At 43.4% G+C, this 57,671-nt stretch carries 48 protein-coding genes and 1 pseudogene (2 of these 49 cut by a window edge); 20 read left to right on the top strand and 29 right to left on the bottom strand.

Translation table 11 applies throughout. The annotated features are described in order from the left end of the window. Positions 1–280, top strand: partial view of a vWA domain-containing protein gene (locus tag HMPREF1534_RS14280; protein ID WP_005937716.1) — the final stretch only. It extends 1,034 nt beyond the left edge of the window; the window shows 280 of its 1,314 coding nt (coding positions 1,035–1,314); its start codon lies beyond the left edge, outside the window; its stop codon occupies positions 278–280. A gap of 665 nt (positions 281–945) precedes the next feature. Here HMPREF1534_RS14280 and HMPREF1534_RS14275 read toward each other — a convergent pair. Genes HMPREF1534_RS14275 through HMPREF1534_RS14265 form a run of 3 tightly spaced genes read right to left on the bottom strand, consistent with a single transcriptional unit; the run spans position 946 to position 4,167 of the window. Continuing rightward, positions 946–2,037, bottom strand: coding sequence for a 2-aminoethylphosphonate--pyruvate transaminase (locus tag HMPREF1534_RS14275; RefSeq protein WP_005937719.1), 1,092 nt, complete (start codon positions 2,035–2,037; stop codon positions 946–948). A gap of 4 nt (positions 2,038–2,041) precedes the next feature. Then, positions 2,042–2,806 (bottom strand): phosphonoacetaldehyde hydrolase, encoded by a 765-nt coding sequence (gene phnX, locus HMPREF1534_RS14270; RefSeq protein ID WP_005937722.1) that lies wholly within the window; start codon positions 2,804–2,806, stop codon positions 2,042–2,044. Between the two features lie 2 nt (positions 2,807–2,808). After that, on the bottom strand, positions 2,809–4,167 hold the full coding sequence (locus HMPREF1534_RS14265) for a DUF5690 family protein (RefSeq protein ID WP_005937725.1): 1,359 nt from the start codon (positions 4,165–4,167) through the stop codon (positions 2,809–2,811). 242 nt (positions 4,168–4,409) lie between these two features. On the opposite strand from HMPREF1534_RS14265, the gene HMPREF1534_RS14260 reads away from it, so the two are divergent. Further along, positions 4,410–5,288 (top strand): hypothetical protein, encoded by an 879-nt coding sequence (locus HMPREF1534_RS14260; protein WP_005937727.1) that lies wholly within the window; start codon positions 4,410–4,412, stop codon positions 5,286–5,288. A gap of 13 nt (positions 5,289–5,301) precedes the next feature. On the opposite strand, the gene HMPREF1534_RS14255 is transcribed toward HMPREF1534_RS14260, so the two are convergent. Together HMPREF1534_RS14255 and HMPREF1534_RS0118825 are read right to left on the bottom strand one after the other, a co-directional pair. Beyond that, a complete protein-coding gene (locus tag HMPREF1534_RS14255) occupies positions 5,302–6,168 on the bottom strand; it encodes an aldo/keto reductase (RefSeq protein ID WP_005937730.1) in 867 nt (288 codons plus the stop codon). A gap of 51 nt (positions 6,169–6,219) precedes the next feature. Further along, positions 6,220–6,739, bottom strand: a pseudogene (locus tag HMPREF1534_RS0118825) (aldo/keto reductase). Between the two features lie 128 nt (positions 6,740–6,867). Here HMPREF1534_RS0118825 and HMPREF1534_RS14250 point away from each other — a divergent pair. Together HMPREF1534_RS14250 and HMPREF1534_RS14245 are read left to right on the top strand one after the other, a co-directional pair. Next, positions 6,868–7,695, top strand: coding sequence for a helix-turn-helix domain-containing protein (locus HMPREF1534_RS14250; RefSeq protein WP_005937736.1), 828 nt, complete (start codon positions 6,868–6,870; stop codon positions 7,693–7,695). 64 nt (positions 7,696–7,759) lie between these two features. Then, entirely contained in the window at positions 7,760–8,410 is a 651-nt protein-coding gene (locus tag HMPREF1534_RS14245) for a lipoprotein signal peptidase (protein ID WP_005937738.1), read from the top strand. Between the two features lie 32 nt (positions 8,411–8,442). On the opposite strand, the gene HMPREF1534_RS14240 is transcribed toward HMPREF1534_RS14245, so the two are convergent. Genes HMPREF1534_RS14240 through HMPREF1534_RS14225 form a run of 4 tightly spaced genes read right to left on the bottom strand, consistent with a single transcriptional unit; the run spans position 8,443 to position 14,760 of the window. Further along, complete coding sequence (locus HMPREF1534_RS14240; protein ID WP_005937741.1) at positions 8,443–9,321, bottom strand: hypothetical protein; 879 nt, start codon at positions 9,319–9,321, stop codon at positions 8,443–8,445. Next, a complete protein-coding gene (locus tag HMPREF1534_RS14235; protein WP_005937744.1) occupies positions 9,321–12,968 on the bottom strand; it encodes an ATP-binding protein in 3,648 nt (1,215 codons plus the stop codon). Before HMPREF1534_RS14235 ends, HMPREF1534_RS14240 begins: the two co-directional genes overlap by 1 nt. Further along, positions 12,952–13,533: a condensin complex protein MksE gene (locus tag HMPREF1534_RS14230; RefSeq protein ID WP_005937747.1), complete on the bottom strand. Its 582-nt coding sequence runs from the start codon at positions 13,531–13,533 to the stop codon at positions 12,952–12,954. Before HMPREF1534_RS14230 ends, HMPREF1534_RS14235 begins: the two co-directional genes overlap by 17 nt. A gap of 3 nt (positions 13,534–13,536) precedes the next feature. Then, positions 13,537–14,760, bottom strand: a complete 1,224-nt coding sequence (locus HMPREF1534_RS14225) for a hypothetical protein (RefSeq protein WP_005937750.1) — start codon at positions 14,758–14,760, stop codon at positions 13,537–13,539. A 191-nt stretch (positions 14,761–14,951) separates the two neighbouring features. Here HMPREF1534_RS14225 and HMPREF1534_RS14220 point away from each other — a divergent pair, with 191 nt between their 5' ends. Then, a complete protein-coding gene (locus HMPREF1534_RS14220; protein ID WP_005937752.1) occupies positions 14,952–16,403 on the top strand; it encodes an ATP-binding cassette domain-containing protein in 1,452 nt (483 codons plus the stop codon). A gap of 92 nt (positions 16,404–16,495) precedes the next feature. Here HMPREF1534_RS14220 and HMPREF1534_RS14215 read toward each other — a convergent pair whose 3' ends face one another. Further along, a complete protein-coding gene (locus HMPREF1534_RS14215; RefSeq protein WP_005937755.1) occupies positions 16,496–17,449 on the bottom strand; it encodes an NAD(P)H-dependent flavin oxidoreductase in 954 nt (317 codons plus the stop codon). Between the two features lie 202 nt (positions 17,450–17,651). Between HMPREF1534_RS14215 and HMPREF1534_RS14210 the strand changes: the two genes are divergently transcribed. From HMPREF1534_RS14210 to HMPREF1534_RS14200, 3 genes are all read left to right on the top strand, one after another. Continuing rightward, on the top strand, positions 17,652–18,950 hold the full coding sequence (locus HMPREF1534_RS14210; RefSeq protein WP_005937759.1) for an anaerobic C4-dicarboxylate transporter family protein: 1,299 nt from the start codon (positions 17,652–17,654) through the stop codon (positions 18,948–18,950). A gap of 35 nt (positions 18,951–18,985) precedes the next feature. Next, on the top strand, positions 18,986–20,044 hold the full coding sequence (gene ansB, locus HMPREF1534_RS14205; RefSeq protein WP_005937761.1) for an L-asparaginase 2: 1,059 nt from the start codon (positions 18,986–18,988) through the stop codon (positions 20,042–20,044). A 223-nt stretch (positions 20,045–20,267) separates the two neighbouring features. Continuing rightward, positions 20,268–21,434, top strand: a complete 1,167-nt coding sequence (locus HMPREF1534_RS14200) for a porin (RefSeq protein WP_025066818.1) — start codon at positions 20,268–20,270, stop codon at positions 21,432–21,434. 7 nt (positions 21,435–21,441) lie between these two features. Here the strand turns inward: HMPREF1534_RS14200 and HMPREF1534_RS14195 are convergent, their stop codons facing one another. Beyond that, positions 21,442–22,602: a dicarboxylate/amino acid:cation symporter gene (locus HMPREF1534_RS14195; RefSeq protein ID WP_025066817.1), complete on the bottom strand. Its 1,161-nt coding sequence runs from the start codon at positions 22,600–22,602 to the stop codon at positions 21,442–21,444. An 84-nt stretch (positions 22,603–22,686) separates the two neighbouring features. Here HMPREF1534_RS14195 and gnd point away from each other — a divergent pair, with 84 nt between their 5' ends. Genes gnd through pgl form a run of 3 tightly spaced genes read left to right on the top strand, consistent with a single transcriptional unit; the run spans position 22,687 to position 26,357 of the window. After that, the gene (gene gnd, locus HMPREF1534_RS14190) at positions 22,687–24,123 is read left to right on the top strand and encodes a decarboxylating NADP(+)-dependent phosphogluconate dehydrogenase (protein WP_005937770.1); all 1,437 of its coding nucleotides are present in this window, start codon (positions 22,687–22,689) and stop codon (positions 24,121–24,123) included. A 27-nt stretch (positions 24,124–24,150) separates the two neighbouring features. Continuing rightward, positions 24,151–25,659, top strand: a complete 1,509-nt coding sequence (zwf, locus tag HMPREF1534_RS14185; protein WP_005937773.1) for a glucose-6-phosphate dehydrogenase — start codon at positions 24,151–24,153, stop codon at positions 25,657–25,659. Further along, positions 25,656–26,357, top strand: a complete 702-nt coding sequence (pgl, locus tag HMPREF1534_RS14180) for a 6-phosphogluconolactonase (protein ID WP_005937776.1) — start codon at positions 25,656–25,658, stop codon at positions 26,355–26,357. The genes zwf and pgl overlap by 4 nt, the downstream gene beginning before the upstream one ends. A 164-nt stretch (positions 26,358–26,521) precedes the next feature. On the opposite strand, the gene HMPREF1534_RS14175 is transcribed toward pgl, so the two are convergent. From HMPREF1534_RS14175 to HMPREF1534_RS14150, 6 genes are all read right to left on the bottom strand, one after another. Further along, positions 26,522–27,673 carry a Rid family hydrolase gene (locus HMPREF1534_RS14175; RefSeq protein WP_005937779.1) on the bottom strand — a complete coding sequence of 384 codons (1,152 nt, stop codon included), beginning with the start codon at positions 27,671–27,673 and terminating at the stop codon, positions 26,522–26,524. A gap of 68 nt (positions 27,674–27,741) precedes the next feature. After that, positions 27,742–30,015 carry a cytochrome c biogenesis protein CcsA gene (locus HMPREF1534_RS21175; RefSeq protein ID WP_005937782.1) on the bottom strand — a complete coding sequence of 758 codons (2,274 nt, stop codon included), beginning with the start codon at positions 30,013–30,015 and terminating at the stop codon, positions 27,742–27,744. A gap of 97 nt (positions 30,016–30,112) precedes the next feature. Continuing rightward, on the bottom strand, positions 30,113–31,699 hold the full coding sequence (locus tag HMPREF1534_RS14165) for a di-heme oxidoredictase family protein (protein WP_005937785.1): 1,587 nt from the start codon (positions 31,697–31,699) through the stop codon (positions 30,113–30,115). A 41-nt stretch (positions 31,700–31,740) separates the two neighbouring features. Next, positions 31,741–32,922: an imelysin family protein gene (locus HMPREF1534_RS14160; protein WP_005937787.1), complete on the bottom strand. Its 1,182-nt coding sequence runs from the start codon at positions 32,920–32,922 to the stop codon at positions 31,741–31,743. Positions 32,923–32,951: 29 nt separating this feature from the next. Next, positions 32,952–34,277 carry a hypothetical protein gene (locus HMPREF1534_RS14155; RefSeq protein ID WP_005937789.1) on the bottom strand — a complete coding sequence of 442 codons (1,326 nt, stop codon included), beginning with the start codon at positions 34,275–34,277 and terminating at the stop codon, positions 32,952–32,954. A 410-nt stretch (positions 34,278–34,687) separates the two neighbouring features. Then, complete coding sequence (locus HMPREF1534_RS14150) at positions 34,688–35,260, bottom strand: Crp/Fnr family transcriptional regulator (protein WP_005937792.1); 573 nt, start codon at positions 35,258–35,260, stop codon at positions 34,688–34,690. Positions 35,261–35,487: 227 nt separating this feature from the next. Between HMPREF1534_RS14150 and HMPREF1534_RS14145 the strand changes: the two genes are divergently transcribed. Continuing rightward, the gene (locus HMPREF1534_RS14145) at positions 35,488–37,368 is read left to right on the top strand and encodes a heavy metal translocating P-type ATPase (protein ID WP_005937795.1); all 1,881 of its coding nucleotides are present in this window, start codon (positions 35,488–35,490) and stop codon (positions 37,366–37,368) included. A gap of 151 nt (positions 37,369–37,519) precedes the next feature. Here the strand turns inward: HMPREF1534_RS14145 and HMPREF1534_RS14140 are convergent, their stop codons facing one another. After that, positions 37,520–39,208: a putative transporter gene (locus tag HMPREF1534_RS14140; protein WP_005937798.1), complete on the bottom strand. Its 1,689-nt coding sequence runs from the start codon at positions 39,206–39,208 to the stop codon at positions 37,520–37,522. Positions 39,209–39,373: 165 nt separating this feature from the next. Between HMPREF1534_RS14140 and HMPREF1534_RS14135 the strand changes: the two genes are divergently transcribed. From HMPREF1534_RS14135 to cbiB, 4 genes are read left to right on the top strand one after another with little or no spacing between them, the layout of a single operon-like run. Beyond that, positions 39,374–40,702 carry a cobyrinate a,c-diamide synthase gene (locus tag HMPREF1534_RS14135; RefSeq protein ID WP_005937804.1) on the top strand — a complete coding sequence of 443 codons (1,329 nt, stop codon included), beginning with the start codon at positions 39,374–39,376 and terminating at the stop codon, positions 40,700–40,702. Next, positions 40,699–42,186, top strand: coding sequence for a cobyric acid synthase (locus HMPREF1534_RS14130; protein ID WP_005937807.1), 1,488 nt, complete (start codon positions 40,699–40,701; stop codon positions 42,184–42,186). Before HMPREF1534_RS14135 ends, HMPREF1534_RS14130 begins: the two co-directional genes overlap by 4 nt. Then, positions 42,179–43,198, top strand: a complete 1,020-nt coding sequence (locus tag HMPREF1534_RS14125) for a threonine-phosphate decarboxylase (RefSeq protein WP_005937811.1) — start codon at positions 42,179–42,181, stop codon at positions 43,196–43,198. Before HMPREF1534_RS14130 ends, HMPREF1534_RS14125 begins: the two co-directional genes overlap by 8 nt. Then, the gene (gene cbiB / locus HMPREF1534_RS14120; RefSeq protein WP_005937815.1) at positions 43,180–44,127 is read left to right on the top strand and encodes an adenosylcobinamide-phosphate synthase CbiB; all 948 of its coding nucleotides are present in this window, start codon (positions 43,180–43,182) and stop codon (positions 44,125–44,127) included. Before HMPREF1534_RS14125 ends, cbiB begins: the two co-directional genes overlap by 19 nt. 20 nt (positions 44,128–44,147) lie before the next feature. Here the strand turns inward: cbiB and cobC are convergent, their stop codons facing one another. The 6 genes from cobC to HMPREF1534_RS14090 are packed head-to-tail and all read right to left on the bottom strand — an operon-like array spanning position 44,148 to position 48,674. Beyond that, entirely contained in the window at positions 44,148–44,675 is a 528-nt protein-coding gene (cobC, locus tag HMPREF1534_RS14115) for an alpha-ribazole phosphatase (protein ID WP_005937817.1), read from the bottom strand. After that, a complete protein-coding gene (locus HMPREF1534_RS14110; protein WP_005937819.1) occupies positions 44,669–45,418 on the bottom strand; it encodes an adenosylcobinamide-GDP ribazoletransferase in 750 nt (249 codons plus the stop codon). The genes cobC and HMPREF1534_RS14110 overlap by 7 nt, the downstream gene beginning before the upstream one ends. Before the next feature lie 2 nt (positions 45,419–45,420). Next, positions 45,421–46,458 carry a nicotinate-nucleotide--dimethylbenzimidazole phosphoribosyltransferase gene (cobT, locus tag HMPREF1534_RS14105; RefSeq protein ID WP_005937821.1) on the bottom strand — a complete coding sequence of 346 codons (1,038 nt, stop codon included), beginning with the start codon at positions 46,456–46,458 and terminating at the stop codon, positions 45,421–45,423. Between the two features lie 4 nt (positions 46,459–46,462). Next, a complete protein-coding gene (gene cobU, locus HMPREF1534_RS14100; RefSeq protein WP_005937823.1) occupies positions 46,463–46,975 on the bottom strand; it encodes a bifunctional adenosylcobinamide kinase/adenosylcobinamide-phosphate guanylyltransferase in 513 nt (170 codons plus the stop codon). 5 nt (positions 46,976–46,980) lie between these two features. Next, positions 46,981–47,505: an FHA domain-containing protein gene (locus HMPREF1534_RS14095; RefSeq protein ID WP_005937825.1), complete on the bottom strand. Its 525-nt coding sequence runs from the start codon at positions 47,503–47,505 to the stop codon at positions 46,981–46,983. Between the two features lie 14 nt (positions 47,506–47,519). Then, the gene (locus tag HMPREF1534_RS14090) at positions 47,520–48,674 is read right to left on the bottom strand and encodes an HU domain-containing protein (protein ID WP_005937827.1); all 1,155 of its coding nucleotides are present in this window, start codon (positions 48,672–48,674) and stop codon (positions 47,520–47,522) included. A gap of 119 nt (positions 48,675–48,793) precedes the next feature. Here HMPREF1534_RS14090 and HMPREF1534_RS14085 point away from each other — a divergent pair, with 119 nt between their 5' ends. Continuing rightward, a complete protein-coding gene (locus HMPREF1534_RS14085; RefSeq protein WP_005937829.1) occupies positions 48,794–50,107 on the top strand; it encodes a UDP-glucose dehydrogenase family protein in 1,314 nt (437 codons plus the stop codon). Between the two features lie 11 nt (positions 50,108–50,118). Beyond that, positions 50,119–50,907 carry a DUF4738 domain-containing protein gene (locus HMPREF1534_RS14080; RefSeq protein WP_005937831.1) on the top strand — a complete coding sequence of 263 codons (789 nt, stop codon included), beginning with the start codon at positions 50,119–50,121 and terminating at the stop codon, positions 50,905–50,907. Positions 50,908–51,135: 228 nt separating this feature from the next. Here the strand turns inward: HMPREF1534_RS14080 and HMPREF1534_RS14075 are convergent, their stop codons facing one another. Beyond that, entirely contained in the window at positions 51,136–52,392 is a 1,257-nt protein-coding gene (locus HMPREF1534_RS14075) for a DEAD/DEAH box helicase (RefSeq protein WP_005937834.1), read from the bottom strand. A gap of 23 nt (positions 52,393–52,415) precedes the next feature. Next, on the bottom strand, positions 52,416–53,648 hold the full coding sequence (gene serB, locus HMPREF1534_RS14070; protein WP_005937838.1) for a phosphoserine phosphatase SerB: 1,233 nt from the start codon (positions 53,646–53,648) through the stop codon (positions 52,416–52,418). A 273-nt stretch (positions 53,649–53,921) separates the two neighbouring features. On the opposite strand from serB, the gene HMPREF1534_RS14065 reads away from it, so the two are divergent. Further along, positions 53,922–54,416 carry a TlpA family protein disulfide reductase gene (locus HMPREF1534_RS14065; protein WP_005937842.1) on the top strand — a complete coding sequence of 165 codons (495 nt, stop codon included), beginning with the start codon at positions 53,922–53,924 and terminating at the stop codon, positions 54,414–54,416. Between the two features lie 345 nt (positions 54,417–54,761). Here the strand turns inward: HMPREF1534_RS14065 and HMPREF1534_RS14060 are convergent, their stop codons facing one another. Beyond that, positions 54,762–55,529 carry a M15 family metallopeptidase gene (locus HMPREF1534_RS14060; RefSeq protein ID WP_005937848.1) on the bottom strand — a complete coding sequence of 256 codons (768 nt, stop codon included), beginning with the start codon at positions 55,527–55,529 and terminating at the stop codon, positions 54,762–54,764. Between the two features lie 121 nt (positions 55,530–55,650). Between HMPREF1534_RS14060 and HMPREF1534_RS14055 the strand changes: the two genes are divergently transcribed. Then, positions 55,651–56,274, top strand: coding sequence for an HAD family hydrolase (locus HMPREF1534_RS14055; protein ID WP_005937851.1), 624 nt, complete (start codon positions 55,651–55,653; stop codon positions 56,272–56,274). Here the strand turns inward: HMPREF1534_RS14055 and HMPREF1534_RS14050 are convergent, their stop codons facing one another. Continuing rightward, the gene (locus HMPREF1534_RS14050; protein ID WP_005937854.1) at positions 56,275–57,444 is read right to left on the bottom strand and encodes an LptF/LptG family permease; all 1,170 of its coding nucleotides are present in this window, start codon (positions 57,442–57,444) and stop codon (positions 56,275–56,277) included. Between the two features lie 10 nt (positions 57,445–57,454). After that, positions 57,455–57,671 carry the 3' portion of a tRNA guanosine(34) transglycosylase Tgt gene (gene tgt / locus HMPREF1534_RS14045; RefSeq protein ID WP_005937857.1) on the bottom strand. 914 nt of this gene lie beyond the right edge of the window, so the window shows 217 of its 1,131 coding nt (coding positions 915–1,131); the start codon falls outside the window, past its right edge; it ends in the stop codon at positions 57,455–57,457.

A 57,671-nucleotide genomic window follows, 5' to 3' on the forward strand; every position in this document is an offset into this window, starting at 1 on the left:
CGACATGCCCAAACTGGCCGAATTTCTCAATAAATCCTTCAACGGAGGAACGGATGTAGAACCCGCCCTTCGCGAAGCGGCGCATATCATTAACGGAAACGATTTCAGAGAGTCGGATATTGTCCTGATTTCAGACTTCGAGATGCCTCCGTTATCCAAAGATTTAAAAGAACAAATAAGAGTGATGAAACGTCGGAAGACTTCTTTTTTTGCACTCTCTTTTGGCAATCAACCCGAAATGGAATATCTGAATCTTTGCGATAGATATTGGGAGATGTGACGGAGACGAAAAGAAAACCGCATTTTTTAATTCTGAGGTTCTTGAAAAAACTCTTTCAGCTTTTTGCAAAACTCCACTGTCTTTTCGCAAAAGACTTAGAGGTTTTGCAAAAAGACAGTGGAGTTTTTCGGGAGTCCTTTTTCATGTTTTATTTTTCGCTTTTATCTCTTTATAAAACGGACTGCGGATTTGTGATGTGGGTTATAATTAAATAATTGATTGTCAAAGAATTAATGATTTATTTGGGACCACTGGGACCAGGGCCCGTCTTTATGAGATTCTGACCCCGGATTTCTGCTGATATGAATATATATATTGTTGTTTATCAGTATGTTCTTGATTTGTAAAACGGACAAGCTCTTTTTATGGAATATGAATTATTATTACATGAATAATATCTGTTGGCAATGAGTTTGTTGTTTCGCTGAATAGGTGCTTGAATGATTTATAATCTCATTGATTACAGTGCCGAATTTCATTTAATAGGCTTGTCCGCTTTATCGGTTTGATTATCAATTTATTAATGGTCTTTTATTGGGGCCGGATTCTCATAAAGGCGGGCCCTGGTCCAAGTGGTCCCAAATAAATTGTTAATCATTTGATAATCAACTGTTTCACTCTTTTGGTATAGCGAGAAACAATTACCATTTTTATGCGAGAAGACTTTATGCCTTTATTGTGCTTTTTATGGCATCAATCAGTCGGCTGAAATCTTCAGGAAATACATCGCCGATATTTCCGATACGGAATGTATCTGCCTGTGAAATTTTACCCGGATAAATCACGAATCCCTTTGTTTTCAGTTGCTTATAGAATTCTTTGAAATCAAATGCCGCATCGGGGTACAGGAAAGAAGTGATAATGGGAGATTGTATGGTGTCATCCAATAAGGTTTTGAAGCCCAGAGAGCGCATTCCTGCCACCAATACCTCGTGATTGCGGCAGTAGCGTTCGTGACGTGCCTGCACGCCGCCTTCGGCCTCTAATTCGTCCATGGCCTGTTTAAAAGCGCGTACCACGTGAGTGGGAGAGGTGAAGCGCCATTTGCCGTGTCCCTTCTCCATTGTTTCCCATTGGTCGTAAATGTCAAGAGAGAGGCTGCGTGATACGCCCTTGCAGTGTGCCAGTTCGGATTTGCGGGCTATGATGAAGCCGAATCCCGGTACACCCTGAATGCACTTGTTGGCGCTGCTGATCATAAAGTCGATACCCAGTTCCTCTACATCCAAGGGTACGCCTCCGAAGCTACTCATTGCATCCACAATCAACTTCTTGCCGTGCATCTTTACCATGTGGGCAATCTCCTTCAACGGGTTCAGAATGCCGGTCGTTGTTTCGCAATGCACCACTGCCACGTGTGTGATTTCTGCGTTATGTGCCAGGTAGTCGTCCACATATTCCACGGATACTTGTTCGGTTTCATCAAAAGCAAGCATGTCATAGTTCATGCCGTGGTATTCGGCAATGTTTCCCATACGGTCACCGTATGCGCCGTTGCTCAGAATGAGTAATTTGTGTTTCGGGGTGATGACGCTTCCCAATGTTGCTTCTACGCAGTAAGTACCGCTTCCCTGTAACAGAACGGCTGTGTATTCATCGGTTTTATGGGTAGCGAGTTTCACCAGTCCTTTGCGGATTTCTTCAACGATGTGCACATTGTAATCCTCATCCCATGTGCACCAGTCGGTCATCATGGCTGTTTTTACTGTTTCTGATGTTGTTAAAGGGCCGGGAGTCAAAAGTAAATATGGTCTCATTGTGTTAGTTTATTTTATGGTTGATAATTTCAATAATTTCGGGGAGTTCGGCAATGCTGTTTACCACATAATGGGCACCTGCCATATACATGCGTTTTCTGACGGCAGCCATGCGTTTGTTCAGTTCATCTGATGGAAGTTTCTCGGTTTCTTCTTGGGTAAGCCCCATTTCGTTGCTGCCCAGAATGACACCGACAGTCCATACGCCTGCATTCACTCCTTCTTTGATGTCGGCAATGGTATCCCCATATTTCACAACACTTGTTACGGAAGGTACATTCAAATCTGTCATGTTTTTGTAAATCATAAAAGGCTGAGGACGTCCGGCAGGAAGACCGTCGGGGGTGACACAATTGTCTGTGGTATAACCTTTGGCGGCAGCTCCCGGCAGGACCACATCCATCATGGCGCGTGTATAACCTGTGGTGGAGCCGATTTTAATGCCTGCCTTTTTCAGTTCGCCAATGGTTTCAATGACTCCGGGGATAGGAGTGGTATATTCCTGAAGAGAAGCGAAGAGATATTTCTCAAATTCACGGTTCATGGCAACCACATCTTCTTCCGTCCAAAGTCTGTTGTATAGTTTTTGGAATTGCTCTGTCACTCCGGGCAACTTGAACAGTTCACGGATATGGTCTATTTTTGCCATTCCCATAGGGCGGCGTGCTTCTTCCATGGTTACAGTGATACCTACTTCACCAAAGGCCTTCAAGAAGGCGGCAACAGGTGCAAAACATCCGTAATCGACTGCTGTTCCTGCCCAGTCCATAATTACACATATTCATTTCCTGTAGGAGTGGATTGGATTTGCGGGAAAGCATTCGTGGCGTTGTCCGTCGGGTGATAACATTCCGTGGGTAAGTTCTGTTTTTCCATTTTGTATCGTTGCATCAGATAGATTGCCGAACCGATGAATGCAATACCGGCAACGATGCCTACCCATCCCGAAAATTGGTTGTAGAATTGCATCCAGTCGATATTCGGGCTGCAATATTCTTTGAAAAGAAGCACACAAACCGTTCCTGTGTATCCGATAAAGTCGATGGATGCGATGAAAAATCCCACATTCCCTTTAATCTTGAAGCAGGCGATAAACCGTTCGAAGAATAAGGTTTGAAAACTCAGGTAGACAATATACAGGCTCAAACTCTGTATAAAGAGCCAGTAAAGGGTGGGCAATTGCAGTGTGTCATAATTGAATGCCAGATAACTGATGGTTACGGCTCCACCTATCACCATGGAAAGGAGCACTATCAGCACCCTGTAATTGCTGTTTATCAGTGACATCATGGCAAATATTCCCAGAATAATCAGTGTTACCATGCCGTCTACTTGTGCAAACAACCATGAAGAGATAGTGCTTACGTCAATAATGTTGACCAGAAAATCTTCCTTGATATCACGCAGGATGGTGATGAACAGATTGGCAAAAAACAACATTATCAGCAGGGGCATATAGCTTTTGAACAGTTGCCGGCGCTGTTCTCCGTTCAGTGCTACGCGTTCCGAACGCAGGGCGCGGTCTTCGTCAGTGGGGGATGGCAGTTTGTTGAGCGACCATCCCATCAGGACAAGTAGCGGAAAAGCCAGACCGCCTATCAGGGCAGGCATCCAGAATTCTGTGACACCGAATGTGTTGATGACAAATAGCCCGAGTGATTTTGCCATTCCGGAACTCACAGCCATGCTTACTCCCAGCAAACTAGCTAATATGTCGGTCACTTTGCGGCCCTCAATGAAACTGAAGATAACTCCCCACATACACCCCAGCGCCAGTCCGTTGAAGAACAATGCAAATACATTGAAAGGAGTGGGGAGCAGTCCGAAAAAGACCAATGCAAGTTCGGCAAGAGCCACGGAGAATATCATGAATTTCAACCGGTTCTCCCGTTTCAATTCGGAGACAATTTTAATGGCAAAAAACTTAGAGATGAGGTAGCCGAAGATTTGCATGATAGTAGTGGCTACTTTGTAATCCATTCCGAAAAAGTCCATTCCGTCAAAAGTGGCAGCCGTAAAAGGTTTACGCAGTGCATATACCAATGAATAGGAAAGTAAGGCTGTTCCTCCTGCCCATAAGATAAACAGGAAATTGGATATTGGTTTGTTCGTTTCGCTTTTTGCTTCCATTATTGTTTTACTTGTTTTTGCAAATTATGTTTTTATCATCGTAAAAGCGGAGTCTTGCGTCCCGTTCCGATGATTTCCGGCAGCAAAAGTATGCTCATCCGGTCGGAGAAAAAATGAATATTTATGATTAATATTTTTCATATAGCGAGGAGTTGATGATGTAATATTAATGTAATGTGTATGTCATTGTAAGTTCACACGGAAACTTGTATTTTGTAAGTTCAATATAGAAGATAATATCCATGGATGATTTAATAGAAATTTATAGAAGAATAGAATACCTCCGTAATAACGGATTGAAAATGAAAGAAATAGCAGATTTTATCGATATGGCTCCCAGTGTGTTGTCTGCGCTTTATTCCAGTGTCCTGCCCACTTATGTAACCTCATTGAAACAAGGACATTCTGAAGAAAATTCATTGGATTTGGCTTTGGGACAGGTCAATAACATTTCAAAGAAACGCTTGATGGGAAATTTGTCAAGCATCAAAGAATTGCTTTTCAGTCTGGAACCTGCCAATGGCGAGACAAAGGCGAATCCGTTTATGGAAATGATGACTGCCGAGATGCAGCGTTCTGTTCAGGAAGTTTATAATTATAGTGGCAGCTATTTGAGTTACAGTCTTTCTTCGTCATGCAACTGCCTGAAAGTGGAACCTTACCTGATAGAGTCTTCCGAAGATAACACGTATGTGAAGGTGACTCACATGAGTGCTTATAACACGACTCACCGGGGGGTAGGGTTGTTTAATAACCATCAGAACGGATATATTTTTTTCAACGAACGGGAAGCTCCCCAAATGGCTTTGTTCAGCATTTACCTGCAATTGCCCATGTATGATTTCCCTCCTTTTCTGAAAGGGTTATATCTCAGCCTGGATTATAACAGGAATCCGATATCACGCCGTATTCTCTTTGTAAAGCAAAGTGACAGTACGGACATGGAGGAGTTCCTGGAATTGAAAGGGGAGCTTGTGGCACTTGAAAACTTGACGGAGCTGCAAAAGAAATATTACGATTATACTTGTCGGGAGGGAGACTGTATCCGTACTTGCATGATACCGTCTCCCCAACTGAATGAAAATGATTTGGAAATAGAAAAAAGGATTCTTGCTTTATGAAATTTTCATATTCTTACTTCTTATTGTCCGGGTTAAACTGTCTGTCGTAATTCAGGAGGAATTTTACGAGTTCGGGATTACGGTGCGACCAACGGAAGTCGTCGGGTTTGTCGAGCGGACGGATGCTTTCCATATCTTCCGGTGTGAGGGCAAAGTCGAATACATCCAGATTTTGTTTCATACGTTCGGTGTGAGTACTCTTCGGAATGGCGATGATGCCGCGTTGTATCAAGTAACGCAGAGCCACCTGCTGCACTGTTTTATTGTATCGCTCAGCTAGAGCAGTCAGTACGGGATTGGTCAGAAGTTCGGGATTACCTTGCGCCAGCGGTGCCCAAGCCATGATGTGTGTATCATAGAGATTCATTTCGGCTTCGGCCTCCCACTGCTGGCTGAACACATTCGTCTTTAACTGGTTCACGGCAGGTTTGATTTCGGCATATTCCGCCATATCCACAAAGCGGTCGGGGTAGAAGTTGGAAAGGCCGATGGCACGGACTTTTCCATCTTTTACGGCCTTCTCCATGGCCCGCCATGTTCCCGGGTAGTCGCTGAAAGGCTGATGGATGAGTAGCAAGTCGATGTAGTCGGTGTGCAGTTTACGGAGAGATTCATCAATGCTGCGGGCGGCGTTTGTCTCTCCGGCATTGCTTATCCATATTTTGGTGGTAAGAAAAAGTTCGTTACGGGGCACACCGCAGCGAGTGACGGCATTGCCCACACCCTCTTCATTATAGTAGGCCTGCGCCGTGTCTATCAGCCGATAACCAGTGCTGATGGCATCGAGCACGCAACGCTCACACTCTTCGGGAGATACTTGGAATACTCCGTATCCCAATACCGGCATTTCGATGCCGTTGTTCAATTTGATAGTCTGCATAAGATTCTGTTTTTAAGGGTTCATATTCTATTTTCTCTTTTCTTTCTAAAATCATTCATGGATTTTGTGCAATCCGATTCCTTTCACAGTTGCTAAGTCCATGTCGTCGTAGATAGGGCTTTTCCCCGTTTCCAGTAGGGAGATAGCGGCCATTTCTTCTTCAGAAAGTATGAAATCAAGGATGTTGAAGTTTTCTACCATTCGCTCCTTGTGTACGGATTTAGGAATAACCACGATAGTTTCCGTATGGTTTGTGCATCAGGTAGAGGTCCAGATAATCCAGCCCGAGCTTTTTCATCGATAAATCGAAAGCGCGCAGGGCATCATCGTATTCGTAGTCTTGCACCCACAATTTGGTGGTAATGAAGAACTCCTCACGTTTCATGCCGCTATGTCGGATGGCGTTGCCTAACTGCTCCTCATTGAAATAAGAGGCGGCTGTATCAAACTTCCTGTAGCCGGTCTCAATCGCATCATTCACAATCCGTTCCGTTTCGTTCTCAGGAATTTGGAAGATGCCGAACCCGATGGCAGGCATCATTACTCCGTTGTTCAATCTTACATTTTTCATATTCTTTATGGTTTTAGCTTCTGATGCAAAATTACAACGCACTTCTCGCTTCTTTGTTACATAATTCGAGGTAGTATTTTCACTATTCGTGGTTTTTGGTTACTTTTGCAAGGAAATGAATAAGGGAAATGGAGCATACAGACTTTGATGGGATTATTTTCGCTGATACATTGCAGGACTTCAATGCCCTGCGGCATACGGGAAGAGTCATTCATATTCTTTGCAGCGGAGGCAATATGGGCTTTACGTTTCAAGACACCCGTTATCACATTGCGGCAGGAGATTATGTGATTCTGCCCAATGCAACACTTGGGTCGGACTTTTCGGACTCCGGGGACTTCCAAGGCATTTTTATGAGCCTTTCGGATTTGTTTATTACCTCAATAGCCATTCGCAGCAATTACGGCATCATCGGACATTTGTCACTTTTGCAGAATCCGGTCATGAAACTTTCATTTCATGACTTCCGGGTGTGCAAACAGGCCATGCTGTGTATCCGGGAGCGTATGGAGGATAAAGGTCATCTTTTCCGGGAAGAATTACTAGGCAGTCTGCTTACCGCCCATATTCTCGATCTCTACGACATCCATGCACGCAGACGGGAGGCGGTCCGACTGTCGGAACATATAACTTTTCTGCTGCGGAAGTTCATCGAATTGTTGTATAATGGCGAATATATCCGTCACCGTAGTCTTGACTTTTATGCTTCCCGACTTTGCATTACTCCTCATTACCTGTCGGAGATATGTAAAGAGGTGAGTGGCAGACCTGCTACTTACTGGATAGATCGTTTTACTCTTTTGGAAATCACTCGTCTGCTATGGCAGAAGGAACTCTCCTTGACAGAGATTGCCGAAAAGCTGAATTTTTCCTCAGTATCCTATTTCAGCCGATATGTGCAGAAAAAAATAGGAATATCACCGTCAGAGTATCGGAAGATGACATTTCGGGTATGAAAATGGTTGCTGATAGAAATTCTTCAGTATATTTGCAACTATTTAAAAACACAAAATAATACTTATGAAAAATACTATTTCTAAAGGATGGCTTTCCTTGTTGATTGTGATGGGAATCTTAATTCTTGACCAAATCATAAAAATAGCGGTAAAAACGAATATGTATTATAATGAAAGTATTCGCATTACCGATTGGTTCTATATTCATTTTGTTGAGAACCCGGGGATGGCTTTTGGTATGCAAGTTATTCCCAAAGCAGTACAGACAATAGGCCGTATCTTATTTGCCGGGATTATTATATGGTATATAGGCCGACTTATCAAAGCTAATTGTAAACGTGGTTATCTTATTTGTATTTCCCTGATATTGGCAGGTGCAATTGGAAATATTATTGATAGTATTTTTTATGGAGTCATATTCAGTCAAAGTACCTTATCTGAAGTGGCAACTTTTGTACCGATAGGACATGGATACACTGATTGGTTATACGGAAAAGTTGTCGATATGTTCTATTTTCCTCTTTTTGAATTTAACTGGCCCGGTTGGATGCCATTTATAGGAGGAGATAATTTTATATTCTTTAGTCCGATCTTTAATTTTGCAGATGCAGCTATCAGTTGCGGAGTCATTATTTTGTTATTGTTCTATAAGAAATACTTCAGTGACAGTATTCACATGATTAAAAATGATTTAAAAAGTAAGTTAGCATCTTAAACTTGTTTCAGTATAATAGAAAGAAGAGAAAGTTAGTCTGTATATTTTTTATATTCTTTTGAATTAAAGATTTCTTGTTCTAATCCCTTATGTTCTTTATCGATAATTTTCATTAGTTCTTGAATGCCTGGTTCATCTGAAATGATGGAATTTCTGTAACTCAATTGTTTATCGTAAAGTTCTGCATCACCGAATCGATGCATTAACTTATCAATAAATTTAGGAACAAAGAATTTTTTAGGACCTTTGATATGTTTTTTATAAATATCCTGATAAATATAAACTCCGGCAATATCAAAGTCACCATAATGAATGTATGCATTAGGCAATGTTTCTAACCAATTCACTAAACTTCGATGTGTATCTCTGGGATAATAAGTTGTAAATAAAGGTCGCATTCCTTCAAAGAACTCCTTTTGTTCTTCTATAAAGATAAAGTTTTCAGGATTTTCTACCATAACAATGGTGACATCCGAGGGAATTGTGAACTCTTCATGATTTGAAACGAAACAGACAGGCCACACTTCGGGAGAAAGCACCAGTTTTCTTTTGGAGAGAGAAACTTCAATCGGTTCAATGCTTTTCACCAGAAAACCATTCATGGGATGCGTTTCATTGCTCTTTGAGTTCCCTCTCATCAATATATTGTCTACTTTCCTTAGCTCATTTATTTCCATCTTTTCGATGTAATCATCTAGGGAACATTTTATATATTTATTACTTAAATGGTTTAGTAAGGCAATGGGAGAGTGAGCATAGATTATAAAACCATTTCCTTGTGGAAACTTTGATAAGACATGCTCATCCAATAACTGTTGAAAGATTTTTCCTTTTAAATTGCTTAAAGGAAATCTCTCCCCTAAAGAGAGAGATTTCAACAATCGCACTTGGTTTAATGTAATATTTATCATTATATGTTGGTGTCTGAAATTAACCGTGCAATACGTGTTTTACTCTGTGAATCTTTTGTTAATAAATACACATGCTTGTATGCTTCTCGGTTGAGCTCGGTAGGAGAGCCGTTGATAAGGATAATATTCCGGTCGTTGGCAAATTTCAAGATACCTGCCACATTGTTCGGATGGAGTTTTCCAATTTCATCCATCATGCAGTGCAACTTGAAATCTTTGAACTTTCGTGAAGCGGCTTCTTTAAATACATTGATTAGCATGATATTAATCATAGCTTTTACCAGAATATCCGTACCTTCCGAACCTACACTTGAAATTTTCTCTACAAATCCTGTGTCATTACCATTTTCTACAATGCGGAAACGTAGTTCGAAGGAGTCATACAGCCGGATATTGTCATAACGGTAGGCATGAATTTCTTTGATAAAGTCGCGCAGCAGCTTGATGGCTTCTTCTTTTATCAAAGGCTCTTTTTCGGAAGAGAACAAGTTTGTTTCGGGGGTAAGGTCATAACCATATTCTTTGTAATATTTTTGAATATCATGCAGTACATTTACCACTCGGTTACTGCTTTCTTCCATTTTCATCTCGATGCGCTGAATGACACCTACAAAATTGCAGGTAGCGAATCCTTTATTTATCTTGCCAATAATTGTTTGTATATTTTTTTCGGAAGAAGAAAGTGAAGTGACATCCATGCTGATACGTTTAAATGTATCCCAATGTTCATTATTGATACGGCGTACATATTCGTCAATTCTATCTTCCTCTATAAAATCGTGCAACTCATCAGCAAAGCGTATGTATTCCCAGTCTTCATTAAATTTGGTTTTAAACTTGAAAGTATTGTTTTCGTCAAAGTGTCCTGTGAAGAGGTTTACAGCTTTACGCAGTTTGGTTTGCATCTGCATGAATTGCATGTAATATTGATTCAACAGGTCAATTAACTCCATGCAACTTTTTTGTGTAATAGTTGTCATAGAAGGGCCATTCTTGAAAATATCCTGATGAGATTTATACCAATCAAAGCTTTCTATATTGGCGTAAGCATCCAGATTCTGTTGTAAATGACGAATATTACCTTCGGCTTCTTGTAAAATTATCTTTATTCTGTCTATCTCTTTCTGCAAGGTATCAACTTCTGCTCTCAGGGTATCCCGTTCTTTCTTTAATTGCTTTCTCAGGTCTTCTTCCTGATATTTCCATGTAGGGATATGTTCAATCAGGTCTCGTTTGTCTTTTTGATATTCGATAATCAGTGTTGCGTGTTTTTTGATGAAAGACAACTCCTGCTCAATCTGTCCCAGTTGGTTGGCGATATTTTGCAAACGTTCGGTATCGGCACCTTGGGAATGCAACTCTTTTTGCATCTCTGCCTCATGCTGTGCTTTGCCGGCATTGATACGCTTTTGTTCCTCTTTTTCTTCTTTGCGTATATTTTCTTGTTGGATGTTCTTTTCTTCAAAGAGTTGGTTTTGCAAGTGTGCCCATGCTTCTTTCAAGGCATTGAGCTTGTTTGCTTTCTCTTGTCCCAAGTTATCCAGCTTTTCATTGACGGAAGCCAGTTCTAAAGCAATTTTGCTTTTTTCCTCATCCAGCCGGGTTAACTTTTCATTACGGGCAGCTTCTGCTTTTTTCTTCCAGTCTTCAAGGTCGAGCATGTCTTGCTGGTATTGGCGTTCCAGTTTTTCCAATTCATATTCTAACTGGTTGATACGGCTTTTCTGTTCTTTTATCAACGGCTGGTATTTTCGCTTTATTTGCTCTTGTCCCTCTGCTTTTTCGGCTTGCAAACGTTGCATGCGCATAGAGATTTCTGCCGAACGTTGTTCCTTCTCCTCTTTTTCTTTATTATAATCATCAATAGATTTGATGTGACGCTCTATGACATTCAAATCAATTTGGATTCCATAAAAAGAATTGCCTTCTGCTTTTTGCGGTGAGAGGTTGGTTTGCCACAATATAGCTTCATCGCATAGTTTACCGATTGTTTCTTCCCATCCTTTATGGTTTTCTTTCAGCCAGCCTTGTAAGGTACTCTTACTATGGGTAAGAAACTGCTGCAATTCCTGTATGCGGACATGTAACTGTTGCAGTTCCATCTGTGACTTCGACAGTTCATCATCTATCCCTTTTTCCAATTTTTGAACTTCATGCTCCCATTTCATCATCAAGTCTTTGATAATGATTTGAGCCTCATTGATACGTGTTTTTCGCTCCAAGTGAGTAGAGGTGTACGACTGAATGCGCATCTTTAATTCCTCTTGTTCCTTTTCGAAGAAGATTTCTTTGCGGCATGAACGAATACGATAATCCATTTCGCTCAGCTTTGTCTGTTTTTCGGTTTTTAGCGGATGCAGTTTTTGTGACAGGTTCTCATACTCCTGATACAAAGCTTCTGTTTGGTTTTGGTTTTCTTTACGAGCTTCTTCCAAACGGGCATTGTAAACAGTATTTAATGTATCCAATTGATGAATTTTCTCTTCGTGTATTTTATTCCACTGGTTATCCAGGTTCTGGATAAGCAATTTGTATTTAGAAGAGATTTCCGTGTATTGCGAAGTCAATATGCGTTGTTCTTCCTGCAAACCGAGACGTTTGTTTTTCCATTCCATTTCTTTGGCAGAACGTTCCATCACTTCCTGTATATGATGTTCTTCATATTCCTTTTCCTTCAGAACGGCTTTCTTCAAATCATTGCTGACGATGGTCAGTTCTTCCTGTATTTTTTCGCAACGCTGCCGTGATTCATTTTGTAATTCTGCCTTCAGCTTTTCCTGTATTTGTATGTCATTGCCAGCCTTGTCGCGTTTTTCTTTCCATTCGGGCAGCAGTTCGGATGCTTTTCGACCGGCAATCACCAGTTCGCGGCAATTTTGCATGATATCACTTTGCAGACGGGTTGTTTGCTGTGATAGTTGGGTAATCTCCGTTGCCTGCTTCTGTGTCTCTTTCTTTTGAAATTCACTAATGTCTCTCAGGCGCGTTTCAAAATCTTTCAAATGCTCTTTGTAACTATTCAGATCGATGGATATTTCTTCTTCATTTAAAGAAGAGATAATAGTCCTTTTGATAAATTCGGCATCAAGTTTTGAGTTCAGCAATACATTCTGGATGGTACGCGGAATGTTTTGATATTGTTTGCTTTCCATCAAGGAATAACGTCGGAATTCAGTACTCGTTGCATTGCCATATAGGATATTACGATACTCGTCGTAGGTATAAATGATGCGCGAATACTCCACTTCATGTTGGTCGAGCATGGCACGGATACGGTCTGTGCCGCTGTAGGCGGTGCGATTCTCGTCAATAAAGAATTCTTTGCGATAAGGTGAATCTATGAAACGATAACATACCCGGTTCATGGCTTTAAAGCTCAGGATACAGAATGCTCCATGCTCCGTTGTTACTTCGTAAATGATATATGAGTTGGCAAAAGGAAAATAGTAGTCCGTGTAATTTTGTTTTTCAACGGGAATGCCCAGTTTCTGCGTGTCCGCATTATAGAAAAATAAGATAGCACGCAGAATGGTACTTTTTCCTACTCCTTGTGTGCCGATAAAGTGGATATTTCCATCCAGATATATATTGTCCGAATAAGGAATATTCGCACTATTGATAAAAATTATTCTACTCAGGTTTCTCATCTTCAATGTCTTCAAAAATGTTGATACTATCGACTAATTTTTCCAGATAATGCCATGAAGTCAGTACCTTATAAGTATTAGTCTTCTCATTTTCCAATTCGATAAACGATTCTTTGGCCAGCAAACGTATCATATTGTCGAGCACGTCTTTGCGGATATCCTTGTCCGAGAAATGTTTGCGGATACCGTCTAATTTATTTTGCAGCAAAACATTGATATTGGCCTCTACCAAAATTTGTTCCGGCTGGAAGCGGAAGCCTGCACCGAATGTTTCATCGTAAGTTTTGAAGAAATCAAGTACATCTATCCAATAATAGGCACGGAGTATCTTTTGTTCCAATGTGGTTTTTGATTCCGTGCGCGAGAAGTAGAAATACTCGTTTCCCCTTTCTAATGTATAGTTTATTTGTGAAAAGTATTGGTATAAAGATTCGTAGTTCTCATCAATCATATTATACATGTCGCGCAAGTCGATATCTGTGCTGTTGGAACAGATAAATTGCCCTTTTTGCATATATTCGAAGATTAATGCTGTATTGTCCGGTATTTGTATATTCAAATTCATAGTTTATAAAGGGTATATTTTGGCATATTCATATTGTTTGTATCGTCCGAAATCATCGCTTATTTCTAATTTGTCTTCGTAGAGCGACACTATTTGGCAAAACAGTGTGGTGCATTCTTCTTCGTTTACTTCACGTTGAAAAGAATAATGGAGCAGAAAGGTAAACAAGTCTTTGGGTTGCTCGTTTTTCCATTGTGCTTCTGCACCCGATTGTAGAAAACTTTTAACCACTTCTTCCAAGTTTACCACTTCCTCATACATGGCTTGCGCTTTCATGTCTTCCTCACTAAAAGCACCCGCTTCATTCTTGCGGATATGCTCCCGGGTTTTCCGGTTGCTCAGGATTCTAAGGATAATGGGGCGTGCTTCGTCACTTGCCAGATATTCGGGCGATAGCTTGAATGAAGTCTGTGTACAGCCTTCCAACAAGACGGAATGTTCATTCTCCATTACTTCTGCCAGGTTGCTTCGGGCACGCAGTTCAAACTGGTCTTGCAGATACTTTACTTTTCGGATTTTCTCTACCAATATTACTTGATTCTTTATTTGGTTCAGATAGTTGATTATATCCTGTTGCGCCCGTATGAGGCTGTGAGCAGACAATTGCAACTCCTGACGCAGTTCCAGCAAGATGCGTCCTAATTCCTCATCGGTGGCTTGTTGGAAAAAAAGTCGCTCTTCATGTAGAATCAGGTGCTCGGTGGAGTCAATGAGATTCTGTATATTGATGCGCTTCTTGTCCAGATTCTTCAGCTTGGCTATTTTGATTTGGTATGTTGGTTCATGTTTGAAAGTGTTGTCGATACTGTTTTGCAAATTCATGATATTACGTATTGTTACGCGAGCTATTTTCTGGAACGTCAGTTTGATGTTCCTCACATAGCTCTCTTTGCGTGATTGTATCTTTTCTTTCAGATAATAATCCATCAGCTCGTGCAGGTATTCGATGTTTTCGTCAATTGTGGCTGTGTCGATTTCTTCGTTGGCTTCAAGTAGCGTTTCAAAGAAATCGAGAAAACGCACGTCCAGCTCCAAGAAGTTGCCATTTTGGTGAATCACTTCTTTTTCAATTAATATTTTAAGGCGATTTTCATCGTCTTTTAATAATTCTAAGGCATCGATGTATCTGAAACTGATGGTTTTTCTCTTTTCGAACATTTCCGTCAGCAATGTTTTTGCCGTGGATATGGTATTTATGATTTCGTAAATAGAACGGAATATATACATAAGTTTTCTCCAAAAAAGTGCACGAAGTTATGACAAAAGGATGAAAAAACCTAACTTTTTATGCTAAAACCCATATTTTTCTATGCTCTGAGGAATGTTTTCCGGGCAAGAAAAATATAGGGATGGGGTAAGCGCTCTATTAAATTTTATCTACCTTTGTATTCTGTTTAAGACTAAAATGAGATATTGAAATGCAGAATATTATTGCTATTGAGAACGGGGTTGTCCGTCATCCGCTTTATCGGATGAAAAAGCCGATAAACATGACGCTTGCCGAAGGTGAACATATTGCTATTGTAGGTCCGAACGGAGCAGGAAAAAGCATATTGGTGGATACTATTATCGGGCGTTGGCCGCTATTAATGAACGAAGTGAAGTATGATTTTTCGCCTTCTCCCTCAAAGATGGTGTATGATAATATAAAATATATTGCTTTCAGGGACTCTTATGGGGATGCAGACGGTAATTATTATTATCAACAGCGCTGGAATACCCATGATTTGGATGAAACGCCTGTCGTTCGTGACCTTTTGCCGAAAGCTACGAATCCCGAACTGAAAAAAACGTTGTATGACTTGTTCGACATAGAAACGATGCTGGATAAACATATTATTCTGCTATCGAGTGGAGAGTTACGTAAATTTCAGTTGACCAAGACTTTGTTGAGTAACCCTCGTGTGCTGATAATGGATAATCCTTTTATCGGACTTGACGCCAAGACACGTGACCAACTTCATGCATTGCTTTGCGAACTTATACGGATGACTTGTCTGCAAGTAATTCTGGTACTTTCAAAGACAGATGATATACCTTCGTTGATTACGCACGTAATTCCTGTAGAAAATCGTATGTGCGGTGATAAAATTACGTTGAAAGCTTATCTTGCCGGTTGCAAGCCTGTCCCCGAACGTGTGCTCTCAAAGGAGAAAGAAGAACGTATCTTGGCTCTTCCTTATGGTGATGGCTTTTATCATACCGACCATGTGGTAGATTTGAATAAAGTGAGTATCCGTTACGGTGAAAGGACTATCCTGAAAGAGTTGGATTGGAGTGTGAAATGTGGTGAGAAGTGGGCTCTTAGCGGAGATAATGGTTCCGGAAAATCTACATTGCTGAGTTTGGTTTGTGCTGATAATCCGCAGAGCTATGCCTGTGATATAACCTTGTTCGGGCGTAAGCGCGGATCAGGAGAGAGCATTTGGGAAATAAAGAAGCATATCGGGTATGTCAGCCCGGAGATGCATCGTGCCTATTTAAAGAATTTACCGGCCATTGATATTGTGGCAAGCGGATTGCATGATTCGGTGGGGCTTTATAAACGTCCGCGTCCCGAACAGATGGAAACTTGTGAGTGGTGGATGGATATTTTTGGTATTGCAGACTTGAAGGAGCGTAGTTTCTTACAGCTTTCCAGCGGAGAACAACGTTTGGTTTTGTTGGCACGTGCCTTTGTTAAAGACCCGGAATTACTGATATTGGATGAACCGTTGCATGGACTCGATTTGGTAAACCGCCGTTTGGTGAAAGATATTATTGAGACTTTCTGCCGGCGCAGGGATAAAACAATGATAATGGTGACACATTATAAAGATGAATTGCCGATGTGTATTACCGGCTCATTGCACCTGAAAAGAAATGAATAGCTATTGAAAAAACACATCGCGTTTTCATGGATATATCCGGGCATATAGATAAGTCTGCCCGGATATAAATATAAATCGATGCAAGTTATTAATTATAGGATAAAAGAAGGTATTTCTTTTGTACGTTTTAATGCTGCATTAAAATCGTTTATCAATTCCTTGATTACTTCCTCTGCTGTTTTGAGACTATGTACAGAAGACGCTATTTGTCCTATTTCCACTTCACCTTCGTAAATGTCTCCTTCAAAAATACCTTTCTTGGCACGTCCCTTGCCCAATAATTCTCTTAATTCTTCTACAGATGCACCGCGTGTTTCTGCTTCTTCCACTTGCTTGAAGAATTCATTTTTTACGAGTCTGACAGGCGAAAGCTGTTTTAATGTGAGTTGGGTATCGCCTTCATTCAGCCGCAGACAACGGTCCTTGAATGTGAAATGTGCCGAACTTTCTTCGGTCAATGCAAAACGTGTACCTATTTGGACTCCATCGGCCCCCAGTGTCATGGCGGCCAAGATACTTTCACCGGAGCCGATGCCTCCTGCTGCCATAACCGGAACGGTTGTAATTTTTTTTATGGCAGGTAGCAGACATAGGGTAGTGGTTTCTTCACGACCGTTGTGACCGCCTGCTTCAAAGCCTTCGGCAACAATGGCATCTACACCTGCTTCTTCACATTTGGCAGCAAACTTACTGCTTGCCACGACATGGGCTACTGTTATATCATGCTGATGGAGATGTTCTGTCCATGTTTTCGGATTTCCGGCAGAAGTAAAGACAATCTTTACTCCCTCGTCGATTACGATTTGGATGATTGTATCTATCTCGGGGTACATCAGCGGGATATTCACTCCGAAAGGTTTTTCTGTGGCTGCTTTACATTTCCGAATATGTTCGCGGAGTGTTTCGGGGTGCATGGAGCCGGCGCCAATCAGACCGAGTCCTCCTGCATTGCTCACGGCGGAGGCCAGCCGCCATCCGCTACACCATACCATACCCCCTTGGATAATAGGATATGTAATACCAAAAAGATTGCAGATTCTGTTCATTACTTTATTATTATATAACTATTTTATGTTAAACAATTAAGCCGGAAAAATGTTTGGCTGACTACTTGCAAAACTACGCCTTTTCTTCTTATGGTAGTGAAAAAAAAGAAAAATCTCCGCTTTTTTACGGTTTATAGAACAGAATTGGTCTATCTTTGTTATGAGAATTAAAAATGTATTTTTATAACGATAAAAACGAATCATGTTATTACAACTACTATTTGTACTTGCCGCTATTATTGTAGGTGCCCGTTTAGGAGGTATCGGACTTGGAGTGATGGGAGGTGTGGGCCTCGCTATTTTGACTTTTGTCTTCGGACTTCAGCCTACTGCGCCTCCCATTGATGTGATGTTGATGATTGCTGCCGTTATATCTGCCGCATCCTGTATGCAAGCGGCAGGCGGATTGGACTTTATGGTCAAGCTGGCAGAACGTTTGCTGCGCCGTAACCCGGCACATGTTACTATTCTGAGTCCGTTGGTGACTTATTTGTTTACTTTTGTTGCCGGAACAGGACACGTAGCTTATTCTGTACTTCCCGTGATTGCCGAAGTTGCCGCTGAAACAAAAATCCGTCCCGAACGTCCTTTGGGTATTGCGGTAATCGCATCTCAACAGGCTATTACGGCAAGCCCTATTTCTGCTGCTACCGTGGCACTTCTCGGGTTGCTTACCGGTTTTGACATTACCCTGTTTGATATATTGAAAATAACTATTCCTGCTACCTTGATAGGTGTGCTGGTAGGCGCTTTCGCTTCGATGAGAGTAGGTAAGGAACTGATGGAAGACCCTGAGTATCTGCGTCGTATGGAAGAAGGTCTGTTGGAGGATAAGCACGTGGAGCTGAATGACGTCAAGAATATGTTTCAGGCACGTCTTTCTGTGATTATCTTCATTGTGGCCACTCTGCTGATTGTGCTGTTCGGCTCTATTCCCGGTCTTCGTCCTTCGTTTGACGGAAAAGTAATGGACATGCCTTCACTGATTGAAATTCTGATGTTATCGGCTGCCGCACTCATTTTGATTATCTCGCGTACTGACGGTATCAAGGCAACTCAGGGAAGTGTATTTCCGGCAGGGATGCAGGCAGTGATTGCTATTTTCGGTATCGCATGGATGGGGGATACCTTCATTAATGGTAATATAACAGAATTGACAGGTTCTATTGAAGGAATTGTCCGTCAGATGCCGTGGCTTTTCGGTGTGGCATTGTTTGTAATGTCTATTCTGCTTTACAGTCAGGCGGCGACTGTGCGCGCTATTGTGCCTCTGGGCATTGCTTTGGGCATTTCGCCAATGATGCTGATAGCCTTGTTCCCGGCCGTAAACGGTTATTTCTTTATTCCCAACTATCCGACTGTGATTGCTGCCATAAACTTTGACCGTACAGGAACTACCGGTATCGGGAAATGGGTGTTGAACCATTCTTTTATGATGCCCGGTCTTGTAGCCACAATTGTATCGATTGTTATCGGACTGTTGCTCATACAAATATTATAGTCTCAATATATTAACTACCTAAACTAGAAAAAATTATGAATGGATTAAGAAAACTCAGTTTGCTGGCTGTGACGTTGTTATTCGGCGCCTTTGCAGCAGTTGCCCAAAAGCCTAATATTCATATTTTGGCAACAGGAGGAACAATTGCCGGAACCGGTGCTTCGGCTACCAATACGAATTATACAGCCGGACAAGTGGCTATCGGCACATTGCTGGATGCAGTGCCCGAAGTGAATAAGATTGCCAATGTGACCGGTGAACAGATTGTAAAGATTGGTTCTCAGGATATGAATGATGCCGTTTGGCTGACATTGGCAAAACGTATCAATGAACTGCTCAAGCGTGATGATGTAGATGGTATCGTGGTAACTCATGGGACAGATACGATGGAAGAAACGGCATTTTTCCTGAATCTCACCGTGAAGAGTGATAAACCGGTGGTATTGGTCGGGGCGATGCGTCCTTCTACGGCAATGAGTGCCGATGGTCCTTTGAACCTTTATAATGCAGTAGTTACTGCTGCCGCCAAAGAATCGAAAGGAAAAGGAGTGGTGATTGCAATGAACGGATTGATCTTGGGCGCTCAGGGAGCAACCAAGATGAATACGGTAGATGTGCAGACTTTCCAGTCTCCTAATTCGGGTGCGCTGGGATATGTTCTTAATGGAAAAGTGTCGTATAATATGGAGTCTTTGAAACGTCATACTACCAAGTCAGAGTTTGATGTGACAAATCTAGATAAATTGCCTAAAGTGGGTATTGTCTATAGCTATTCCAATGTAGATGCCGATGTGATGACTCCGTTCCTCAACGGGGGGTATCAGGGTATTGTGCATGCCGGTGTGGGAAACGGCAACATTCATCAGAACCTGTTCCCCATGTTGGAAAAAGCGCGTAAACAGGGGATTCTGGTCGTTCGCTCCAGCCGTGTTCCGACAGGTCCTACCACTCTTGATGCAGAAGTGGATGACAATAAATATCAGTTTGTTGCTTCTCAAGAACTGAATCCGCAGAAAGCACGTGTATTGTTGATGCTTGCGTTGACAAAGACAAATGACTGGAAGAAGATTCAGCAATACTTCAACGAGTATTAATTGATTTACATAGGGCAGGTGCCCGGTGTTTTTGGGGTTGTGTCAGAACGCGGATAATGCTGTCGTTTAGTTCGTAGGGGCAAGATTCGCTTGCCCGAAAACAGTTTGCTTTGTGTCTTCGGGCAGGCAAACCCTGTCCTTACAGCTGACGGTTGGATAGGCCATTTTAGTTTTGAAACACTCCCGTTTTCATTTATTTTCAAAACCCAAACCATACTTAATTATGAAAAGGATAATGTTATTATGCCTGACGGCCATTGCCATGTCAGGCTCACACTCGCTATATGCACAATCTTCAAAAAGTGATTTCATGTCGGACGATAAAAGCCTCTTTGAAGAGGTGACCGGTATAAAAAAGAAAACCGATAAGTTCAATCTCTATCTCAACATGCATGGTGACTTCAATATGAAATGGAATGAGTCCGGTTTCGATCAAGGGGCATTCGAGATGAAACAGCTCCGCATCGAAATGAAGGGTAATATCAACGATTGGCTGAGCTATCGTTATCGGCAGCGTCTTAATCGTGGTAATGATGGATCGGGTAATATTGACAATGTTCCTACCAGTATTGACTATGCAGGTATAGGTGTCAAACTTGATAAGTTTTCGTTCTTTGCCGGCAAGCAATGCACTGCTTACGGAGGAATTGAGTTTGATGTCAACCCGATTGACATTTACGAATACAGCGACATGATAGAGAACATGAACAACTTCATGACCGGATTGAATGTGGCCTATAATTATAATCCTCACCAGCAAATTCAGTTTCAAGTATTGAACAGCCTGAATGGACCTTCCAAAGAGATGTATGGTGACTTGGAACGGACAAAGCTTCCGTTGGTTTACACCTTGAACTGGAATGGTAATTTCATGGATGTATTCAAGACCCGGTGGTCTGCCTCTGTTATGAACGAAACAAAAGGCGAGAAAATGTATTATTATGCTTTGGGTAATGAGTTCAATTTCAATCCTCAGTGGCATGCTTATTTTGACTGGATGTATTCTCGTGAAGGAGTAGACCGCAAGGGAATCATAACAAGAATGATAGGTGGTGACCTGAATCATAATGTATTTAACGCCGAATATATGTCATACGTGCTTCATGTCAACTATCGATTTGCTCCGAAATGGAATCTGTTTGCCAAAGGTATGTATGAAACAGCTTCCGTTTATAAAAGCAGTGATGAGGTGGAAAAAGGGAAATACCGTACGGCATGGGGGTATGTAGGCGGTATTGAGTATTATCCGATGGAGACCAATTTGCATTTCTTCCTGGCTTATACCGGTCGTTCTTATCGATTTGCCGACCGGGCTAAAGCACTGGGAGAAGATAATTATTCGACTAATCGAGTGTCTGTGGGCTTTATTTGGCAGATGCCGGTGTTTTAAATCATAGTTATTTCTTTCCGAAAAACTTATCGATGATCAGGGCTATCGCTCCATCGCCTGTTACATTACATGCAGTTCCGAAGCTATCCATTGCAATGTAGAGTGCTATCATCAGGGCTTGTTCACTTTCGCCGAAGCCCAGCATAGAGGAAAGGATGCCCAGTGCAGCCATGATTGCGCCACCCGGAACACCCGGTGCAGCTACCATTGTGATGCCCAGCATGAAGATGAACCCGGCAAACATCGGGAAGTCGAAGGGCATTCCCTGCATCATCATCAGTGCCAGTGCGCATGCCACTATTTTCAGTGTACTACCCGATAAATGAATAGTGGCGCACAGCGGGATTACAAAGCCGGCAATGTCTTCACTCACTCCGTTCTTGATGCTTTGTCGCAGGGTGACAGGAATGGTGGCTGCCGACGACTGTGTGCCCAACGCAGTGAAATAAGCCGGAAGCATTCTCCCCAACAAACGAAACGGATTGCGGCGGACAAACAGAGCCGCAATGGAGTATTGGAAAATGAGCAGGAAAATATGCAGCAGGAAGATAACTCCGATAATCTTGATGAAGACCGATAATACATTCATAACCTGTCCTGAATGCGTCATATTCAAGAAAATGCCGAAGATATAGATTGGTAGTAATGGCAGGATGATGACTTGAATGGTTTTAATGATAATATCCTTAAAGTCATTACATACATCTTTGAGTGCTGTGGTGTTCAAGTGGGCGATGCCCAGTCCCAGTGTAAAAGCAAGAATGAGTGAGGTCATCACATTCATGACAGGTGGAATGGCTACCGTGAAAAAAGGCACGATATCATGGGCTTCGCTTATCTGTTCGATAGAAGCGCCGGGAGTAATCATCGACGGAAAAAATGTGATGCCTGTAAAGTAGGAAAGGAATCCCGAAAACAAGGTTGCTCCATACGCTATGAGTGTGGTGACTACCAGCATTTTTCCCGCTTCTTTCCCGATGTCGGCAATGGCGGGTGTTACTAACCCGAGGATAATCAGCGGGATGATAAAACCGAGGAATTCACTGAAGATTCCGTTGAAGGTCACAAAGATTCTTACCAATCCTCCGGGGAGGATGTTGCCGAATGCGATACCTAATGCAATGGCAAGGATAATACGGGGTAATAACCCTATTTTAATCTTTTTCATCATAATGTAAGATTGATATATTCACAAAGATAGAATTATTGAACAAATAAATCTGCCGTTTGTTAAATATAAAAAGATTAAATTATGGAAAAGGCAGATATCGGATTGATCGGACTGGGAGTGATGGGGCAGAATCTGGCCCTGAACCTGGCAGGTAAAGGATGGAAAGTAGCTGTGTGGAATCGCACAGTTCCCGGCAAAGAAGAACATATAGTTGATAATTTCATAGCTAAGCGTGCGCAAGGCAAAAGCATTGTCGGTACGCAGACTTTGGAGGAATTTGTGGATGCACTGAAGACTCCGAAAGTCGTATTTCTCATGGTGCAGGCAGGGTCTGCAGTAGACGAAATGACAGGCAGATTGCTTCCCTTGTTGCATAAAGGTGATATTATAATCGATGGTGGAAACTCTAATTTTGAGGATACGGAGCGCCGGGTAAAGGAACTGTATGAGAAAGGAATGTATTTTGTAGGTTGCGGCATTTCCGGAGGCGAAGAAGGTGCATTGCATGGCGCATCCGTCATGCCGGGCGGTGCTCAGGAGGCATGGCCCTTCATACAGCCGATGCTGAAGAGTATTGCAGCCCGTGCCGAAGACGGTAGTCCGTGTTGCGAGTGGGTAGGTCCGGGCGGTGCCGGTCATTATGTGAAGATGGTGCACAACGGTATAGAATATGGTGACATGGAATTGATAGCAGAGACCTATTATGCGCTGAAGAATCTGTTGGCTCTGAAGAATGAGCAGATGGCTGACGTGTTCGAGCGTTGGAACCAAGGTCGTCTGAAGAGCTACCTGATTGAGATAACGGCAGCCATCCTCCGTCATAAGGAGTGTGGCGGAGGTTATCTGATAGACAGCATACTGGATGCTGCCGGACAGAAGGGTACAGGGCGTTGGAGCGTTATCAATTCGTTGCAGCTTAATACTCCTCTCGATGTAATTGCCGAGGCTGTGTTTGCACGTAATCTGTCTGCGGAAAAGAGCTTGCGTGTGTTGATGGCCAAACATTATATGCACGTTGAGAATCATCCGGTTTATAATTATCAGGATACTGTTGCTGCGCTGGAGGCCACTCTTTATGCGGCTCGTCTGGTGGGGTATGCACAAGGATTTGCATTGATGCGCACGGCGAGTGACACCTATAAATGGAACTTGAACCTTTCGTCCATCGCTTTGCTGTGGCGTGCCGGCTGCATCATCCGCTCTGCTTTCCTGAACGATATTGCCGAGGCTTATCACCGTGCACCGGGACTGTCGCACATGTTGCTCGACCGGCATTTCGGTTTGGAAGTGGCGGAGGCTCTTCCCGTATGGAAGAAATCGGTGAGTATCATGCTGAAAGAAGGACTGGCCGTGCCCGTATTCTCTGCTGCATTGAATTATTTCCTGGGGCTGACCACCCATCATTCGCAAGCCAACATGATTCAGGCGATGCGCGATTACTTCGGGGCACACACGTTCGAGCGGGTGGATAGTCCGCGAGGCGAGTTTTTCCATGAACAATGGCAGGAGAAGAAATAACAAGAACCGATAAAAAGAATTTGATTTATGAGTTTACCACATAGTTTGTTTTTAGTTATATTCGGCGCATCGGGCGACCTCACCCGGCGCAAGCTGATGCCTGCCTTGGTGAAGATTCACAACGAAGGACGTTTTCCTCCGCACTTTGCCATTGTGGGATGTGCCCGCACTGCCTATTCGGATGAAACCTATCGCAGCTATCTGAAGGAGGAGCTGGCGAAGTCTCCTTCTCTGGATGAAAAGGAGAAAGCGTCATTGGATGATTTTCTTTCCACTGTCTACTATCAGTCGATGGACCCTGCCGATGCTTTTACTTATTCCCGGCTGAACGAGCGGTTGAAAGCTCTGTCGCCCCAATATGAGAATGATGGGAATTACCTGTTCTATCTGGCTACTCCGCCGTTGCTTTACGAACTGATTCCGAAATATCTTCATGACGCCGGCATCCTCAAGAAGCCGGGGCTGAAGCGCATTATTGTTGAGAAGCCTTTCGGCTACGACCTTGCATCGGCGCGTAAGTTGAATAAGATTTACGCTACCTACTTCAAGGAGGAGGATATCTATCGCATCGATCATTTCCTTGGGAAAGAGACGGTGCAGAATATCATGGTGACACGTTTCGGAAGCACCATCTACGAACCTATCTGGAACCGTAACTATATTGACTATGTAGAGATAACCGCTGTCGAGAATATGGGCATCGGAACCCGTGGCGGATATTATGACGGTTCGGGTGCGTTGCGCGACATGGTGCAGAACCACCTGATGCAGTTGCTTGCCATTACCGCCATGGAACCCCCTGCCAAGTTCGATAAGGACGGTTTCCGAAACGAGGTCATTAAGGTGTACCAATCGCTTCATCCGCTGACCGATGAGTACATTCGAGAGAATGTCATCCGCGGTCAATATGTCGCCGGCGAGACTCAGGCAGGTTATCGTGAAGAAAAGAATGTAAATCCCGATTCGCGCACGGATACCTACGTTGCCATGTGCCTCAAGATAGACAACTGGCGTTGGCAAGGTGTGCCTTTCTATATCCGAACCGGCAAGCAGATGCCGACCAAGGTAACTGAGATTGTTGTCCACTTTAAACCTGCTCCCATGCAGATGTTTAAGATGAAGGAAGGGTTCTATCGGGGTGAAGAACTGATTCTCCGTATCCAGCCCGATGAGGGTATCTTGCAGCGTATCGCCATGAAAGCGCCGGGTTCGGGGTTTTATATGGGGACAATGGAGATGGATTACAGTTATGACCGGAATGCACAGGAGACGGGTGATGCTTACGTTCGCTTGCTGGAAGACAGCTTGGCGGGCGACCCCACCTTGTTTACCCGTTCGGATGCCGTGGAAGAGAGCTGGACGTATTTTGATAAGATTCTGGATTACTGGAAGAAATATCCGGAGACCCCTCTTTATGGTTATCCCGCCGGAACATGGGGACCGAAAGAGGCGGACGTGCTCATAGAGCGCAGCCATGCCGAATGGACTAATCCTTGTAAGAATCTGACACATTCTAAACTGTATTGTTTGTTATGATACCTGATAAATATTTGTATATATCGCCCCGACAGGCATCACAAACCCTCATTACTCATATATTGGAGGCAATGGAGAAAGAGCCCGAACGTCCTTTTACCATTGCCCTTTCCGGAGGAACGACCCCGGCGGTATTGTTTGAGGTGTGGGAGCGTGAGTTTGCGGCATACACGCCGTGGGCGCGCCTTTATTTTTACTGGGTGGACGAGCGTTGTGTGCCGCCTACCGATGCACAAAGCAACTTCGGTCTTGCCGACCGCCTTTTGTTCGGCAAGATAAATCTGCCGGCTTCACATTATTACCGCATAGTGGGCGAGGGTGCTCCCGGTGAGGAAGCTATATTGTATTCTTCTCTGGTAAAGGCTACCGTGCCGACTGTAGATGAAGTACCTGTCTTTGACTTTGTATTGTTAGGAGTGGGAGAGGACGGGCATACTTCTTCTGTTTTTCCTGACCGGAAAGACTTGTTGACGGCTGCTGAGCCTTATGCTGTATCAGTCAATCCTTATAATAAAACGGTTCGTATCTGCATGACGGGAAAACCGATGATAGAGGCAAAACATACTTGCTTCTTAGTGGCGGGTGAGAATAAATGCAGCATTCTGAAGAAGATACTTGATAAAGAACAGGAAGATATTTATCCTGCTTCTTATATATGGCATCATGCCCGGATGCCGAAACTGTATGCTTCCTTATAGGGAAATAGTATAACGGTTTTTGGTTGAGGGGGTAATACACAAAGCAAACTGTTTTCGGGCGAGCGAACCTCGCCCCTACGAACCAAACGACAGCATTATCCACGTTTTGACACACTTCCTTTTTTAGTATTGACATCCCCTTATGAAAATTTGCTTTTTACATATTAAAAGTCCTTAAATTCTTCATTTTTATCGGACTTTACAGCAATACATTCCATTTCTATCAGCCATTTGGGACGGCATACCGGTGCATGTACAATGACGTGGGGCAGATGGGGGAATTTATTGTCAAACAATTCTTTAACGATAGTATAGTCTGCTGGGTCGCGCAAATAGATGATGGCTTGTGATACATCATCAAAGCTACATTCGGCTTCTTTAAGCAGTGCTTCCACATTTTCCCACATTCGGTTGGTTTGCTTACGCACATCACCCGGGTACACCACTTCACCTTTATTGTTTATGCTGGCAGTTCCCGAAATGAATACCTGTCTGCGGTCGCCATATTTCACACACGTCCCGCGTTCAAAACTCACTCCGTATTCATATGTGGGATTCAGATGGGTAGTGGCATACAGGAATTGTATCTGGGTAGGTTGTATTCCGTTGATGGCATACGCATCCATCTGCACTGTCACTTGCGGGTCGGGATGCCGTCCGCCGATGCCGGTGCTGGCTATGTAGTGTGTCTTTTCCGTAAGGTCTTGTGTGAGGAACACTTCATTTCGTGCCTTTACCATTCCTGCATAATTGACATCTATATTTTGTACGAAAAACCATGTGCGGATACAGTTGTCTGCCAGTTTGCAATTCTGCTCACTGAGCTGCATCACATAGTTATTCAGCAACAGCCGCGTCTGGTATTCCGAAGTAGAGGCACGGTTGAAATCTCTTCCTTTCCAAAGGTGACGATAGCCGTTGTGTGCCACCTCGAAGAGTCCTTCAGGAAGCGCCTTGGTACTTACTTCTGTTTGCAGAAAAGTCCATAGTGCAATCTTGGTACCATTGCAGGGCGCCTGTTCTATGATGGATAAGGCACAATCCGAGTGTTCCGTTTCCGCTGCCAAAAGCAGGTCGGTCTGATTGGCGGCATCGCTCAGAAAGTATCGCTTGAAAATAGTAGTACCCTTTTTAAATTCATTCTCTTTCAAATCGGAATAGGTATCCAACAGCAATTTCAGTTGTTCTTCATAAGATTGTCCGGGTTTTGTCAGTTGAATCATGACCTGATATTCGGTAACGCCTTTTGGAGGAGTAAATTCAGAATAGCAGACCATTACGTTCTCGTTCTTATTTATGGTTTTATAGTTTATCATAGTTGATGCTTTAAATATTGCAAATTTATAATTTTATGGCATTGTGGCAATGCTTCTTTTCATTCTTTTTATCCATTGGCATAACTGTGCATGCCTCCGAGCAGAAAATTCACTCCAAAATAGGTGATTAATACAGTGAGGAACGCCACAATGCCAAATACATGAAAGAACATCGGATAGCGGAACCATTTTAGAGAGGCCGGGTGCAGTGCCAGCGCGTAAACCAGCATGGTGATAAGTGCCCACACTTCTTTCGGGTCCCAACCCCAGTAGCGCCCCCATGATACATTGGCCCAGACAGCTCCGATAAAGATGCCTATGGTGAGCAGGAATACGGCCGGGTAAAGAATCAGCCGGCTGATTCTTTGCAAAAAATCTATTGCTGTCTCACAATTTTCTGTTGAGTAATGTAGAACGACTGCCGTTATTCCGTTCAGCATGATGAAAGCCAGTAATGAATAGGCTGTCATAATTGCTACTACATGAATGCTGAGTAGGGGAGATTGGAGGACCGGTATTAATTGGGTGATTCGAGGATTCTGTTCGCCAAACATGGAGACTAATAATGTAAGTCCGCACAACAGGAAACCAAATGGTACTGACAGGGTGAATTTACGCTGTAGAAAAAAAGTAAGCAAGACTGTGCACCAAGCCATGAACTGCATTGTTTCAAAACCGTTGGACAGAGGAAGATGGTTGCTTACATAACCGCGCAGGACAATGGTCATGGATAAATAGATAAAGATGGAGCAGAGCAGCAGATTAAAGATAAATGCTAAACTGCAACAGATGTTTTTCTCTGTTACCGTGCAACGGCAATAGTAAATAAAAGCAAATAAACCGATACAAAGGCAGAATATGGCAATAGGTTTACTGTAATCGAATTGGTTATATAGTTTTTCTGCTTTGAACCTACTTGCTGAAGGAAGTGCTTCTCCACATTCTTTCTGCTGGTATTGTTTGATTTTATTTAGTAAACGGTTTACTTCATCAAATCTTTTCATGACGATTTGCTCATGGACATAATTCATTGCCTTGCGGGTAAAAGTCCATTGTTCATTTCCCATTTCATGGGGAAGCCGGTCACTTTGCGCATACCATTGCAAGGTGTTTCCTTTTGCATCCCGATAGGGAAATATTTTCATAAGCGCTCCGGTACATACCATGCTGATGATATTGAATTTTTCATTGGCTTCTTCTATGCCTTTCCTGTCTGTTATCTGTCGTCCTAAATGGATTTGCCGCATTGCATCTTCCAACTTATACTCATTGGTGTTACCGGCAAAATCTTTCACTGAGGCATATTGCCCCTTTATGTCTAATAAGCGCCGGGCTTCATTGCTTTTGATGCGGATAACAGGTTCATTCTTCCAACTGTCATAATAGAATAGCCAGCCGGTCAGAACTTGTTCAGAGGTAAGGCCGTGATATGTCGGTTTGCCATATAACTTGATTGTAAAATCTCTTGCGAAAGTTTGCAGGGGGCAGATACGGTCGTTGTACAAGATATAAAGGTCACCGAAGCGGCCGGCTGTTTCGCGTGGGAGAGTTTTCGGCAAGGGATGGTCGGCAGCCATTGCCCGGCTTCCCATCGGAAAGGTGGAGACAAACAACAGGAATAAGATGCTGCATCCCTTTTTTATGCCCTGACTGTTGTTGCGATAGCTTTTCATTAATTGGCGGAATGTGCTTTGAGGATTAAGAAAAAATAGAATGATGGAAACCAGCAGTATGCTATATCCGGTGTAAGTAATCCCTATCCCATAGGGGTCATGGGAGACGCTGAGAACGGTCCCTTGTCCGTTTGCATCATACCCGGATTGGTAAAAGCGATAATTCATGAATGAAAATATTTTGTTCATAGATATTTCTCCTTCTAAACTTTCACTGTTATTTTCGGCAGAAACTGTTATCCGGCTGACATAATCCATAGGCGCCCGTGTTCCTTTATAGTAAATTATTTCAAAATCTTCCAGTGAGATGCTGAAAGGAAGAGTGCGTTTTTCTCCTCCTTTGTTTATGAAGGACATTGTTTTCTCTCCAAGTTTCAGTTGTAAGGTTCCTTGTTCGCCATCTATCCATGTGACAAATGCTCCCACCAATATCAGGATAAAAGAAAGGTGGAGCAGGAATGTGGTCCATTGGCGGTAGAGTTTTCTTTTTATCATATAGAGTAAGGAAGCAAGGGCTGTGCTTCCCCACAGTATGATAAAGGGTACGGAACTGTAAATATGATTGTTCACAAACTCCGTACCGTTTACTTTTTCCAGTATTGTAGCTATGGTGAGGACAAAAAGCAGGATGCCCAATAAGCAGAAAGCAATTCTTTTCAATAGTTTCATGTAGCTTCAGTTTTGATGACGTATCACAAGAGGCTGTCTTTACGATTCGGTCTGTCTGCATGCCGGATTGTGGCACAGCCTCTTGTTGTGATAAAAATTAGATTGCTTCAATGAATTTCACGACAGCTTCACGGTCTTCTTTGCTTAACGTACGGAACTTCTCAATTGTCCACCGGGCATCACTTTGTGCATTTCCATGCCACATGATAGCTTCGATTACATTGCGTGCGCGACAGTCGTGCAGACGGTCACTGGCTCCGGTGCAAATGGCAGATAAGCCACGTCCCCATAACGGGGTGGTGCGGCACCAGCCGGTGCGGATATCATTCTCCATATACAGTCGATGTTGTACAAAATCGCTATACGGCCAAATGGTCTGATCGGGATATCTGGGCAAGCGTGCATCTCCGTCACTGAAGAATCCGCTTGGATCTGTAAAATTGTCCTTGCCGGTTTTCCATGATGGGCGGTGACAGCTGGCACAACCGATTTCGCGGAAGAGCGAACGCCCCTTTTGCACGTCGGGATCATCCAGATTACGTGCCGCAGGCACTGCAAGCCCTCTGTGCCAGATCATAAAGTCCACATAATCATCATCTGTCATTTCGACTGGCAGTTCTTGATTCATCAGATAGTTTATGATATCTTCCTTTACATTTCCGGTTTTGTTCCAATCCGGAAAATATTCATAGAATTTGTTTTGCACTTCAGGATCATTTGCCGCTGTATTGGCATAAGTCTGTGTCATATAATGATAACGACGGTTGCTGCGTGTTACATTGGTAATATTCCAAATGGCATTGGCTCCTGCCGCATCTTGCAGCGGACCACGGCTCAGTGCATAAGTATAACGGAACGGGTGAGTGGTGTTGCCATAGGTTTTCACCCATTTGCCATTGGCAAAGAAGCTGGGATTCAGTGAAACACCGGCTTTTTCCTGGCGGATATACTCGGCTTTCAGTGAATCATCGGGAATTGCATCTATCAATCCGGTACCATAAATGCCGATGGTGGACTCCAGACGAACCTTGACATTGGCATAATCTACCGTCTTACCATTCACTTCCAATGGAACATAATAGGCATCTTCAGGGATGGTGACTTCCGGATAAATCAGGCTGTAGGTCTCTCCGTCAGGGAATTTATTACCCCATTCATCTGTGTAATCGAGCCATTCTATATTGATTTTATCTTCATCAATGGGAGCCTTGAATGGAGCTGTTGCTTTGGTTTGGGGCATACCGGTCAGTGAAGAAAGATAAGTATCGGTATGGTCTGTCACTACCAGCAGATAACCGTTTCCCCAATCATCGGCACGATACCGTTCCATACGTTTCCCATGCCCATATCCCGGATGGCAGGACATACAGGAGTTGCGTACATAAAGTGGACCGAGACCGTTGAACGGCTTCGTGTTTTGTGTATAGGTACGCTCAAAGAAATATTCTCCATACTTGAACTTGTCGGTCATACCGGCATTCTCGACAGCAGGGGTGGGGTCTTCGTAAGCAGAAGCCGAACTGTTGAAGGTAGTACCCAGCAATCCTCCGGCATACCATTCCTCATCCGTAACCGGTTCTATCGGCGGATTAATTTGCCGCGGAGCATCTTCATCGCTGCAAGCGGCGAACGAGAGTACCGCCAGTCCCATCAGGAAATATTTTGAATAAAAAAATCCTTTCATGTTCTTCTTTGTTTGTTCTCAGATATATTGGTGTTGCTATTTTATTTGGCAAGTTCAGCCTTTACTTCCGTTAAGACATCGTCCAAGGCTTTGCAGGCATCCATTGCCTCTTGGCAAGAGTCATCCGTATAGTTTAATACAAACGGTGCTTTCATTGCTTTTATTTTGTTCAATGCACTGGTGATGGCATAGATCGTTTTGGTATCCAGGTCGGCGTTTACAGATGCCATATAGTTGTGCAATGATTTACTTTCATCACGCTGTCCTTCTATACCACCCATATAGGCATTCTGTATGCTGATGATGTTGTCATAAAAGTCGGTGATGGAGTTGTAGCTGTAAGGAGATTCGATGTAGTTTTTGTCTTCACCGGTGTGAGGCTTTCCGATTTTAGAGGTGCCTACTTCGTCGGCAATGGTTTTGCAACCGTCGATGATGGCCTGCATAGCTCCTGTCCAACTGGTGTAAGTACTGCCCACTTGTCCGGCCAGCATCATGTTCTGTGTATACGAGTTTTCACCGCCTGCCACAGTCGTATTCCATTCCAGTTCGTCTACTACTTTGGTTACACGGTTTGCGTCCACATTGTCTGCACCGGCCCATGATATCTGCAATTGATAACATTTGTTGCGCAGGTCGCCTGCCACGGCAATGGCATAAGTCAATTCTTTATCTTTAATTTTCGAGACTGCTTTAGGGCTGCCGGCTTCAAAGATAATATATTCGATACCGTGAAATCCAAGCAACTCCGGACCGAGTTTTACACCTGCCCATACATCGGCATCTTCAGCTTCCATGGCTGTAATGTGAGATGTGTTTTTCATTTCGTCCAACAGACCATCCAAGTCAAGCGGCCATGAATCGATGTGCGGATCTATACCAAAGTCGGAAGCTGCTCCAAACAGGAATGCTTCACTCTTTTCCCACCATGCACGTGCGTTGAGGAATGTCTCACACACGGATTTCACATTATCATCCGTTTTATCGGCTTTCAGTGCTTTCAGCTTTTCAACCAAAGCTTCTGTCTGGTCAGCCAGACCGGTGTATGTAACAATCACTGTATTCTTGGTAAACTGATCAGCAATAGCCTGATATCTTTTATCTTTTTCAGATAATTCGGTATCACCGCCGTCCGGGTCGTCATCATCGCTGCATGCACTGAAATTGAATGTCATCATCGCTGCCATGGCAGCATACAGGGGAAATCTTAAAAACTTTTTCATACCTCTTTTAATTAAATATTAAATTATTGTTATTTTATAAAATAGCCTGCATAAGCAATACCTAAAGAAATGGACGGTTCGTTATTATATTGACTTTTCAGGAAGCGTTGTGAATACTCTGCTTTCACAACTATTTCTTTTATCGGATAATAGTTAACGCCTATTGCCATACGTTGGCGGTCTGTCCACGAATATTTTGTAGCTCCTTTGACCGGTACATAAGAATCATAATATTCATAGCGTCCGAACACATAGAGTTTGTCTCCCGATTCGCGTAACTTTCTGATTTGGGAGAATACATTATATCCGGCTTCAATGCCGCCTGCCACTGCATTCTTTCCCACATGAGTACGCTTATAGGGCGATGTGCTGGACTGTTCGCGGTTATATTTTGATATGGTCGCTGCATCTCCCAAGTGCCCGTAATCTATGTTTCCGCGTGCTATCCAGTTGTGTCCCTTATAATCAAAGTCGAATGCAGCAATGCTTACAGCTCCTTTGGTATCTTTGTATTTGCCTTGGTCTGCCTGAAGAGTATTATTGAAGCTATGGCCGTAATAGGCGCTCAGTCCCATGCGCAAGCCGGGAACGGAATAGTTGTCTATACGCATGGCTACTGCATAATTGTTGGCCGGAGTGAACTCAAATGCGGAGCCCGAACCATTTTTTATCCATTGGTCTTTTGAAAAATGCATTGAATTGAGGGCAGGAATCAACATGGCTTCATATCTCCAGTCACCGGTGCGTCCCCAAATACTTATACCGGTTTCGTGCCATGTGCATGGCATGATTGTGTTCTCTCCCTCGGGGCGGTATACAGTGAAGAATTCGTTAGGAAGGTGATGGGCATTGGTATACCCCACAGGAACTATAATATGTCCGGCACGGATATTGAACTCAGGACAGAATGATTTCTGTATCCAGAATTGTTCCAAGGCAACTTCACCGCCACGTTCTATCTCTTTTTCCCATTCGCCCACTTCTTCCTGTTCCATTTCTACGGCAGACTCTGTTCCACCGTGTTCAAACTCAATTTCGCTTCCCATTGTCCAGCCTTTGCCGAAATCATATCCTATCATGATGACTACATGAGGAAGATCGAACTGTCCATGACTTTTGGCATCTTTATAATCTTCCGCTTTAGAGTAGCGGTTGATATTGTCACTGTAGAAGTTGCGTGTCATTACAGCTTCACCATAGCCCCCCAACGTAAGCCTTGACTTTTGGGGAGCATTCTTTCCCGTTGTTTTTTCTGTGCGGTTGCTTTCTTTGTCTTTGTCAATGCCGTTTTCGGCATATAGACCGGTCATACAGCTTGCAAAGGCTATAGAAAACAATAATACCTTTCTCTTCATTTGCTTTAAATTTTATAATTTTAAGATGCTGCAAAGTTAGAGGGAGTTAAAGGGTGGGGCAATACCCAAAAATGGGTAATGTTCAGTGAAGAATTGGTAATGAGTAGGTATTATTGTAATAACGGGTCACCTTATTTTCTTGGGGATTAATATATTATATCATCAACCAAGAAAAGAGTAAGCCATTTCTTAGAGTCAGCCAAGCCCTTTTAAACGGAAGATTATTACAGTCTGTTACGGCAGACTGTACAGTCCGTTACGGTGGACTGTACGGTTCACTGCAACAGACTATACAGTCCATTGCCGAAGACTGTAGTAATCCGACTTATAGACAGGCATAATCGAAAGGATGAAAACGCTTATTCTTATAGAGGCAGATTCAATCTTCCTGAATACAGGCTGTTTTCTTTTCAGGACTCTTTTTCGTTACTTCTGATGCGGCTGAGTGTGGGAAGAGTAATTCCCAGATAGGAAGCGATATATCCCAAGTTGGCACGTTCGCATACGGCAGGAAATTGTATTTTCATCTGTTCATATCGTTCTTTGGCAGGCAAGGTGAGCCGTTCCTTATGAGTGCGGTGCAGGCGTCTGTATTCATCCTGATGGATAACTCTTCCCCAGTTTGCCCATTCGATATTGGTCCGGAACAGATGGGTGAGATGACTGAGTGAGATTTCATAAACCTCCATATCTTCCAGTGACTCTACGAATTCTTCGCTCAGCTTATTGTAATATAGTTCGTCCATGCTGAATACTATATTACCTTCGCATGAAAAAGATGTTGTGATTTCTTCTCCGTCTACCAGCCAATAGGAACGAGTCATTCCTTTTTCTATAAAGTAGGCCACCTTACAATAGATGCCTTCTTTTATCAATTGGTATTTCTTGGGGAAGCGATGAGGCTTCAGGCACGGGACCAGCAAATCTATACTTTGGTCGGATACCGGATAGTCCTGCTTTATCTTTTTTATTATATTTTCCATTATCGTATCGTTATGTTTGATATTCAGTGTTCAAAGTTATGTATTTCCCATCACAATGTGGCAAAGGGCAGGACATATTTTTGCTTTCCTTATCTATATATGGTTGCCGGGCGGATTAAAATCCTTATTTTAGGTATTCTTGAATCATATTTATGAATTTCTTTTTTGCAACTTACTTGCATGTTTTTTCGTTTACCTTTGCGTCGGTAACAAATAAGACAATAGATATGAAACAGTATCGTAATGAAATCTTCTCGTTTCTGATGTTGATGGCGGGAGTTCTGCTGGAATATGCACAGACGCCATGGTTTGCACTGCCTTATGTCAGTCTTGTCTGGTTTCTGGCGGCAGTCGCGCCGGTTGGCCTTCCTGTCATGGCTGAAGCATGGGAGCATTTGATGAAGAAAGAGTATTTTAGTGAGTTTATGCTGATGACGATTGCTACTATAGGTGCCTTTTGCATTGGTGAATATCCGGAGGGGGTGGCAGTAATGTTGTTTTATGCTGTAGGCGAGCAGTTGCAGGATAGCGCCGTAGACAAAGCACGCGACAATATTCGTGCCCTGCTTGATATGCGTCCGCGCACAGCTTCTGTCTTTCGTAAAGGCCAATATTCGATTGTTTCGCCCGAAGCGGTAGAGACAGGAGAAACCATCGAAGTAAAAGTGGGCGAGAAAGTCCCTTTGGACGGTGTGTTGCAAAATGAGGTGGGAGTATTCAACACGGCGGCATTGACCGGTGAAAGTCTCCCGCGCTCGGTGAGGCAATCCGGTGAAGTGCTGGCAGGTATGATTCCGGTAAATGAGACCATTCGGCTGAGTGTAACGAAACCTTACAGCCAAAGCACCTTGGCACGTATGCTGGAGATGGTGGAGGAAGCTGCCGAATGCAAGGCACCGACAGAACTGTTCATGCGTAAGGTTGCCCGCTACTATACTCCGGCGGTTATCGGGATTGCATTTCTTATTCCGGTGCTTCCGTTTCTTTATTCATTGGTGCAGCCATCCTTTATCTATCTGTTTGCCAGCTGGCTGTATCGTTCTCTGGTGTTCCTCGTGATATCCTGTCCGTGTGCTCTGGTAGTGAGTATTCCATTGGGTTACTTTGGAGGCATCGGTGCGGCATCACACAAAGGCATTCTTTTCAAAGGGGGCAATTATTTGGACGCCATCACGAAAGCAGACACGTTTGTTTTTGACAAGACCGGTACACTGACTACAGGCAACTTTCGCGTTTGCCGGATAGAGACTGCGGGAATATATTCGGAGGCAGAAGTCCTGAAATATATTGCATCGGCAGAAAGCAAGAGCAGCCACCCGATGGCAAAAGCCGTGGTGGAGTATGCAAAACAGCAGCAGGCAACCCTTTATCCGGTAGGGGCGGTGACGGAGATTGCCGGGTACGGACTGGAAGCATACATCGGTGGCAAACAGATACTGGCAGGCAACTATAGGTTGATGGACAAGTATGGAATAGCTTATCCGGAAGGATTGCATGAAATGCCCGAAAGCCTGATACTGTGTGCCTGCAACGGTATTTATGCAGGTGTGGTTGTTATGGAAGATGAGCTGAAGGATGATGCGGTAGAAGCTATTCGAGGATTGAAGCAACAAGGTATCAGGCATTTTGAAATCCTGTCGGGGGATAAGACCGCATTGGTACAAAACATTGCACACCGTCTGGATATCCGGCATGCTTATGGCGATTTATTACCGGCCGATAAGGTGGCCCGCCTTCAGAAGTTGAAGGACGAGAAACATTGTGTGGCTTTTGTGGGAGACGGAATCAATGATGCACCGGTGTTGGCATTGAGCGATGTTGGCATTGCGATGGGAGGTTTGGGAAGTGATATAGCGATTGAGACAGCAGATGTGATTATTCAGGACGACAGCTTGTCGAAGCTGGTAACGGCTGTCAGGATAGGAAAATACACGCGTCGCATCATTTGGCAGAATATCATATTGGCTTTTTTAGTGAAATTTGCCATCCTTGCATTGGGAACGGTAGGAGTGGCGACACTGTGGGAAGCTGTTTTTGCAGATTCGGGTGTGGCTCTGCTGGCTATTTTCAATGCTATGCGCATTAACAGACTGATAAAACATTCGTAGAAATGGTTGGGGGGATTTTAATTAAATGAAAGAAAATACCCACTGCCGGGATTCTCGAAAGGAAAAAAGCAACACGGATTTCGCAGAAATGAAGCCGAAGCCAATCTGCGGAATCCGTGTTGCAGAAAGAATAGACCGTTACTGTGCCGGCTTATCCGAGCGAGAGAATCAGTAATTGAGCCGTGAGTACCCGCAGAAACATCGTGAGCGGATACACAGTGGCATAACCCACTGCGGGTGCGTCACATGAGGTGAGGTCATTGGAATAAGCCAAAGCGGGCGGATTGGTCGTTGCTCCCGATAATACTCCGATAAGGGTATAATAGTTCAACTTGAAAACATAGCGCCCGATAAATCCCACTATCAGCAGAGGCAGCACGGTGATAATGGCACCATAACCTATCCATATATATCCTCCTTCATTGATAATCGTTTCAATGAATCCTTTACCCGCACCAAGTCCCACGCAGGCAAGAAATAAAGAGATACCTATCTCGCGAACCATCAGGTTCGCACTGATGGTAGTGTAGGTGATTAGTTTGTACTGAGGTCCGAAGCGGCTTATCAGAATAGAGATGATAAGCGGTCCTCCTGCCAGTCCCAACTTAACCGGTTGGGGAATGCCGGGGAACATGAACGGAGTACTGCCCAATATGCATCCCAGTGCGATACCCAGAAAGATAGGAATCAGATTAGGGTGATTCAATCGTTTCATCGAGTTGCCTAGTATTTTTTCGGCTTGCGCCACTCCCAGTTCACTGCCGACAATCTTTACACGGTCACCCATCTGCAATTGCAGGTGGGGAGTGGCGACAAGGTCTACTCCCGAACGGTTTACACGCGTGATACTGACTCCAAAATCATTACGGATTTTAAGTTGTGCCAGAGTCTTTCCGTTCAGCTCAGGCTTGGTAATCAGAATCTTTCTGGAAATCAGGTTCTTATTCTTAAAATCCCATTCCACATTTACCTGTTTGCCAAAGAAAACGGTAATTGCCTCCACGTCTATCGGGTTGGCAATGACAAGAATTTCATCATTCAGATGAAAGATTGTATTTGAGTTGACAAGTTCTGTCTGCTTGTCTCCGTTACAGTAGCGGATACGCGAAATAACGAAGTCACGGTTTACCAGCGGTTTAATGTCTTTAATCGTTTTTCCGTTTACTGCTTCATTTCTGATTTCCAATGAGATGGGGCGTACGGTCAGTTCTTGCAAATGTCCCAAACCGCGTTCTGCTTCTGCCTCTTCCTGCTTCGGTTTAATCTGCAATAAATATTTCAGCGCAAGCAGTGAAAGGATGCAGCCTACCACTCCCAGCGGGTATGAAACGGCATAACCGAGTGCGATTTCGGGTGCATCAATGCCATTCAAGTCGCTGTTGGCCTGCTGTGCGGCTCCCAGTCCGGGGGTATTGGTGACAGCTCCCGACAGGATACCCACCATTGTGGTGATAGGCACTCCGGTGATGAAGTGCAGTGTCACCGTGATGACAACTCCCAGAAATACGACCATCATGGCAAGCATGTTCAGCGTAAATCCTCCCTTCTTGAAAGCCGAGAAGAAGCCCGGTCCTACTTGCAGACCGACAGAGTAGACGAACAGTATCAATCCGAATTCTTTTAGGAAATGGAGCAGATGCTCATCCAGGTTCAGATTGAAATGTCCGAATACGATTCCTACAAAAAGTATCCATGTCACACCTAATGATATGCCTGCCACTTTTATCTTCCCCAGCATGATACCGAAGGCAATGACAAGCGAAAGAATCAATACGGAGTGTGCTACTCCGCCACCCCACAGGTTGGGGTATCCTTCAAATAGATTTCTAAAAAGTTCCATTATTATATAATTAATTAAATGATTATTCTATATCTGTTAATGGGAGTTTTTCATGTGTATCAGGAAGGTAAACAAAGTCAGGAAAGGGATTGTGTTGCTAAAATCGGACACAAAGTTAGATATTTATTTTATATTTGCACCCGATTTGAAATATAGATTGAAAAGATGAAGCCACAATTGCTTATAGGGGCCGCTACTTCGGGAAGCGGAAAAACGACTTTCACGATGGGACTGCTGCGTGCGTTGAAGAAACGAGGCATGCGGGTGCAGCCTTTTAAGTGTGGCCCTGATTATATTGATACTCAGTTTCACACATTGGCAGCCGACCGTGAGTCGGTGAATTTGGACACTTGGATGGCATCGAGGACGCATGTACAGCATATTTATAATAAGTATGGAGAGGGAGCCGATGTATGTGTTGCCGAAGGGGTAATGGGACTGTTTGACGGTTACAGCCGAATGGAAGGAAGCAGTGCAGAGATATCGCAACTGCTGGGCATTCCGGTGATATTGGTTGTCAGTGCACGCTCTGCTGCCTATTCCGTAGCTCCTCTGATTTATGGGTTCAAGCATTTTCATCCGAATGTGAAGATTGCCGGAGTAGTGTTCAATCAGGTGTCTTCATTACCTCACTATAATTATCTGAAAGATGCGTGTGCCGATGCCGGTGTAGAGTGTCTGGGTTATCTCCCTTTTACAGATGGGCTTAAGATTCCATCGCGTCATTTGGGACTTACACTGACTGCCAAACGCGCAATGGACGTACTGATAGAGCAGGCGGCAGCATTGGTAGAAAAGTATGTGGATATTGATAAACTTTTAAATATTTGTCATCGTGGTTTCCCATGTCGGTATATATTGCCATACAGTTCCGAAGTCGGGGTGGAGAGTTTCACTCCCCGTACAAAAAAACTGAAAATAGCAGTGGCACGCGACCCGGCATTCAATTTTATTTATCGTGAGAATATCGCTCGGCTGGCGGAGCTGGGACATATTACTTATTTCAGTCCCGTGTATGGCAGTGATTTGCCGGAAGCAGATTTATTGTATCTTCCCGGGGGATATCCCGAACTTTTTGCCCGCCAGTTACACCGTCGGAAGAAACTGATGGAAGCGATAAAGACTTTTGCCGAGGAAGGAGGGAAGGTATTGGCGGAATGTGGCGGAATGATGTTCCTGACCCGCTCACTTACGGCGCGTCAGGGGGGAACGGCCTATGCTATGGCGGGCGTCTTGCCATTGGACTGTACAATGGTGGGGGCTAGGTTGCATTTGGGGTATCGTCGGTTAGAGTATAACGGACTGGAACTGAAGGGGCATGAGTTCCATTACTCCAACATCATAGAGCCCGACGCACTTCCTTCGGTGGCAAAACAGTTTACCGTCAGAGGAATGGAGGTAAATACTCCTTTGTACAGATATAAGAATGTGATAGCCGGATATACCCATTTGTATTGGGGAGAAGCCGACATATTAAAGCTTTGGGAAGAATGAATAAGAACTTACACCCTATCATGCTGGCAGGGACAGGCAGTGATGTGGGAAAAAGCATCATTACAGCCGCTTTGTGCCGCATATTCAAGCAAGATGGTTACCGTCCGGCTCCCTTTAAGGCACAGAATATGGCATTGAATTCCTACGCCACTCCCGAGGGGCTGGAGATAGGACGGGCACAGGCGGTGCAAGCCGAGGCAGCCGGAGTGCCCTGTCACACAGACATGAATCCGCTCTTGCTGAAACCCAGTTCGGACCACACCGCTCAGGTGGTATTAAACGGCAGGCCGATTGGTAACCGTGATGCGTACGAATACTTCCGCAAGGAGGGACGCGAGGAGCTGAGAAAAGAAGTCAATGCTGCTTTCGATCGTTTGGCTGCCCGTTATAACCCCATTGTTATGGAAGGAGCCGGCAGCATTTCGGAAATAAATCTGCGAGATACGGATTTGGTCAATATGCCGATGGCTTGTTATGCCGGTGCCGATGTGTTATTGGTGGCGGATATTGATCGTGGAGGGGTGTTTGCCAGCGTCTATGGTTCGGTCATGCTGCAAACGCCTGAAGATCGTAAACGTATAAAAGGCATCATTGTCAATAAGTTCAGGGGAGACATACGCCTCTTCGAACCGGGTATAAAAATGATGGAAGAGTTGTGTGGTATTCCTGTCTTGGGAGTGGTTCCTTATTATAAGGATATTCATATCGAGGAGGAAGATTCGGTTGTGCTGGATTATAAACGTATGCAGGCGATAGAAGGAAAGGTGAATGTGGCGGTGGTATTGCTTCGTCATCTGTCTAATTTCACGGATTTCAATATGCTTGAACGCGATGAGCGTGTGCATCTTTACTATACGAATAATACGGAAGAACTGGCAAAAGCGGATATCATATTACTTCCGGGCAGTAAAAGTACATTAGATGATTTATATGAACTTCGCCGTAATGGTGTGGCGCAAGCTATCTTGCGTGCACATCGCAAAGGGGCTTCGGTCATGGGGATTTGTGGCGGATACCAGATGATGGGAATGGAAGTCCGCGATCCCGATGGAGTAGAGGGAGATATCCGTCAACTGCCGGGTTTGGGATTGCTTCCCATGATAACTACCATGCAAGGTGAGAAGGTAACTCGCCGGGTGGCTTTCCATTTCCGGGATAATGAAACAGTTTGCCGGGGATACGAAATTCACATGGGAGAGACTGAGCTTGTACCCGGTTCTCCTGTGTCTCCATTGAATAAATTGGAAGACGGAAAAGCGGATGGCTATTTTGTCGATAGGAAATGTATGGGAAGCTATATTCATGGTATCCTTGATAATCAGGTTTTCATCGATTTTCTGCTGGAGCCTTATGCTGACAAGCTGCATCGGCAGAGTCCGGATTATGAAGCCTATAAAGAAGAACAATATGATAAGTTGGCGGCACACGTGCGCAAACACTTAAATCTGCCGTTGTTATACCAAATAATGTGTAAAAATGATTGATGGACACGGAGATGATGCCTATAAATATGGGCAAAAGATAAGGATAAACTTTAGCTCAAATGTATATAATCATGTAAATCATAATGGTTTGCGTGAGCATCTTTATCATCGGATGGAAAGTATTCAAAGTTATCCCGAACCGGAGCCTTATTCTTTAGAACAGGCATTGGCACATTCGCTTCATCTGTCGGACGGGAAGGAGGTTTGTGTGACTAATGGCGCTACGGAAGCCATTTATTTGATAGCCCAAACCTTCAGGGGGAAAAATTCTGCCATCCTGATGCCTACTTTCAGTGAATATGCCGATGCTTGCCGTCTTCACCACCACAAGATACAGGTTATTTACGCATTGGATATGATACCGTCGGGAACAAACCTGATATGGATATGCAATCCTAATAATCCTACAGGAAGTGTATTGGATAAAGACGTTTTGAAAGCATTTATAGAAAGACATACGGAGTGCTGTTTTGTAATAGACCAATCTTATGAATTCTTTACATTAAAACCGCTGCTGTCGGCCAGGGAAGCTGCCGGATATCCTAATGTGATTCTGCTCCATTCCATGACCAAGCGCTTTGCTGTCCCCGGACTCCGTTTGGGTTTTATGACTGCAAATCAAATCTTATTGCGTGAAATCCGTTTGCAGCGTATGCCTTGGTCTGTCAATCAGCTTGCCATTGAAGCAGGACATTATTTGCTTCGGCATGCCGGAGAATATCATGTAGATATATCATTGTTACTAAAGGAAAAAGACAGATTGGCTGAAGCACTGCTTGCAATAGGAGGAATGGAGGTATGGGCTTCGGATACACACTATATGTTGGTTCAGTTACGAATGGGGCGGGCCGCAGCTTTGAAGGAGTACTTGGCAGGAGAGTGTGGTATCCTTATCCGTGATGCATCCAATTTTGAAGGGCTGAACGAGCATTTTTTTCGCATTGCTACACAAACTCCGGAAGAGAATAATGAATTGATAGAATCTATAAAGAAATGGACATATTTGTATTAATCCTACCATTGTTGGCAGGGTGGTTATTGGATAAGTTGATAGGTGACCCTTCCTGGCTTCCTCATCCCATAGTAGGTTTTGGCAAACTTATTTCTTTTTGCGAAAAACGATGGAACAAAGGGAAACACCGGGTGAAGAAAGGAGCATGTACGGCTGTTGTGCTTATTGTATTCATTTATGGAGCTTCTGCATTATTGATACACGGATTATATGCTATGAATCTTTGGATAGGCGTGGCGGTTTCGGCCGTTCTTATCTTTTATTGTTTGGCAGGGACTACGCTTATCAATGAGGTGCGTATGGTTTTTATGGCTGCCGACCATTCTTTGGAGGAGGGTAGAAGACAGGTATCCCGCATTGTGGGACGGGATACTTCCGGACTGACAGATCAGGAGGTGAGGCTGGCGGCTTTAGAGACTTTGGCAGAGAATCTGAGCGATGGGGTAATTGCTCCTTTGTTTTGGTATTTGTTATTGGGAGTTCCCGGTATGTTGGCATATAAAATGATAAACACGTTGGATTCTATGGTGGGATATAAGAACGAAAGATATTTGCAGTTCGGTCGGTGGGCAGCCCGTATCGATGATATTGCCAATTATATTCCGGCTCGTTTGACAGCTGTTCTGATGATACTTTCTACCGGTCGTCTTTCTTTATTGAAGTTTGTGGGAAGATATGGTAATCAGCATGCAAGTCCTAATTCCGGTTATCCCGAAGCGGCTTTGGCGGGGATATTGAATTGCCGTTTCGGGGGGCCTCATCATTATTTCGGTGAGATGGTTTACAAACCGTTTATAGGCAATAATAATCGGCCGGTTTACTCGTCAGATATGCGTATTGCTGTCCGGGTAAACCGGTTTGCCGAGGGAATAATGGTGATATGGGTTATTCTCTGTCTGATGGCAGCATACCCTTTTCTTCCGTTATAAGCAATGAAACGCAGGGAAATTTATATCTCAATCTTAATGATACCTCCGTATGGAGTCAGTGCGCCGAAAGCCTCTTCGGGTTTCACTGTTCCGGCATAAATTTGGGCATTGATCAATACGCCTCCATGGGCGAATATGGCTACCTGTTTGTATGGCTTTTGGCGAAGCTCATTCAGGAAGTCGGCTACACGTTGGTATTGGTCCTGAAACGACTCTCCGTTTGTAGCCCTCACATTCCGATAGTCGGCATACCATTTCTGGAGGTTGGCATCGGTTATTTCATCAAAGCGTTGCATTTCCCAGTCACCAAAGTTGATTTCCTTGATACGGTCATCTCGTTCGCCATCCGGGTAACCGCAGAAGGTAGCCAGACGTACACAGCGGGTTAAGGGACTCATATATACTTTATCAAACTGAAGGCCTTTGAGCCGGGCGGAAGTCTGTGCGGCTTCTTCTTCAAAGGTCGGATTCAAAGGGACATCTGTCTGTCCGTAGCACACTCCCTGAGGGACATCTACGGAAGTGTGGCGAATGAGGTATACTACCATAAGTTGGTATAAATTAGGTTTATTATTAAATAGAAAGATAGTTCACACAGCAGGAAAGCGGCTCCGCAACAGTCGCCTGTGTATCCTTGCAAACGCTTGCGCAGCAATTGCCATAAAAGGAAAAAGACGGCAACGGGTGCAAGGGCTGCCCACCAATAAGACCTGTTCAGGAAAAGCCACATCGGGAGTCCGCCGGCTATGAATGCCGGTAGCCATGTCGAAATGCTCATCCGGTCATAAATGACTTTTGCTTTTGATTCTTCTTCTTTGCGTGCATACGGCAAGATGTTGATTATCTGTGCGGAACAGAACTTACTCCATGCGTCTCCGCTCGCTACGGCCATGCATGCCAAGGAAAGCGATAGGGTAGAAAGCAGGTTCCATAGGAGTCCGAAGTAGAACAGAAGTCCCAATACACCGTATGTTCCTATATGGGAATCTTTCATGATGGAAAGGATTTTCTCGCGCGAAGTGCCGCCTCCAAATCCGTCGCAAAAGTCTGCCAAACCGTCTTCGTGCAGTGCACCCGTGACAAGCAGGCGTGCCAGTAAAGCAAGGATGACGGCTGTAGACATAGGAAGGAATTGGGCGGAGAGCCATAGCGTGCCTGCCATTATTCCTCCGGTGAGCCAACCGACAAAAGGCCAATAATCGACCACACGCTTAAAATAAGCGGCGGGAACTTCGGTTATTCTCCAGAATGGCAACCGGGTGAAGAATATGAGTGCGGCAAGGAGTTTCATGGTTAAAAGTATTTTGTGATGGCTGCATGGGCAAAGTTGTCCATCTCATTCATCATGGTCACGGCAGAGACTATGATGGGATAGGCACAGACAGCACCGGTTCCTTCACCCAGCCGGAGTCCCAGATTTAATAAGGGGCGTGCATGCAGGGCTTCAAGTACCAGTTTGTGTCCTGCCTCGTCTCCCTGATGTCCGAAGATGGCGTATGACAATACCTCCGGGTGGAGCCGGGAAGCGGCAAGGATGCAGTTGGTCATGATAAAGCCATCGACCAATATCAGCATCTTCAGTTCGGCTGCCCGCAACATACCGCCGATAGCCATTACCATTTCGTAGCCTCCAAACCAGGCAATCTTGTCTCTTGCCGAGCCGTCGCCTTGATAGTTGTCGACTGCTTGTTTCAATATATTGTATTTATGACGGATGCCTTCCGAATCCAGTCCGCTGCCGGCTCCTACGCATTGTTCCAGAGAAATGCCTGTAAATAAATGCATCCAGACAGAGGAGGGGGAAGTATTGCCTATTCCCATTTCTCCAAAACTGATTACGTTGCAACCGTCGGCGTATGCCTTATCTACCATTTGTGCACCGCGTTCCAGACATAACTCCATCTCTTCATGACTCATGGCCGGGGCATGGAGAAAGCTTCGGGTACCGCGACCTACGCTACAATTGATAATTCCCTTCTCGTAAGGAAGGTCATAGTCAACTCCGGCATCTACCAGTACGAGCTTGAATCCGTGTTGGCGGCAGAGAAAGTTAACTCCGGCACCACCGTGGAGGAAGTTGCTCAATTGTTGCCAGGTGATTTCTTTAGGCGATTTGCTGACACCTTCTTCCACGATGCCGTGGTCGGCAGCAAACAGGATGTTGTGGGGATGGCGGAGAGTGGGAGAGAGGGTTTGTTGGATGAGGCCGATTTGTAATGCCAGCTCTTCCAGTACGCCTAAAGAACCTTTTGGTTTGGTCAGGTTATTGATTTTGTCTATCAATGCTTCCCGTATCTGTAAGTCGGGAAGTTCGATATGGAAAGTTTTCATGGTCTTATTGTTTTATTAATACAGGAATACCCGATACCATTAAGTATACTTGATGGGCTTGGGAGGCAATATATTGATTCATCCAACCTTGCAAATCCGTAAAACGGCGCTGGATGGGATTGTCGGAAACAGCCCCTGAACCTATTTCGTTCGTCACAAAAATAAAAGTGGCATCTTGTGCTGTGAAGGCATCGAACTCTTGTTTCAGAGCTTGCAGTGACAGATCCACGTCAGAATCCAGATCGAAAAAGTAATTTGTGGCCCATAAAGTCACGCAATCTATCAGCACCACCCGCCCGTCTACCTGATGACGGCTCAGTTCCTTTTCTTCCTCTATGTTGGTCCATTCCGGTCCCCGGCGTTTCTGATGCTTGATGACCCGTTGGCGGAATTCTTCATCCCAGATGCGGGAGGTAGCCATATAAATAGGATTGGACGACAAACTGAGAGCTAATTTTTCTGCATAAGAACTTTTGCCCGACCGTTGGCCGCCTGTGATGAGTATAATACGTTTCATAATTTCTATTTTTCTGCTGTTCGCAGAATAAGAGTAGTAGCACCTATGGTGATGATGGCTCCTTCTTCTATTCTGACTCGGTCCTTGTCTCCCAATATGTCATTTAATAGAAATGTTCCGGTGATGCTCTGATTGTCCCGCAAGGTGTAAATGAGTTCTCCTTGTTTGTTTCGTTTTACATTGATTACGCAATGGCGACGATCCATGCTAGGGTCGGATGTTTCGATAGAAATATCCACATCGGTCCCTTTACTGCGGCGTCCGATCAGGTTATCCCCTTCTTTTAAAGGCAATACTTGTTTATAGCCAAAGACATTTTCCACCACCACGATACTTCCGAAGTCTTCGTTGTTGGCTTGTTCGTCAAGAACCTCCTCTTTGCGGGTAGCTTTTAATTTGGATTTTCCGATGCGGATACTGAATTGCTTTTTGCAGTGCTCGCATATAAAAACCAAAGACTGGCCTTCGGTATATTTTGTTTCGTCAAAGGTAATATAATTGTCACATTTAGGACATAAAACTCTTTTCATGGGAGATAATCTGTTTATTTAGAGCTTAATAACCATGCATTCTTGAATGCTTCGTCTTTTTTCAACTCATTCATTTTCTTATAAGCAGCATTTTTGTCGGCAAACCCATAAAGGGCAAGGCGGTAACGTCCGCTTCCTTCGATGATGCTTGCTTCTTTAAAGCCTTTTTGCTTATATTCGTTTAATGTTTGTTGTGCATCGGCAGCTGTTGCCAAACTAGATACTATAATGAAGTATTTTGGCTTTGCTGTGGTAGCTTCGGCTTTATTTTGTGCCGGAACAGAAGCAGAAGATGCGGTTGCCGTTGCAGGAGTTGTCTTGCGGGCAACAGTTTTTTCCGCTTTAGGGGTTTCTTTGCCTGTTTCTTGTTTGGAAGTCTCTGTTTTCGGTGAACCGACTTTTTCTACTTTTACGGCTACAGGTTTTAAACTTTTGTGTCCTGCTTGCTGCCGTGTATTACCCGATGTCTTTTTGGCTTGAACAGTCTTTTGCTGTTGCGGTACAACCAAAGTGGTGGCCAACGATTGTGAGCGGATAGCCTCAAATAATCCGTCTGTTCCCAAGGAAGCATAATTGCCTTTATCCACGTATGTGTTTTCTACAGGTACAGAAAGGAAAAAGAACAGGATAACCGCTACGGCAATGGCAACAGCATTACCCAACCAGCGACGGTTGAAACGGATGGCTGCTTTTTCTTTTTGGGGCTTTAGCACCATATCCTTGGTTGAAGCAATAGTTGAATTATTTTCTGATAAAGGACTGATGGATAAAGAACTGAATCCGTATAAATAAGGAGAAAGGATACCTTCTTCATTGGGACGGAATTCGTAAGAATTATGAATTGTGTAGTGCAAATCGCCTATACCATATAATTGGACATGTCCGTCTTTATATAAAGTATCTTTTAGTTCTTCTACTTCTTGTTCAATCATCCGGGTTGCATCCGGAAAGTCTGTATGATGGACCTGCATGTATGACTGCACCAACAGTCCGTCATTCATTGTCAACTGGGGATTGAAGCCAATGGTACGCATAGGAGGGAAATAGATATTATCAGATTCAGCGTAATAAGCTGGTTGATAATGAGCTATAAATCCACCTAACTCGGGAACAATGACGCAATCATTTTCCAGTAATAGAATTTCTATATGTCTAGCCAATTCAATCATAGTGCAAAAATAGCATTTTTATTCCATTTCAGCGCAACTTTTATGAAGGAAAATGTCCTTGCCACATATTTTTATTGTAATTTTGCAGCGTATAAAAAGTTAGACTAACTAATAATAAAATGAATATAGCAATTGTAGGAACCGGATATGTTGGACTCGTAACCGGTACATGTTTTGCCGAAACCGGCGTAAATGTAACTTGTGTGGATGTAAATGCCGAGAAGATAGAGAATCTGCAGAAAGGTATTATTCCCATTTATGAACCGGGACTGGAGGACATGGTGCAACGCAATGTCAATGCCGGCCGTCTTCATTTTACGACTGCATTGGAGAACTGTCTCGATAATGTAGATATTGTGTTTAGTGCTGTAGGTACACCGCCTGATGAAGACGGAAGTGCTGATTTGAGTTACGTGCTGGCAGTTGCCAAAACAATTGGTGCTAACATGAAAAAATATACGTTGGTGGTGACGAAGAGTACCGTACCGGTGGGAACTGCGCATAAAGTGAAAGATACCATTCAGGCTGAATTGGATAAGAGAGGGGTGTCTATAGAGTTTGATGTGGCTTCCAACCCTGAGTTTTTGAAAGAAGGCAATGCCATTGATGACTTTATGAGTCCCGACCGTGTGGTGGTAGGTGTTGAATCCGAACGGGCAAAGAAGCTGATGACCAAACTGTATAAGCCTTTTATGATGCTGAATTCACGTGTTATTTTTATGGATATTCCTTCTGCCGAGATGACTAAATACGCTGCCAATTCAATGCTTGCTACCCGTATCAGTTTTATGAATGACATAGCCAATCTTTGTGAATTGGTGGGAGCGGATGTAAATATGGTACGTGACGGGATAGGTTCTGACAGTCGCATTGGTCGTAAGTTCCTTTATCCGGGATGTGGCTATGGCGGTTCTTGTTTTCCTAAAGACGTAAAGGCGTTAATCAAGACGGCAGAACAAAATGGATATCCGATGCGGGTTTTGAAAGCTGTGGAAGAGGTGAATGAGACCCAGAAAAGCCTTCTTTTTGAGAAATTGGAAAAGATATTCAATGGTGATTTGGAAGGCAAGACCATAGCTTTATGGGGACTGGCATTCAAGCCCGGCACGGATGATATGCGTGAGGCTCCTGCACTGGTATTGATTGAGAAATTGAGGAAGGCAGGTTGTGTGGTTCGGGCTTACGATCCGGCGGCGATGGGGGAATCAAAGAGAAGAATAGGTGATACGATATTCTATGCTTGCGATATGTATGATGCTCTTTTGGATGCTGACGCATTGATGTTGGTGACAGAATGGAAAGAATTCCGTTTGCCGGCATGGGGAGTTGTTAAGAAAACGATGAAACAGCCTGTAATCTTGGATGGACGTAATATCTATGATGCAAAAGAACTTCAGGATTTAGGTTTTGTTTATCGCTGCATAGGCAAATAATTACGTTAAAGATGTACAAATCATATTTGATTGTCGTTTTGGCGGCGATGTTTTCTGCTTGCGGAGCTAATCAGGACAAAGAGGCTTTGCAAGAAGAAGATAGAGAGGCGAAAGAAAAGTTGCAAGGCATTTGGCTGGACGACAATACGGAAGCTGCCGTGCTGCAAGTTGCGGGCGATACGATTTATTATGCTGACGCTGCCGTCGCTCCTGTCGCTTTTAAAATTATAGGCGATACATTGACTACTTATGGGGCTCGGATAAATAATTATAAGATAGAGAAACAGGGAGAATATATTTTCTGGTTTCATTCACTGGTAGGAGATGTCATTCGCCTGCATAGGGCAGAGAATAATGCCGATTCTTTATCTTTTATTCATGAACAGGAAGTCCCTGTTTATACGGAAGTTATTAAGAAAGATTCGGTGGTAATGTATGATAATACCCGTTATCGCGGATATGTCTATATCAATCCGTCCAGAATAAAAGTGATGCGTCCGGGGGTGTCGGAAGAGGGGCTGAGTGTGGATAATGTATATTATGACAACATCATTCATATTTGTGTATATGAAGGAAAACGGAGTTTGTTTGCGAAAGATATCACGAGGCAGATGTTCAAGCATGTCATACCCGATGATTTCTTGAAATGGGCAATCCTTTCGGATATGGACTTTATGGGGGTCGATGCAAAAGGCTATCATTATCAGGCTACTGTTTGTATACCGGATGGGGCTTCTTGTTATGTGGTCAATATCACGATAGATATGGATGGTAAATTATCTTATGAGCTGGCTCGTTGAATAATAAATAAGAGCGGAGACGTGTCAAAACGTTGATAATGCTGTTATTTTATTAATAGGGGCGAGGTTTGCTCGCCCAAAAAAACAATATTTGCTTTGTGTATTACTCTCAAGGTCGTGACCGTTGGTTCGGGCAGGTGAACCCTGCCCCCGCAGCCGATGATTGGATAGGCCGTTTTAGCTTTGATATCCTTCCCATGACGGATAATACAAAACTTACAGCTTCTGTTATTTTTGCTGTTTTTTACCGTTAGTGTTGTTTCCGGGTTTCCGTGTGGAATTGTTTCTTTTACCTTTGAAGTTCCCTTTTCTTTTTCCACCATTATTACTACGGGGATTATATTCGGGTGCTTCGCCTAATTCTTCCGGAACTGGAATTTTATAAATGTCCTTACCTATAAAGTTTTCGATGGACTTAAATTGTGTCTGCTCTTTTTCGCTGACAAAGGTTATGGCACATCCATCGTTGTTTGCACGTGCTGTTCGACCGATGCGGTGCACATAATCTTCACTGTCATGCGGCACGTCATAATTAATGACCAAGCGTATGTCATCAATGTCAATGCCCCGTGAAACAATATCGGTTGCAATCAAAATATTTATCTTTCCACTCTTGAAATCATGCATAATCTGGTCGCGCTGTGCCTGTTCCAGGTCAGAGTGCATTTCGCCGACGTTGAGTTTCATGCGGCGGAAAGCCTGAGTTACTTCTTTCACTTTCATTTTGGATGATGCGAAGATAATCACGCGTTCAGGTGTCTGGTCTTGAAATAATGACTGTATAATGCCCAGCTTCTGATTTTCATAACAGATATACGCTGTCTGGATAATTTTCTCAGCCGGTTTGGATACCGCCAATTTAATCTCTTCCGGGTTTCTCAGAATGGTTTTGGCCAACTGTTGTATCTTGACAGGCATCGTGGCAGAAAACATAATTGTCTGGCGTTCCTTTGGGAGATATTTCACTATTTGCATAATGTCGTCTGCAAATCCCATATCCAGCATGCGGTCTGCCTCATCCAAAATGAAGAAAGATACTTTGGAAAGGTCTACATATCCTAAGCTGAGGTGGCTGATTAAGCGACCGGGGGTGGCAATAACCACTTCTGCTCCCAAAGTCAGTCCTTTTTTCTCTTGTTCAAAGCGTATTCCATCGTTTCCTCCGTATACAGCTACGCTGGATGCCGGCATAAAATAAGAAAAACCTTCCATTTGTTGGTCTATCTGCTGCGCCAGTTCGCGTGTGGGTGCCATGATAATACAATTGATGGCATCTTCGGGATAACCTCCCTTACTTAATTGATTTAAGATGGGGAGTAGATATGCCGCTGTTTTACCGGTACCGGTTTGTGCTACTCCTATCAAATCCTTTCCTTCAAGGATGATAGGAATTGTATGTTCTTGTACGGGAGTACACTCCTCAAATCTCATGGCTTCCAATGCCTGGAGCACACTCTCTTCTAAATTTAATTCTGAAAATTTCATATATATATTTTATACTATCTTTCTTACAGTTTGCCGCGTTCTTCCAAATAAGAATCTTTAAAGCCAAGGAAATAAAGCACCCCATCCAGCCCGATGGTATTAATGGACTGTTTGGCATTTGCCACCACTTTAGGTTTTGCATGGAATGCAATGCCTAGTCCGGCAGTAGACAACATGGGCAAATCATTGGCACCGTCGCCTACGGCTATTGTTTGTGCAATATCTACTTTCTCTACTTGTGCAATCAGTTTTAATAATTCTGCTTTACGCTTTCCATCTACTACGTCTCCCAAATAGCGGCCGGTCAATTTACCGTCTACTATTTCCAGTTCATTGGCATAAACATAATCAATGCCGTATTTTTGTTTCAGGTAGTTGCCGAAATAGGTGAATCCACCCGAAAGTATAGCTATTTTATAGCCATATCGTTTTAATACGAACATGAGTCTTTCCACCCCTTCCGTAATGGGCAGGTTTTCGGCAATTTCACGCATTACACTTTCATCCAAGCCTTTCAGCAGAGCTACGCGTTCGGTGAAACTCTCGGTAAAGTCTATTTCACCACGCATGGCGCGTTCGGTTATTTCTCTTACTTTGTCACCCACGCCGGCACGTTCTGCCAGTTCGTCGATACATTCTGTCTGGATAAGTGTAGAATCCATATCAAAACAGATCAGGCGACGCATACGGCGGTACATATTGTCTAATTGGAAAGAAAAATCCATTTCCAACTCGCTGCTGAGTTTCATCAGTTCCCGCTGCATCTCCTCCCGGTCCCGGGGAGTGCCGCGAACAGAAAACTCAATACAGGCACGTACACTTGCTTTTCGTTCATCCAAAGGAACGCGACCTGTTAAGCGTTTGATAGCATCTATATTCAGACCTTGTTCTGCAATGATTCGCGTGACGGCTGCAATTTGTTTTGCAGAAAGTTTACGTCCCAACAAGGTCAGGATATAGCGGTTCTTTCCTTGCATTCCTACCCATTCTTCGTATTCTTCTACCGTAATGGGGTAAAAACGGATGGTGATTCCCAAAGAGGATGCATTAAATAGCAAATCTTTCATGATATTACCCGAATCTTTTTCCCGGCTTTTAAATAAAATACCCAATGAAAGAGTGCTGTGAATATCTGCTTGGCCTATATCCAAAATGGTAACATCATATTTTGAAAGTATTTCCGTAATGGAAGCTGTCAGTCCCGGCCTGTCCAAACCGGTGATACGAATTAAAATAAGTTCAGTACTTGTATCCATACATAAAATGTTGCTATTTACAGATTGCAAAAGTACGCAATTTAATCCTATCAAGCTATCTTTTGGGGATTCTTTTTTCTCGATGGAATGGATGAATTTATGCTATATAACATATTTTTTGATGTGATTCCTTGGAGTTGGCATAAAAACTCCTTACCTTTGCCACGGATTTCTAAATATAATGGCTTTGATTATCAGGCCAAAAGACAATGTTCCGGGGAGAAATTACTGTTTAAGGGCAGTCTCGGATAGTATTAACCAAAACCGAATTACATGATTAAAAATGTAAAGTGGATTTTTGTTGTATTAATCATTAGTTCCTTGATTTCGTTCTCATTTGTAGGGAAAGACACGCCGACAGAAGGATTGACGATAGGAGATAAGGCTCCGACTTTTACCATCTGTGGCGAAAAGCAACTGATTGACTTAAAGGATTTGAGAGGTAAATACGTGTTGCTTAGTTTTTGGGCCAGCTATGATGCTCCTTCGAGAGTGCAGAACGCCACCTTGAATCATGCAATAGAGCAGGCTGATAATGTGGAAATGGTTTCTGTTTCGTTTGATGAATTTAAATCAATATTTAACGAAACCATTAAAAAAGACCGGATTTCGACATCTAATTGTTTTGTTGAACTGGCAGGTAATTCTTCCGATTTATTTAAAACTTATCGTTTGAATAAAGGGTTTAAGAATTTTCTTTTGGATAAAAACGGTGTCATTGTAGCGAAGGACATCACTCCATCCCAACTTTCTTCTTATTTAAACTAAGAAGAGAGTTTCCGTAAGGAAAAACAAAAAATACAACAAAAATGATAGGGTGTGTGCCCAAACTAAATGGTCTATCAAACCTCGCCCCTACAGGCAAAATGACAGTATCATCAACGTTTAGGCACAACCCCTTTTTTATTTTTCTGCTATTGTCTTGTTCCGTGTCAGAAACACGCTTTTACACATACGTCTCATGGGGTTATACATACTAACGTGAAATCAGGCACCTTCAAAAAGACAAGGACGTTCTTTAAAAAGAACAAGAGCTTTTTTAGAAACTCCATGGCCTTTTTGGAAAAGACTTAGTTCTTTTTTGAAAATTCTTTCATCCATTTCCTTTTAGAGTTACTGACGTACTTTTTCAAAGTGCTGGTAGTCTTTCAAACTCTTCCAGGCACCTCCCCAAATGAAGCCGTGTTTAATGAACTCCTTGTAGCATAAATCATTCTTGTCTATTTTGTAAGGAAAGGATTGTTTTCTGTCGGCATATTTTTTCCCTTTTTCGGGAGATATAATGATTTTTCCGTTCTTATTGGTCTTGACATAAGGATTATAAAGCGGGTTGATATCTATTGCCAATCCCTTACTGTGATTGGATAGTTTCCGGGTGCCCGGCACAAGACGGAAATTGAAGCAGGAGGAATTGTTGGCTTCCATGGACCGATTGTCTTCTGCGTTATATTCATCAATTAATACCATTCGTTCAATGGGATATCGTGCTTTATACAAAGCCTGGAATATTTCGATTAAATCATTGCTTATTGCTTTGTTGCAGACCAGTTCGCCAAGGCATATTTCTCCTTTCAGGTTATAATGGAGCACCTTCAGATAGCGTAATTCTTCTTTCGGTACGGTACAGTTCGTTTTATAGGACTTTCCATAGATTCTTTTGAAGAGGGTGTCGTCAATCTTTTGTATTTTAAAACAATTGGCTGTTCCAAACTGTACTATACTCTTCCGACTGACTGTTTCCCCGGCTTTCCATATTCTTAATATTGTTTGTTCCTTGTCGTTTTGTTCTTCTTGAGAGAACCGGCAGGCGGATGGAGAGGGGGTAGGTATAAAGGTTAAAAGACAGAACATACTCCGAATAAGCAGGTTTCTTATTTTCATTTGTTTTTGTTTTTGAGGGTTGATATTTTCTTTGGTAGGTAAAAATAGTGTTTTTTATTGATTTACATCATCCTCTATTCTTTTTCAAATGCTTATCTTTGCAATAATTAATTAAAAAGGTATGAGACAGATAAAGAATGTTGTGTTTGATTTTGGCGGGGTGATTATTGATATCGACCGTGACCGCGCAGTAAAAAAGTTTGTTGAAATAGGAGTGAAGGATGCGGATAATCTGCTTGATAAGTATCACCAGAAGGGTATCTTCCTGGAAATAGAGGACGGACGTATCGATGCAGAATCTTTTCGGCTGAAACTGAGTGAGATCTGTGGTAAGGAATTGACATACAAAGAGGTAGAACTGGGGTGGAGAGGATTTGTCACAGCTGTGGAACAGTATAAGTTGGATTATTTGAATATTCTTCGCCAACGTAAATACAATGTTTATATTCTGAGTAATACCAATCCATATATTATGGGATGGGCACGTAGCAGGGAATTTACATCAGCAGGCCGTCCATTGGATGACTATGTGGACAAGATATATGCTTCTTATGAAGTGAAATGTGTAAAGCCTGATCGGGGCATCTTTGAATATATGATAAAAGATGCTGCGTTGAATCCTTCCGAAACTGTTTTTGTGGATGATGGTGCTTCAAATATCTCCATAGGCAAGGAATTTGGTTTTGTCACATTGCAGCCTGCTAATGGAGAAGATTGGCGTGAAAAACTGGAAAAGCTCCTATAATTATTTAGGAGCTTTTCTGTATAGGTAGATTGCTATTAATGTGTAGAGTATATTAGGTATCCATACCGCCACAATCGGAGGAGTATTTCCATTGATGGCAAAAGTTGCGGAAACCGTTTGGAATAGAATGTAAGAGAAGCTCAAAGCCAAGCCTACACCCAAATTCAGTCCCATTCCTCCCTTAACCTTACGGGAAGACAGTGAAACACCGATGGTGGTCAGAATAAAGGCGGCAAAAGACATGGCGATGCGTTGGTAGTATTCTATTTCAAACTCTTTGATATTGGCAAAACCGCGTTTCTTCTGCTTGTCAATATAGCTCTTCAGGGCAGGGCTGGTCATTGTTTGCTGCTGGTTTTTCATAATAAGGAAGTCTTGCGGCTCCATTTTTATGATACTGTCCATCCGGTCACCTTTGGTAATCTTTTCACGCATACCGTCCATCTCCCGGATCATATAGTTCTTGATAATCCATTTGTGCACACTGGCTGTATCATAGGTGATACTGCGTGCGGTGAGGTGGGATATCAATTTTTTATCCTTAAATTTGTCCAAAGAGAAACGGTAGCCCGTCTTGTTATAATTCTCATAGCGTTCAATATAGGCAATTACACCACTGTCGACTTCCATCTGTACATTGCGTACATACTCCACCTTTTTTTTCTTTTTGTAGCGGTCTTCAAAATTGAGTCGTGTCACATTACCTTTGGGGATGACGTATGCGCCTAATCCATAGGCTACTATGGAAATAATAGCTGCTGAAATCATATACGGACGCATCATTCGTTTGAAACTCATTCCCGTAGAGAACATGGCAATGATTTCTGAGTTTTCCGCCAGTTTGGAAGTAAAGAAGATAACGGCAATAAAGACAAACAGCGGACTGAGCAGATTGGAGAAATAAGGAATAAAGTTCATGTAATAATCAAAGACAATCGCTTTCAGCGGGGCCTTATTATTAATGAACCTGTCGATATTCTCGTTCACGTCAAACACTACTGCAATGGAAATAATCAATGCAATGGCAAAGAAGTAGGTCCCGAGAAACTTCTTGATGATATATATATCCAGTCTCTTGAGCCATCTGCTTTGCAAACGTTTGTTGCCGGTCTGTGACTGCTCTTTGTCTTTCGTGAACTTACCTATGTTCTTCTTGAACCAATTCTTCATTTTGTATAAATTATAATCTTGTGGATAAGCGCTTTACCATCATAGGCTTCCATGTCGAGAAATCACCGGCAATGATATGTTTGCGTGCTTCACCCACCAGCCACAGATAGAAAGCCAAATTGTGGATGGAAGCAATTTGCATGGCCAGCAACTCTTGTGCATGGAATAAATGGCGCAGATAAGCGCGGCTGTACATGGTATCTACATACGATGCACCATCGGCTTCA

Origin of the sequence: Phocaeicola massiliensis B84634 = Timone 84634 = DSM 17679 = JCM 13223 (genome assembly GCF_000382445.1) — a bacterium.
In the GTDB taxonomy this organism is placed as follows: domain Bacteria; phylum Bacteroidota; class Bacteroidia; order Bacteroidales; family Bacteroidaceae; genus Phocaeicola; species Phocaeicola massiliensis.

What these genes read in the sequence shown, in the direction of transcription:
- HMPREF1534_RS14275 (WP_005937719.1), bottom strand. Translation starts at nt 2,037, where the DNA reads ATGAGACCATATTTACTTTTGACTCCCGGCCCTTTAACAACATCAGAA.
- phnX (WP_005937722.1), bottom strand. Translation starts at nt 2,806, where the DNA reads ATGGACTGGGCAGGAACAGCAGTCGATTACGGATGTTTTGCACCTGTT.
- HMPREF1534_RS14265 (WP_005937725.1), bottom strand. Translation starts at nt 4,167, where the DNA reads ATGGAAGCAAAAAGCGAAACGAACAAACCAATATCCAATTTCCTGTTT.
- HMPREF1534_RS14260 (WP_005937727.1), top strand. Translation starts at nt 4,410, where the DNA reads ATGGATGATTTAATAGAAATTTATAGAAGAATAGAATACCTCCGTAAT.
- HMPREF1534_RS14255 (WP_005937730.1), bottom strand. Translation starts at nt 6,168, where the DNA reads ATGCAGACTATCAAATTGAACAACGGCATCGAAATGCCGGTATTGGGA.
- HMPREF1534_RS14250 (WP_005937736.1), top strand. Translation starts at nt 6,868, where the DNA reads ATGGAGCATACAGACTTTGATGGGATTATTTTCGCTGATACATTGCAG.
- HMPREF1534_RS14245 (WP_005937738.1), top strand. Translation starts at nt 7,760, where the DNA reads ATGAAAAATACTATTTCTAAAGGATGGCTTTCCTTGTTGATTGTGATG.
- HMPREF1534_RS14240 (WP_005937741.1), bottom strand. Translation starts at nt 9,321, where the DNA reads ATGATAAATATTACATTAAACCAAGTGCGATTGTTGAAATCTCTCTCT.
- HMPREF1534_RS14235 (WP_005937744.1), bottom strand. Translation starts at nt 12,968, where the DNA reads ATGAGAAACCTGAGTAGAATAATTTTTATCAATAGTGCGAATATTCCT.
- HMPREF1534_RS14230 (WP_005937747.1), bottom strand. Translation starts at nt 13,533, where the DNA reads ATGAATTTGAATATACAAATACCGGACAATACAGCATTAATCTTCGAA.
- HMPREF1534_RS14225 (WP_005937750.1), bottom strand. Translation starts at nt 14,760, where the DNA reads ATGTATATATTCCGTTCTATTTACGAAATCATAAATACCATATCCACG.
- HMPREF1534_RS14220 (WP_005937752.1), top strand. Translation starts at nt 14,952, where the DNA reads ATGCAGAATATTATTGCTATTGAGAACGGGGTTGTCCGTCATCCGCTT.
- HMPREF1534_RS14215 (WP_005937755.1), bottom strand. Translation starts at nt 17,449, where the DNA reads ATGAACAGAATCTGCAATCTTTTTGGTATTACATATCCTATTATCCAA.
- HMPREF1534_RS14210 (WP_005937759.1), top strand. Translation starts at nt 17,652, where the DNA reads ATGTTATTACAACTACTATTTGTACTTGCCGCTATTATTGTAGGTGCC.
- ansB (WP_005937761.1), top strand. Translation starts at nt 18,986, where the DNA reads ATGAATGGATTAAGAAAACTCAGTTTGCTGGCTGTGACGTTGTTATTC.
- HMPREF1534_RS14200 (WP_025066818.1), top strand. Translation starts at nt 20,268, where the DNA reads ATGAAAAGGATAATGTTATTATGCCTGACGGCCATTGCCATGTCAGGC.
- HMPREF1534_RS14195 (WP_025066817.1), bottom strand. Translation starts at nt 22,602, where the DNA reads ATGAAAAAGATTAAAATAGGGTTATTACCCCGTATTATCCTTGCCATT.
- gnd (WP_005937770.1), top strand. Translation starts at nt 22,687, where the DNA reads ATGGAAAAGGCAGATATCGGATTGATCGGACTGGGAGTGATGGGGCAG.
- zwf (WP_005937773.1), top strand. Translation starts at nt 24,151, where the DNA reads ATGAGTTTACCACATAGTTTGTTTTTAGTTATATTCGGCGCATCGGGC.
- pgl (WP_005937776.1), top strand. Translation starts at nt 25,656, where the DNA reads ATGATACCTGATAAATATTTGTATATATCGCCCCGACAGGCATCACAA.
- HMPREF1534_RS14175 (WP_005937779.1), bottom strand. Translation starts at nt 27,673, where the DNA reads ATGATAAACTATAAAACCATAAATAAGAACGAGAACGTAATGGTCTGC.
- HMPREF1534_RS21175 (WP_005937782.1), bottom strand. Translation starts at nt 30,015, where the DNA reads ATGAAACTATTGAAAAGAATTGCTTTCTGCTTATTGGGCATCCTGCTT.
- HMPREF1534_RS14165 (WP_005937785.1), bottom strand. Translation starts at nt 31,699, where the DNA reads ATGAAAGGATTTTTTTATTCAAAATATTTCCTGATGGGACTGGCGGTA.
- HMPREF1534_RS14160 (WP_005937787.1), bottom strand. Translation starts at nt 32,922, where the DNA reads ATGAAAAAGTTTTTAAGATTTCCCCTGTATGCTGCCATGGCAGCGATG.
- HMPREF1534_RS14155 (WP_005937789.1), bottom strand. Translation starts at nt 34,277, where the DNA reads ATGAAGAGAAAGGTATTATTGTTTTCTATAGCCTTTGCAAGCTGTATG.
- HMPREF1534_RS14150 (WP_005937792.1), bottom strand. Translation starts at nt 35,260, where the DNA reads ATGGAAAATATAATAAAAAAGATAAAGCAGGACTATCCGGTATCCGAC.
- HMPREF1534_RS14145 (WP_005937795.1), top strand. Translation starts at nt 35,488, where the DNA reads ATGAAACAGTATCGTAATGAAATCTTCTCGTTTCTGATGTTGATGGCG.
- HMPREF1534_RS14140 (WP_005937798.1), bottom strand. Translation starts at nt 39,208, where the DNA reads ATGGAACTTTTTAGAAATCTATTTGAAGGATACCCCAACCTGTGGGGT.
- HMPREF1534_RS14135 (WP_005937804.1), top strand. Translation starts at nt 39,374, where the DNA reads ATGAAGCCACAATTGCTTATAGGGGCCGCTACTTCGGGAAGCGGAAAA.
- HMPREF1534_RS14130 (WP_005937807.1), top strand. Translation starts at nt 40,699, where the DNA reads ATGAATAAGAACTTACACCCTATCATGCTGGCAGGGACAGGCAGTGAT.
- HMPREF1534_RS14125 (WP_005937811.1), top strand. Translation starts at nt 42,179, where the DNA reads ATGATTGATGGACACGGAGATGATGCCTATAAATATGGGCAAAAGATA.
- cbiB (WP_005937815.1), top strand. Translation starts at nt 43,180, where the DNA reads ATGGACATATTTGTATTAATCCTACCATTGTTGGCAGGGTGGTTATTG.
- cobC (WP_005937817.1), bottom strand. Translation starts at nt 44,675, where the DNA reads ATGGTAGTATACCTCATTCGCCACACTTCCGTAGATGTCCCTCAGGGA.
- HMPREF1534_RS14110 (WP_005937819.1), bottom strand. Translation starts at nt 45,418, where the DNA reads ATGAAACTCCTTGCCGCACTCATATTCTTCACCCGGTTGCCATTCTGG.
- cobT (WP_005937821.1), bottom strand. Translation starts at nt 46,458, where the DNA reads ATGAAAACTTTCCATATCGAACTTCCCGACTTACAGATACGGGAAGCA.
- cobU (WP_005937823.1), bottom strand. Translation starts at nt 46,975, where the DNA reads ATGAAACGTATTATACTCATCACAGGCGGCCAACGGTCGGGCAAAAGT.
- HMPREF1534_RS14095 (WP_005937825.1), bottom strand. Translation starts at nt 47,505, where the DNA reads ATGAAAAGAGTTTTATGTCCTAAATGTGACAATTATATTACCTTTGAC.
- HMPREF1534_RS14090 (WP_005937827.1), bottom strand. Translation starts at nt 48,674, where the DNA reads ATGATTGAATTGGCTAGACATATAGAAATTCTATTACTGGAAAATGAT.
- HMPREF1534_RS14085 (WP_005937829.1), top strand. Translation starts at nt 48,794, where the DNA reads ATGAATATAGCAATTGTAGGAACCGGATATGTTGGACTCGTAACCGGT.
- HMPREF1534_RS14080 (WP_005937831.1), top strand. Translation starts at nt 50,119, where the DNA reads ATGTACAAATCATATTTGATTGTCGTTTTGGCGGCGATGTTTTCTGCT.
- HMPREF1534_RS14075 (WP_005937834.1), bottom strand. Translation starts at nt 52,392, where the DNA reads ATGAAATTTTCAGAATTAAATTTAGAAGAGAGTGTGCTCCAGGCATTG.
- serB (WP_005937838.1), bottom strand. Translation starts at nt 53,648, where the DNA reads ATGGATACAAGTACTGAACTTATTTTAATTCGTATCACCGGTTTGGAC.
- HMPREF1534_RS14065 (WP_005937842.1), top strand. Translation starts at nt 53,922, where the DNA reads ATGATTAAAAATGTAAAGTGGATTTTTGTTGTATTAATCATTAGTTCC.
- HMPREF1534_RS14060 (WP_005937848.1), bottom strand. Translation starts at nt 55,529, where the DNA reads ATGAAAATAAGAAACCTGCTTATTCGGAGTATGTTCTGTCTTTTAACC.
- HMPREF1534_RS14055 (WP_005937851.1), top strand. Translation starts at nt 55,651, where the DNA reads ATGAGACAGATAAAGAATGTTGTGTTTGATTTTGGCGGGGTGATTATT.
- HMPREF1534_RS14050 (WP_005937854.1), bottom strand. Translation starts at nt 57,444, where the DNA reads ATGAAGAATTGGTTCAAGAAGAACATAGGTAAGTTCACGAAAGACAAA.